The organism is Bordetella genomosp. 9, from assembly GCF_002261425.1.
Lineage (GTDB): Bacteria > Pseudomonadota > Gammaproteobacteria > Burkholderiales > Burkholderiaceae_B > Bordetella_C.
The window spans coordinates 2,225,940-2,283,610 of sequence record NZ_NEVJ01000003.1; the positions used below are offsets into that span (position 1 = coordinate 2,225,940).

The 57,671-nt window shown below is 65.2% G+C and carries 45 protein-coding genes, 2 tRNA genes, 3 rRNA genes and 2 other RNA genes (1 of these 52 only partly in view); 12 read left to right on the top strand and 40 right to left on the bottom strand.

Annotated features, from left to right (window positions below):
• Positions 1-111: 111 nt before the first annotated feature.
• The 4 genes from CAL26_RS21215 to pagP all read left to right on the top strand — a co-directional run bounded on the left by CAL26_RS21215 (position 112) and on the right by pagP (position 3,849).
• Positions 112-1,161: a YeiH family protein gene (locus CAL26_RS21215; protein WP_094848710.1), complete on the top strand. Its 1,050-nt coding sequence runs from the start codon at positions 112-114 to the stop codon at positions 1,159-1,161.
• Positions 1,162-1,236: 75 nt separating this feature from the next.
• Positions 1,237-1,647, top strand: coding sequence for an acyl-CoA thioesterase (locus CAL26_RS21220; protein ID WP_094848711.1), 411 nt, complete (start codon positions 1,237-1,239; stop codon positions 1,645-1,647).
• Between the two features lie 13 nt (positions 1,648-1,660).
• Complete coding sequence (gene mgtE, locus CAL26_RS21225; protein WP_094848712.1) at positions 1,661-3,133, top strand: magnesium transporter; 1,473 nt, start codon at positions 1,661-1,663, stop codon at positions 3,131-3,133.
• Positions 3,134-3,273: 140 nt separating this feature from the next.
• On the top strand, positions 3,274-3,849 hold the full coding sequence (gene pagP, locus CAL26_RS21230; RefSeq protein ID WP_094850006.1) for a lipid IV(A) palmitoyltransferase PagP: 576 nt from the start codon (positions 3,274-3,276) through the stop codon (positions 3,847-3,849).
• On the opposite strand, the gene CAL26_RS21235 is transcribed toward pagP, so the two are convergent.
• Entirely contained in the window at positions 3,850-4,497 is a 648-nt protein-coding gene (locus tag CAL26_RS21235) for a gamma-glutamylcyclotransferase (RefSeq protein ID WP_094848713.1), read from the bottom strand.
• Between the two features lie 165 nt (positions 4,498-4,662).
• Complete coding sequence (locus tag CAL26_RS21240) at positions 4,663-5,121, bottom strand: Lrp/AsnC family transcriptional regulator (protein WP_094848714.1); 459 nt, start codon at positions 5,119-5,121, stop codon at positions 4,663-4,665.
• A gap of 108 nt (positions 5,122-5,229) precedes the next feature.
• Here CAL26_RS21240 and CAL26_RS21245 point away from each other — a divergent pair, with 108 nt between their 5' ends.
• Together CAL26_RS21245 and CAL26_RS21250 are read left to right on the top strand one after the other, a co-directional pair.
• On the top strand, positions 5,230-7,554 hold the full coding sequence (locus tag CAL26_RS21245; RefSeq protein ID WP_094848715.1) for a molybdopterin-dependent oxidoreductase: 2,325 nt from the start codon (positions 5,230-5,232) through the stop codon (positions 7,552-7,554).
• A 156-nt stretch (positions 7,555-7,710) separates the two neighbouring features.
• Complete coding sequence (locus tag CAL26_RS21250) at positions 7,711-8,250, top strand: cysteine dioxygenase family protein (protein WP_094848716.1); 540 nt, start codon at positions 7,711-7,713, stop codon at positions 8,248-8,250.
• Here CAL26_RS21250 and CAL26_RS21255 read toward each other — a convergent pair.
• The 6 genes from CAL26_RS21255 to CAL26_RS21280 form a co-directional block, all read right to left on the bottom strand.
• Positions 8,247-9,941, bottom strand: coding sequence for a thiamine pyrophosphate-binding protein (locus tag CAL26_RS21255; protein ID WP_094848717.1), 1,695 nt, complete (start codon positions 9,939-9,941; stop codon positions 8,247-8,249). The two genes, CAL26_RS21250 and CAL26_RS21255, sit on opposite strands and share 4 nt — an antisense overlap.
• Position 9,942: 1 nt before the next feature.
• Entirely contained in the window at positions 9,943-10,863 is a 921-nt protein-coding gene (locus CAL26_RS21260; RefSeq protein ID WP_094850007.1) for a tripartite tricarboxylate transporter substrate binding protein, read from the bottom strand.
• 120 nt (positions 10,864-10,983) lie between these two features.
• Positions 10,984-11,688, bottom strand: coding sequence for a GntR family transcriptional regulator (locus CAL26_RS21265; protein WP_094848718.1), 705 nt, complete (start codon positions 11,686-11,688; stop codon positions 10,984-10,986).
• Positions 11,689-11,843: 155 nt separating this feature from the next.
• Positions 11,844-12,578 (bottom strand): VOC family protein, encoded by a 735-nt coding sequence (locus CAL26_RS21270; protein WP_094848719.1) that lies wholly within the window; start codon positions 12,576-12,578, stop codon positions 11,844-11,846.
• A 10-nt stretch (positions 12,579-12,588) separates the two neighbouring features.
• On the bottom strand, positions 12,589-15,330 hold the full coding sequence (gene secA, locus CAL26_RS21275; protein WP_094848720.1) for a preprotein translocase subunit SecA: 2,742 nt from the start codon (positions 15,328-15,330) through the stop codon (positions 12,589-12,591).
• Positions 15,331-15,532: 202 nt separating this feature from the next.
• The gene (locus CAL26_RS21280) at positions 15,533-16,522 is read right to left on the bottom strand and encodes a M23 family metallopeptidase (RefSeq protein WP_094848721.1); all 990 of its coding nucleotides are present in this window, start codon (positions 16,520-16,522) and stop codon (positions 15,533-15,535) included.
• Positions 16,523-16,634: 112 nt separating this feature from the next.
• Here CAL26_RS21280 and CAL26_RS21285 point away from each other — a divergent pair, with 112 nt between their 5' ends.
• Positions 16,635-17,063 (top strand): flagellar hook-length control protein FliK, encoded by a 429-nt coding sequence (locus tag CAL26_RS21285; RefSeq protein ID WP_256988660.1) that lies wholly within the window; start codon positions 16,635-16,637, stop codon positions 17,061-17,063.
• Positions 17,064-17,227: 164 nt separating this feature from the next.
• Here the strand turns inward: CAL26_RS21285 and lpxC are convergent, their stop codons facing one another.
• The 17 genes from lpxC to acpA form a co-directional block, all read right to left on the bottom strand.
• Positions 17,228-18,151, bottom strand: coding sequence for a UDP-3-O-acyl-N-acetylglucosamine deacetylase (lpxC, locus tag CAL26_RS21290; protein WP_094848723.1), 924 nt, complete (start codon positions 18,149-18,151; stop codon positions 17,228-17,230).
• Between the two features lie 249 nt (positions 18,152-18,400).
• On the bottom strand, positions 18,401-19,594 hold the full coding sequence (gene ftsZ / locus CAL26_RS21295; RefSeq protein ID WP_086066636.1) for a cell division protein FtsZ: 1,194 nt from the start codon (positions 19,592-19,594) through the stop codon (positions 18,401-18,403).
• Between the two features lie 177 nt (positions 19,595-19,771).
• Entirely contained in the window at positions 19,772-20,998 is a 1,227-nt protein-coding gene (gene ftsA / locus CAL26_RS21300) for a cell division protein FtsA (RefSeq protein WP_066654970.1), read from the bottom strand.
• Positions 20,999-21,002: 4 nt separating this feature from the next.
• Positions 21,003-21,824, bottom strand: a complete 822-nt coding sequence (locus tag CAL26_RS21305; protein ID WP_086066637.1) for a cell division protein FtsQ/DivIB — start codon at positions 21,822-21,824, stop codon at positions 21,003-21,005.
• 11 nt (positions 21,825-21,835) lie between these two features.
• Entirely contained in the window at positions 21,836-22,864 is a 1,029-nt protein-coding gene (locus tag CAL26_RS21310; RefSeq protein ID WP_094848724.1) for a D-alanine--D-alanine ligase, read from the bottom strand.
• Complete coding sequence (gene murC, locus CAL26_RS21315) at positions 22,861-24,306, bottom strand: UDP-N-acetylmuramate--L-alanine ligase (RefSeq protein ID WP_094848725.1); 1,446 nt, start codon at positions 24,304-24,306, stop codon at positions 22,861-22,863. The genes CAL26_RS21310 and murC overlap by 4 nt, the downstream gene beginning before the upstream one ends.
• The gene (gene murG / locus CAL26_RS21320) at positions 24,303-25,406 is read right to left on the bottom strand and encodes an undecaprenyldiphospho-muramoylpentapeptide beta-N-acetylglucosaminyltransferase (RefSeq protein ID WP_094848726.1); all 1,104 of its coding nucleotides are present in this window, start codon (positions 25,404-25,406) and stop codon (positions 24,303-24,305) included. The genes murC and murG overlap by 4 nt, the downstream gene beginning before the upstream one ends.
• Entirely contained in the window at positions 25,403-26,596 is a 1,194-nt protein-coding gene (gene ftsW / locus CAL26_RS21325; protein WP_094848727.1) for a putative lipid II flippase FtsW, read from the bottom strand. Before ftsW ends, murG begins: the two co-directional genes overlap by 4 nt.
• 40 nt (positions 26,597-26,636) lie before the next feature.
• Complete coding sequence (murD, locus tag CAL26_RS21330) at positions 26,637-28,181, bottom strand: UDP-N-acetylmuramoyl-L-alanine--D-glutamate ligase (protein ID WP_094848728.1); 1,545 nt, start codon at positions 28,179-28,181, stop codon at positions 26,637-26,639.
• On the bottom strand, positions 28,178-29,347 hold the full coding sequence (gene mraY / locus CAL26_RS21335; protein WP_094848729.1) for a phospho-N-acetylmuramoyl-pentapeptide-transferase: 1,170 nt from the start codon (positions 29,345-29,347) through the stop codon (positions 28,178-28,180). Before mraY ends, murD begins: the two co-directional genes overlap by 4 nt.
• Positions 29,337-32,186, bottom strand: a complete 2,850-nt coding sequence (gene murF / locus CAL26_RS21340; protein ID WP_094848730.1) for a bifunctional UDP-N-acetylmuramoyl-L-alanyl-D-glutamate--2,6-diaminopimelate ligase MurE/UDP-N-acetylmuramoyl-tripeptide--D-alanyl-D-alanine ligase MurF — start codon at positions 32,184-32,186, stop codon at positions 29,337-29,339. The genes mraY and murF overlap by 11 nt, the downstream gene beginning before the upstream one ends.
• A complete protein-coding gene (locus CAL26_RS21345) occupies positions 32,183-33,913 on the bottom strand; it encodes a peptidoglycan D,D-transpeptidase FtsI family protein (RefSeq protein WP_094848731.1) in 1,731 nt (576 codons plus the stop codon). Before CAL26_RS21345 ends, murF begins: the two co-directional genes overlap by 4 nt.
• A complete protein-coding gene (gene ftsL / locus CAL26_RS21350; protein ID WP_094848732.1) occupies positions 33,910-34,194 on the bottom strand; it encodes a cell division protein FtsL in 285 nt (94 codons plus the stop codon). The genes CAL26_RS21345 and ftsL overlap by 4 nt, the downstream gene beginning before the upstream one ends.
• Complete coding sequence (gene rsmH, locus CAL26_RS21355; RefSeq protein ID WP_094848733.1) at positions 34,194-35,273, bottom strand: 16S rRNA (cytosine(1402)-N(4))-methyltransferase RsmH; 1,080 nt, start codon at positions 35,271-35,273, stop codon at positions 34,194-34,196. Before rsmH ends, ftsL begins: the two co-directional genes overlap by 1 nt.
• 7 nt (positions 35,274-35,280) lie before the next feature.
• Positions 35,281-35,709 carry a division/cell wall cluster transcriptional repressor MraZ gene (gene mraZ / locus CAL26_RS21360; RefSeq protein ID WP_179283420.1) on the bottom strand — a complete coding sequence of 143 codons (429 nt, stop codon included), beginning with the start codon at positions 35,707-35,709 and terminating at the stop codon, positions 35,281-35,283.
• A 260-nt stretch (positions 35,710-35,969) separates the two neighbouring features.
• An RNA gene (gene rnpB, locus CAL26_RS21365) (RNase P RNA component class A) lies at positions 35,970-36,379 on the bottom strand.
• Between the two features lie 39 nt (positions 36,380-36,418).
• Positions 36,419-38,125 (bottom strand): acid phosphatase, encoded by a 1,707-nt coding sequence (gene acpA, locus CAL26_RS21370; RefSeq protein WP_094848734.1) that lies wholly within the window; start codon positions 38,123-38,125, stop codon positions 36,419-36,421.
• A 237-nt stretch (positions 38,126-38,362) separates the two neighbouring features.
• Between acpA and CAL26_RS21375 the strand changes: the two genes are divergently transcribed.
• Positions 38,363-39,685, top strand: coding sequence for a cytochrome-c peroxidase (locus CAL26_RS21375; RefSeq protein ID WP_094848735.1), 1,323 nt, complete (start codon positions 38,363-38,365; stop codon positions 39,683-39,685).
• Between the two features lie 66 nt (positions 39,686-39,751).
• Entirely contained in the window at positions 39,752-41,599 is a 1,848-nt protein-coding gene (locus CAL26_RS21380; RefSeq protein ID WP_094848736.1) for an ATP-binding cassette domain-containing protein, read from the top strand.
• A gap of 54 nt (positions 41,600-41,653) precedes the next feature.
• Here the strand turns inward: CAL26_RS21380 and pyrC are convergent, their stop codons facing one another.
• Both pyrC and CAL26_RS21390 read right to left on the bottom strand, forming a co-directional pair.
• Entirely contained in the window at positions 41,654-42,718 is a 1,065-nt protein-coding gene (gene pyrC, locus CAL26_RS21385) for a dihydroorotase (protein ID WP_094848737.1), read from the bottom strand.
• Positions 42,719-42,802: 84 nt separating this feature from the next.
• Positions 42,803-43,996 (bottom strand): M20 aminoacylase family protein, encoded by a 1,194-nt coding sequence (locus CAL26_RS21390; RefSeq protein ID WP_094848738.1) that lies wholly within the window; start codon positions 43,994-43,996, stop codon positions 42,803-42,805.
• A 146-nt stretch (positions 43,997-44,142) separates the two neighbouring features.
• On the opposite strand from CAL26_RS21390, the gene CAL26_RS21395 reads away from it, so the two are divergent.
• Positions 44,143-44,421 (top strand): SWIB/MDM2 domain-containing protein, encoded by a 279-nt coding sequence (locus CAL26_RS21395; protein ID WP_066639945.1) that lies wholly within the window; start codon positions 44,143-44,145, stop codon positions 44,419-44,421.
• A 290-nt stretch (positions 44,422-44,711) separates the two neighbouring features.
• On the opposite strand, the gene CAL26_RS21400 is transcribed toward CAL26_RS21395, so the two are convergent.
• The 7 genes from CAL26_RS21400 to CAL26_RS21430 all read right to left on the bottom strand — a co-directional run bounded on the left by CAL26_RS21400 (position 44,712) and on the right by CAL26_RS21430 (position 51,590).
• Positions 44,712-45,077 carry a DUF4870 family protein gene (locus tag CAL26_RS21400; protein WP_094848739.1) on the bottom strand — a complete coding sequence of 122 codons (366 nt, stop codon included), beginning with the start codon at positions 45,075-45,077 and terminating at the stop codon, positions 44,712-44,714.
• A 170-nt stretch (positions 45,078-45,247) separates the two neighbouring features.
• A 5S ribosomal RNA gene (rrf, locus tag CAL26_RS21405) occupies positions 45,248-45,360 on the bottom strand.
• A 229-nt stretch (positions 45,361-45,589) separates the two neighbouring features.
• Positions 45,590-48,476: ribosomal RNA gene (locus CAL26_RS21410) — 23S ribosomal RNA — on the bottom strand.
• Between the two features lie 367 nt (positions 48,477-48,843).
• A tRNA-Ala gene (locus CAL26_RS21415) sits at positions 48,844-48,919 on the bottom strand.
• 11 nt (positions 48,920-48,930) lie between these two features.
• Positions 48,931-49,007: transfer RNA gene (locus CAL26_RS21420), tRNA-Ile, on the bottom strand.
• Between the two features lie 84 nt (positions 49,008-49,091).
• Positions 49,092-50,622, bottom strand: a 16S ribosomal RNA gene (locus CAL26_RS21425).
• Together the 16S, 23S and 5S rRNA genes with 2 tRNA genes alongside form the textbook arrangement of a ribosomal RNA operon.
• A 491-nt stretch (positions 50,623-51,113) precedes the next feature.
• Complete coding sequence (locus tag CAL26_RS21430; protein ID WP_094848740.1) at positions 51,114-51,590, bottom strand: Lrp/AsnC family transcriptional regulator; 477 nt, start codon at positions 51,588-51,590, stop codon at positions 51,114-51,116.
• A gap of 145 nt (positions 51,591-51,735) precedes the next feature.
• Between CAL26_RS21430 and hppD the strand changes: the two genes are divergently transcribed.
• A complete protein-coding gene (hppD, locus tag CAL26_RS21435; RefSeq protein WP_094848741.1) occupies positions 51,736-52,863 on the top strand; it encodes a 4-hydroxyphenylpyruvate dioxygenase in 1,128 nt (375 codons plus the stop codon).
• Between the two features lie 4 nt (positions 52,864-52,867).
• Here the strand turns inward: hppD and CAL26_RS21440 are convergent, their stop codons facing one another.
• Together CAL26_RS21440 and ilvD are read right to left on the bottom strand one after the other, a co-directional pair.
• Entirely contained in the window at positions 52,868-53,221 is a 354-nt protein-coding gene (locus CAL26_RS21440; protein WP_094848742.1) for a c-type cytochrome, read from the bottom strand.
• The gene (gene ilvD, locus CAL26_RS21445; protein WP_094848743.1) at positions 53,205-54,890 is read right to left on the bottom strand and encodes a dihydroxy-acid dehydratase; all 1,686 of its coding nucleotides are present in this window, start codon (positions 54,888-54,890) and stop codon (positions 53,205-53,207) included. The genes CAL26_RS21440 and ilvD overlap by 17 nt, the downstream gene beginning before the upstream one ends.
• 127 nt (positions 54,891-55,017) lie before the next feature.
• Between ilvD and lgt the strand changes: the two genes are divergently transcribed.
• Positions 55,018-55,809, top strand: a complete 792-nt coding sequence (gene lgt / locus CAL26_RS21450; protein ID WP_094848744.1) for a prolipoprotein diacylglyceryl transferase — start codon at positions 55,018-55,020, stop codon at positions 55,807-55,809.
• On the opposite strand, the gene CAL26_RS21455 is transcribed toward lgt, so the two are convergent.
• From CAL26_RS21455 to CAL26_RS21470, 4 genes are all read right to left on the bottom strand, one after another.
• Positions 55,784-56,479 (bottom strand): SIMPL domain-containing protein, encoded by a 696-nt coding sequence (locus CAL26_RS21455; RefSeq protein WP_094848745.1) that lies wholly within the window; start codon positions 56,477-56,479, stop codon positions 55,784-55,786. The genes lgt and CAL26_RS21455 overlap by 26 nt on opposite strands.
• A 424-nt stretch (positions 56,480-56,903) precedes the next feature.
• Positions 56,904-57,091: non-coding RNA, 6S RNA (gene ssrS, locus CAL26_RS21460), on the bottom strand.
• A gap of 87 nt (positions 57,092-57,178) precedes the next feature.
• Positions 57,179-57,490, bottom strand: coding sequence for a cell division protein ZapA (locus CAL26_RS21465; protein WP_094848746.1), 312 nt, complete (start codon positions 57,488-57,490; stop codon positions 57,179-57,181).
• A gap of 3 nt (positions 57,491-57,493) precedes the next feature.
• Positions 57,494-57,671 carry the 3' portion of a hypothetical protein gene (locus CAL26_RS21470; protein ID WP_086066659.1) on the bottom strand. Its footprint extends 269 nt past the window's final position, so only the last 178 of its 447 coding nucleotides appear in the window; its start codon lies beyond the right edge, outside the window — the gene reads right to left on this strand; the stop codon is at positions 57,494-57,496.

The window sequence follows — 57,671 nt, forward strand, 5'->3', positions numbered from 1 at the left end:
GTTTTCAAATAAACCCGGCAAACGTAACATTACCAGCAGTTATTTAGGTCTGCCGCGCGGTCATAACAGGAAGGGCTTTCCTGTCGCGGCCGGCCCTGGGAATCGACGCGTATGAATACCACCACCGCCAGCCTGCCGCTGGCAACCCCCTGGCGCGACAAGCTCAACGGCGTGCTCTTCGTCGGCTTGCTGTCCGCCGCCGTGGTCCAGCTGGCCAGCCTGCCTTTCCTTCGCAACCTGGGCTTTTCGCCGCTGGTCGTCGGCATCGTCTGCGGGATGATCTACGGCAATTTCCTGCGCGGCACCATGCCGCACGACTGGAGCACGGGCGTGAATTTCGCGGCGCGGCGGCTGCTGCGCATTGCCGTCGCGTTCTACGGGCTGAACATCAGCATCCAGCAGATCGCCGCCGTCGGCCTGCCCGGCCTGGCGGTTTCCGTGGCGGTGGTGGTGGGCACGCTGGTCATCGGCACCGTCGTCGGCCAGCGCCTGCTGGGCCTGGACCGCGATACCGCCATGCTGACTTCGGCGGGCAGCGCCATCTGCGGCGCGGCGGCGGTGCTGGCCTTCGAGCCCACGCTGCGCGCCCAGCCCCACAAGAGCGCGGTGGCGGTGGCGACGGTGGTGCTGTTCGGCACCTTGTCGATGTTCCTGTATCCGGTCCTCTACCATGCGGGATGGCTGAACCTCGACACCCAGCACCTGGGCATTTATATCGGCGGCACGGTGCATGAAGTCGCGCAGGTCGTCGGCGCGGCCAGTAACGTCGATCCGGCGACGACCGAAGTCGCCACCATCGTGAAGATGACGCGCGTCGCGCTGCTGGTGCCGGTGCTGCTGGTGCTGGGCCTCTGGTTGCGCCGGGCGGCCGGGGCCAAGGCCCAGGGTGGCCATGGCGCCGCGCGCCTGCCCATTCCATGGTTCGCCGTCGGTTTCCTGGCGCTGGCGATCGTCAACTCCTTGAACGTCGTGCCGGCCGACGTGGTGACGCAGGTGCGCAAGCTGGACGTTTTCGCCTTGACCATGGCCATGACGGCGCTGGGCATCGAGACACGCTTCAGCCAGATCCGCAAGGCCGGACCGCGCGTGCTGGCGCTGGGCCTGATCCTGTACGCGTGGCTGGTTTTCGGTGGCTACGGGCTGGTGAAGCTGCTCGGCTGAACGGTCAGGCAGCTGTCACGCGACGAGGACGAAATTCCGTCATAATCGGCCGGTTATCCGTAAGGAGCCGGCCCCATGTCCGCCAGTAAAACCTCGCCCTTCGTCAGCCTGCCCAAGGAACGCGACCCGGTCCTGCGCGTCATGCCCATGCCCGCGGACGCCAATGTGCATGGCGATGTGTTCGGCGGCTGGATCATGGCCCAGGTGGACATTGCCGGGTCGATCCCGGCGGCACGCCGCGCAGCCGGCCGCGTGGCCACCATCGCCGTCAATAGTTTCCTGTTCAAGCAGCCCGTCTTCGTCGGCGACCTGTTGAGCCTGTACGCCGACGTGGTCAAGACAGGCACCACGTCCATCACCGTGTCCGTGGAAGTCTACGCCCAGCGCCAGCGCCTGGACGCCGAAGTCGTGAAGGTCACGGAAGCCACCCTGGTCTATGTCGCGACGGACGACGCCCGCCGCAGCCGTCCCCTGCCCGCACTATGACGGGCAAGCGCGTATGACCGAAGCCGACATCGTGCAAAAGCCGGCCGCCGCGCCGCGCCGCCTCGACCCGGAAGACGCCCAGCACGCATTGGGCGAAGTGCAGGAACTGCTGCGCCGGCAGGAGCTGGTCGCCAGCCTCGTGCACCGCCAGGAAGAAGGCGACACGCGGCAGAACCTGGTCGAGCAACTGGTGCAGCGGCAGCACGAAGCCGAACTGAAGGCGCTGGTCGACGGGCTGCACCCGTCCGACATCGCCTTCATCCTGGAATCGCTGCCGAAGGACGAGCGCCAGGCGGTCTGGAAGCTGGTCAGCGCCGAACACGATGCCGACGTGCTGCTGGAAGTCGAAGACTGGGTCCGGGAATCGCTGATCGAGGCGATGGACCGCCAGGACCTGGTGGCGGCGACCGAAAACCTGGACGCCGACGAACTGGCGGATCTGGCGCCCGACCTGCCGGCCGACGTCGTCGCCGAAGTCCAGAAGGGCCTGACCGACGAGGAACGGGCCCAGTTGCTCGAAGCCATGGGCTATCCCGAAGACAGCGTCGGGGCCATCATGGATTTCGAGATGGTCCGGGTGCGCGAAGACGTCACGCTGGAAGTCGTCTTGCGCTACCTGCGCCGGCTGCATGAACTGCCCGATCACACCGACCAGATTTTCGTCGTGGATCGCCAGGACAAGCTGCAAGGCATCCTGCCATTGTCGACATTGCTGGTCAGCGAACCGGATATCGCGGTGCGCGACGTCATGAGCACCGATTACCTGACGCTGGCCGCGCTGGATTCGGACGCGGACGCCGCCGGCGCCTTCGAACGGTACGACCTGGTATCGGCCCCGGTGGTCGACGACCAGGGCCGGCTGATCGGCCGCGTGACCATCGCCGACGTCGTCGACGTCATGCGCGAAGACTCGCAGGAACAGGCCCTGTCGCGCGCCGGCCTGCAGGAAGAAGACATCTTCGCGCCGGTGGCCATGGCCCTGCGCAACCGCGCGCCCTGGCTGCTGTTCAACCTGTGCACCGCCGCCACCGCGTCCTTCGTCGCCTCGCGCTTCGAGGGCACCGTCAGCCACATCGTCATCCTGGCCTTCCTGATGTCCATCGTGGCCGGCATCGGCGGCAACTCCGGCAACCAGACCATGACGATGATCATCCGCGCCCTGGCGGTCGGCCGTATCACCGGCCGCAACCTGTGGCAGCTGGTCAAGCGCGAACTGCTGGTCACGCTGCTGGTGGGACTGTGCGGCAGCCTGGTGGCCGCGCTGTTCGCCTGGGGCATTTCCGGCTCGGTATCGATCGCGCTGGTCATGATGGCCGCGATGATATGCAACATGCTGGTGGGCGCCTCGTTCGGGGTGCTGGTGCCCATGTTGCGCGACCGCTTCGGCAAGGATCCGGCGATCGGTTCGTCGGTGTTGCTGACCTTCGCCACCGATTCGCTGGGATTTTTCATCTTCCTGGGCCTGGCCACGGTGTTCCTGCTGTAGGCCAATTCCACGGCGCTTCAACGGAATGGCGCGGGCGCGCCCTGGCGGCGTAGCAAACGCTTGCGCATATGGAGATTCGCGGCAGGCACTTCAACGCGACGGAAGTGTCACACCGCGGTCATCATTACTTCCTTCCCGCAATGAAGTCCTCGTTCGTCCACGCCGCCCGGCGTGCCGGCGCCACCGCCGTGATCGCGGCCGCCACCGCCCTGCCCTTGACCGCGCAAGCCTGTGACAACGTACCCGACTGGGCCCAAGGCGCGTGCAATCGCCTGGGCCAGATCTGGAACCAGGGCAACGACGAGCTGTACGTCACCGGCTATGCCTGGCACAACCGTGCCGCATATTCCGCCGACAAGATCAAAAGCTTTCGCGAGGAAAGCTGGGGCGGCGGCTGGGGCAAGGGTATCTATGACGAGGACGGCGACTGGCAGGGCCTGTACGGCATGGCCTTCCTGGACTCGCATGGGCACGTCGAACCCATCGCGGGCTACGGCTACCAGAAGATCGGCCGCATCGGCGACAACTGGCGTTTCGGCATCGGCTACACGGCGTTCCTGACCGCGCGCGAAGACATCTTCCACTACATCCCTTTTCCCGGGATATTGCCGCTGGCGTCCGTGGGCTATGACAAGGCGACGTTCTACGCCACCTACATCCCCGGCGGCAAGGGTAACGGCAACGTGCTGTTCATGTTCGGCAAATGGACGTTCTGATCAGAATGCCGACACCAGGCGCCGCACCAGCGCCCCCAGGCGGCAATCGCTGATGCCGTGGTCGCGCAGCGCCCGTTCGGTTTCCAGCACGTAATCCAGGCAAGCCCCGGATCGGCCCACGGCGGTGCGGATAACGTCCAGCCGCCGCTCTTCGGCCACGTCGCCGGCATAATCGGCGCACGCCCGGTTCAGGAGAAACGCCAGCCCCGCCACCGGCCCCTGCTCGCTATGGCAGACCAGCCAACGTGGCGTATAGGCCCCGCCTATCATCTCGCGCTCCCACAAGCCGGCGAACGCGGCGGGCACATCGGCCGCGCCGATGCGGAACACGACCCCACGGCAGCAGCCGCCGCGATTCAGCCCAAACACCAGCCCTGGCGCCTGGTCCGAGCCGCGATGATGACGCGACCACAGGCAAAGCGAGCGGTGATAGCCGTGGATACTGGCCAGGCGCCGCTCCTGCCAGGGAAAGCCGGGGCGCCAGATCAGGGAGCCGTAGGCGAATACCCAAAGATCCGCCTTGCCATCCCAGCTACCGGGAAATCCGTCCGGCAGCGCGGCCTCGGCGCCCGTACAGCCGGTTTCGATGCGTTCTAAAAGGGCGCCGGAAAATGGCGCGGCGGGTTCGCCGGAGGGCACCGCGGACATGCTGCTCTATCTCTATCGGCTACGAATTGGAACAAAAATATCGTACGCCCGCGGCAGGGAAAAAACGTTGCAAGATCACTGCTTTGGAATCGAATGAAATGGAAATTGCGTTCTCGTTGTACGCCGGCAACGAAAAACCTTTCCATCAATCCGAGAAATTCAGCATTACAGGCCGTCCAAGGGCAATTCTGTCGTGCTCTTGATGACTTCCATGGAAAAGCTGGCGCTGACGTCCAGCAGGTCCACGGCATCGATCAGCCGGCGATAGAAGCGGTCGTAGGCCGCCATGTCCTCGACCATGACCTTCAGCAGGTAGTCGATGTCGCCCGCCATGCGATGGAACTCGACGACGTTCGGCAGCGCCTGGACGGCGTCGATCAGCCGCCGGGTCCACTTGGCGCTGTGCTGGCTCGTCTTGATGGTCACGAAGACGGTCAGCTTCAAGCCCAGCGCGTTGGGGTCCAGCAGCATGGCATGCCGGGCGATCACGCCGTCATCCTTCAGCTTCTGGATGCGGCGCCAGCACGGAGTCACCGACAAGTTGACCTGTTCCGCGATTTCCGCGACCGAACAGGCGGCGTCTTTCTGCAGCAGGCTCAGGATCTTGATATCGGTCTGATCCATGGATTTTCCTCGGCGCGGCCGGCGCCGCAAAGGGGGCCATCTTGCCCTTTCCGGCCGACGGCGTCCATCGGAGGCCGCCCGGGCGCTTTGTGTTAAACCACCGGGATCATGACATCCACCCTGCAACGCTATCCCTCGCTGTCGCACTGGGGCGCCTACACGGCCGTGGTGCGCGACGGCCGGCTGGTGGCCTGCGAGCCGTTCGCCGGGGATCGCGCGCCTTCGCCGATGATCCACGCCATGCCGGACATGGTGCACTCGCCGCTGCGCATCGCGCGGCCCGCGGTGCGCGAGGGCTGGCTGCGCCGGCGCGGGACGGACGCGGCGACGGCCCACGGGCGCGGCACGGACCGCTATGTGGAAGTCGGCTGGGACACCGCCCTGAAGCTCGTGCACGAGGAGCTTGCGCGCGTGCGGGACGCGCACGGCGCGCAGGCGGTTTTCGGCGGGTCCTATGGCTGGTCGTCCGCGGGACGCTTCCACAATGCCATGAGCCAGACGCGGCGCTTCCTGTACGCGGGCGGCGGCTGCACGGACCAGGTCGGCAACTACAGCTGGGGCGCCGCGCAGTTCCTGCTGCCGCACGTGATCGGCACCTGGCAGCCTCTGACGGGCAAGGTGACGGATTGGCACAGCGTGGCCGCCCACACCCAGCTGATCCTGGCCTTTGGCGGCATGCCGCTGCGCAATGCGCAGGTGATCGCCGGCGGCGCCGGCGATCACACCACCGCCCACCACCTGCGGCGCACCGTCGGCCAGGGTGCGCGCGTCGTGATCATCTCGCCCACCCGGGGCGACATGCCGGACGGCATACCGGCCGAATGGATACCGATCCGTCCCAATACCGACGCCGCGCTGATGATAGGCATGGCCTATGTGCTGCTGGAATCCGGCCGCCACGACGCCGGTTTCCTGGACAGGTGCTGCCACGGCTTCGCGCGCTATGCGGCCTACCTGCGCGGCGATACCGACGGCCAGCCCAAGACGGCGGCATGGGCGGCGGCCATCTGCGGCGTCCCGGCCGGCACGGTCAGGCGCCTGGCGTTGGACGCCGCCGGCTGCCGCTCGCTGGTGAACTGCACGTGGTCCTTGCAACGCGCCCATCGTGGCGAACAGCCTTATTGGGCCTGCATTGCGCTGGCCGCGATGCTCGGGCAGATCGGCCTGCCGGGCGGCGGTTTCAGCTTCGGACTGGGATCCATCAATAGCGCCGGCAACCCGCGCACCGACGCCGCCGTGCCGCAGCTGCCAGAAGGTTCGAATCCGGCGGCCAGTTCCATACCGGTGGCGCGCATCGCCGACATGCTGCTGGATCCGGGCGGCGCCTATCGCTTCAACGGCCAGGACTACCGCTATCCCGACGTCCGGCTGGTGTACTGGGCGGGTGGCAACCCCTTCCACCATCACCAGGACCTGAACCGCCTGCAGCGCGCCTGGCAGCGTCCGGAGACCATCGTCGTCCACGAATCGTGGTGGACGCCCACCGCGCGGCGCGCCGATATCGTCCTGCCGGCCACCACCACGCTGGAGCGCAACGACATCGGCGCGTCTTCCCGCGATGGCCATGTCTTCGCCATGCATCGCGCCTTGCCGCCGCAGGGACAAAGCCGCGACGACTTCGACATCTATCGCGAACTGGCGGCGATGGGCGGGTACGAGGACCCCTACGCCCAGGGCCGGGACGCCTGGGGCTGGTTGCGGCACATGTATGCCGGCATGCGCGCGCAGTGGGCCGCGGCGGACGGCTTGCCCGACACGCCGGACTTCGAGGACTTCTGGCGGCGCGGCCATCTGGCCCTGCCCCCGCCGCGGCGGGACTTCGTGCTGTTCGAGGACTTTCGCAAGGACCCGTCCGGACATGGCCTGCGTACGCCTTCCGGCCGGATCGAACTGTATTCCGAACGCATCGCCGGTTTCGGCTACGACGATTGCCCGGGCCATCCGGCCTGGCTGCCGCCGGTCGAATGGCTGGGATCCCCCACGGCCAGCCGCTATCCGCTGCATCTGGTCAGCAGCCAGCCCGCGCGCCGCCTGCACTCGCAGCTGGATCCCGCGCCCTTGTCGAATGCGGGCAAGATCCAGGGACGCGAGCCTGTCCGCATCCATCCGTCGGATGCCGCCGCGCGCGGCATCGCCGACGGCGCGCTGGTGCGTATCCACAACGACAGGGGCGCCTGCCTGGCGGGCGCCATGCTGGACGACGCCGTGATGCCGGGGGTGCTGGTGATGTCGACCGGTGCCTGGTTCGATGCGGATGCCGGCAGTGCGAGGCTCGAGCGGCATGGCAACCCCAACGTCCTGACGCTGGATGTCGGCACGTCGCAACTGACCCAGGGCAGCAGCGCCCTGTCGGCGCTGGTCGACATCGAGCCCTGGGACGGCCCCGCGCCGCCCATGCGCGCGTATGAAGTGCCGGTCGGAGACCCGGCCTGACCGCGGCGCGGCCGCACCCTCCACGTTTGCCCGACGACGGCCGCGCGGCCGGAAGCAATGACATTCCAATATCGTCCCGGCCGACGGGCAAATGAGCAAATTATTTGCTCAACTGTGCCCTTACCATGGAATTTATCTGCACCTCCCGGATAAGCCATGCAATCCCATACCCCGCCTGCCGGCCTCGCCCCGCTCTGCGACGCCATCCTTGCCGCCCGCGACCTGTCCGGCCAGGGTCTGCTCGGAGCCCTCGCCCAGGGCGTGGCCAGCGCGGATCCCGCCTGCGCGCTGGACCGCGTCTGCCCGCAAGCGCTGGCGACGCCACAGGGCGGCTATTCGCGGCACGTCGCCTACGCCGACCCGCAGGGCCGCTACACGGTGGTGTATCTGGTGTGGCCGCCCGGGCAGTTCAGCCCGGTGCACGGCCACCACACCTGGTGCGCCTATCGCGTCGTCAGCGGCGAACTCACGGAAACCCTGTACCGCTGGGACGAAGGTGCGCGCTGCGCGCACGTCGTGGAGCAGGCCAGCCGCCGGCCCGGTGATATCGTGACCGCCGCGCCCGGGCTGGGCCAGGTCCATCGCCTGGGCAACGCGGGCGACACCGTTGCCGTATCGCTGCACGTGTACGGCGTCGATGCCCAGGCGCTGACGACGGGCGTGAACCACGTCGTCAACGCAGCGGCCATGCACTAACCCATCCACTGGCTCACGGGCGCCGCGGCATCCTGCAGCGGCTGGGCCACGATATCGACCAGGGCCGGTCCGTCATGCTCCATGGCGGCGCGCAACGCGCTTTCCAGTTGCGCCGGATCTTCCACGCGCCAGGCCTTGACGCCATAGGCTTCCGCGATGCGCGCATGATCCGTGCGGTCGAAGTCCACACTGTAGTAGCGCTGGTCGTAGCCCGCCTTCTGGCTGGCCTTGATCCAGCCATAGACCGAATTGGAGAACACGATCATGAGCAGCGGCGCCTTGTGCCGCACCACGGTCTCCAGCTCGCCGACGGTGAAACCGAAGCTTCCATCGCCCATGACCGACACGCACTTGGACTGTGGCCGGCCGAACCAGGCGCCGAAGGCGGCCGACAGGGAATAGCCCAGCGCGCCGTGGGCGCGATTGGTGATGAACTGCCGGCCCGGCCGCGCCGCGTCGTAGTACGCGGAGAAATACGGGCAAGGCGTGCCCGGGTCCGCGCAAACGATGGCGTCGTCGGGCAACAGGCGGTTGAGCGTCTTGACCACGCGCTCCGGCCGGATGGGCCGTTCGTTGGACGATGCCAGCGCATCCAGCTGTGCCGCCCGGGCCGCCCGCGCCCTGCCCGCCAATACCGCGCCGTCGGCGGCATCGGCGCGTCGCCGCGCCAGGCGCGGCGCCAGTTCGATGTTCAGTGCCTCCAGCGCCAACCGTGCGTCGCCGATCATGCCGACCTCGGTGCGGTAGTTCGTGCCCACCACCATGGGATCGACGTCGATATGCAGGATGGTCGTGTCGCGGCTAGGGAAGCGCCAGTGCTCGGTCGAGGTGGAGCCGGCGCGGCAGCCGACGAACAGCACCACGTCAGCCGCCGCCACCACGTCGCGGGTGGCCAGCACGCCGCCGTTGGACCCGACCACGCCCGCGTTCAGGGGATGCGTGTCCGCCAGGCTGCCCTGGCCGCTCACGGTGACGCACACGGCCGCCTTCAGCGATTCGGCCAGCGTGCGCAAGGCCTCGCTGGCGCCTGCGATGACCACCCCGCCGCCGCAGATGACCACCGGCGCGCGCGATTCCGCCAGGATGGCCGCGGCGCGCGCGACGTCCGCGGGGTCAGGGGCGTAGCGCATGGCGGGAAAGCGGCCGTGTTCGGGCTGCGCCCAGATATCCGCGGCGTCCACCTGCTGCTTCATCACGTCGTAGGGGAAGCACAGATGCGCGGCGCCCGGCTTACCGCCGGTCATGGCGCGGAATGCCGCGCGCACCATCCCGGGAATCTGGTCGGCGCGATCGATCGTCCGGTTCCACTTGGTCAAGGGGCGGTATAGCGCCTCCTGGTCCAGCTCGGTGAGCGGATAGCGGCCACGCGAGCCGACCGCGACGTCCGACGTTATTCCCAATACGGGAATCGACGATTCATTGGCCTCCACCAGACCCGGCAGCAGATACGTGGCGCCGCCGCCGCTGGGGCCTTCGCACACGCCGACCTTGCCGCTGACCCGCGCATAGGCATCGGCCATATAGCCCGCGCTGCGCTCGTCGCGCGTCAGGACATGGCGCATGCCGTGATCCAGCCGGTGCAAGGCGTCGTAGAACGGCAGGCTGGTGTCGCCGCACAGCCCGAAAATGTGTTCCACGCCATACGCCTGCAGCATGCGCACCATGGCTTCGGCGCCGTTCAGTTGGTCCATGTCAGTTTTCCAGATTGATGTGGTTGGTCTTGATGAACTGATCCCAGCGCTGGTATTCGCGCTTCACGTAGGCGTCCAGCGTCGGGCCGTCGGAACCGATGACCTCGAACCCGGCCTCGGTCAGCTTGCGCCGCACCTCGGGGTCCGCCAGCACCGCCTGGAAATCGGCGGTCAGCGCCCGCACCGTGGCGGGCGGCGTCTTGGCGGGGGCGAACATGCCGCTCCAGGAATAGGCTTCGAAGCCTGGAAAACCGGATTCGGCCACCGTCGGCACGTTCGGCAGGTCGGGCAGGCGCTTTTCGCCCGCGACGGCCAGCGGCTTGATCTTGCCGGCCTGGATCTGGCCGCGCAGCGCGGCATAGCTCAACCAGGTCATGTCCGCCTGGCCTCCCACCACGGCCTGTACCGCCGGCCCGCCACCGCCATAGGGCACATGCAGCAGATCCACGCCGGACAGGCGCTTGAGCTGCTCGGGCGCAAGGTGGTTCAGCGAACCGACGCCGGTCGAGGCGAAGTTGTATTGCTTGCGTGGGTTCTTGCGCGCGGCGTCGAAGAAGGCCGCCAGCGTATCGCCAGGCACGTGGGGGTTGGCGCCGATCACCAGCGGGAAACGCACCGTCTGGCTGATGCCGACGAAATCCTTGAAGGTGTCGTAGGGCAGGTTGCTCTTCGCGGCCGGGTTGATCGCATGGTTGTCGAAGCTGACCAGCAGCGTGTTGCCGTCGGGCGCCGCGCGCGCGACGAAGCCCGTGGCGATCTGGCTGGCCGCGCCGGCGCGGTTTTCGACGATCACGGGACGGCCATGCAGGCGCTCGGAAAGCTTGGGCTGCATGATGCGCGCCAGGATGTCGGTACTGCCGCCCGGGGGGTACGGCACCACCAGGATCAGCGGCTTTTCCTCGGCCGCGCGCGCGGCGGGCATGGCAGCCAGCACGCCGCACAGCGTGGCGCATAGCGCCGCCCCCAGGATCGAACGGCGGCGCGCGGCCGCCGCCAAGCAGGCGGATTTCTTGAGCTCTTTCATATTTTCCCCTTGTGTTGATCAGGCCTGGTCTTCGAGCTGATCCCGCATATAGATCGTCGAAAATCCAGTACGAATGACATCGGTGATCTGGTCCAGGCGCCGCCCGATATGGCGCGACACCAGTTCCTGCAGCAAGGCATCGTCGCGTGCGCGCAGCGCGTGCACGATGCGCAGGTGTTCGGCCTGGGTATGGCTGCGGCGGCCCTGCTGCATGTCTATCCAGCGGACGAAATGGATGCGCGCATTCACGCTTTCCAGGCTGCGCACGAACTCCTCATTCCCGGTCAGGCGCGCCAGCGACATGTGGAAGTACTCGTCCAGCGCCAGCAGGCGCACCGCGTCGGCGTCCTCCGGCACGTCGCGGGAGACCTCGACCGCGGCCTGCAATTCATCCAGCTGTTCCTCGGTGGCCCGCTCGCAGGCGGCGCGCACGATGCCGCACTCCAGCACGGAACGGAATTCATACAGGCTGTGGATCTGCTTGGCGTCCAGCGGGCGGCCGATGAATCCGCGATTCACCGCCCGGATCACGAAGCCTTCCACCATCAATTGGTTCAGGACTTCGCGCAGGGGCGTGCGGCTGACGTTCAATTGGCGCGCCAGCTCGACCTCGTTGATACGCTGGCCGGGCTTGAAATCGAAGCGGACCGCCATGGCCTTGACGGTGTCGTACAGGTCGGAAAGACCGGCGGCGGTACGGTCCGCGTAGCGAGGTAATGCCATATGCCACTCCCTGAGGCACCCATTCCGGAAAGTGCATACTAAGGTGTATACACTTTGTGCCGCCATGGGAGTTACCCGGAGACGCAGCGGGCGCGCGGTTGTCAGGGCTCAGTCGGGGTGTTCAGTCGGGGGGCTCCGTCGGCCCAATCCCAGCCTCAGGCTTGTTTGTCGAAATCGGTATCGAGGACGCTTTGCCGGCCATTGCGATCGACCAGCGTCAGACTGTCCAGGGCGGTACCCTGGTCCGCCTGCGCCGGCTCGATGCGCAGCCGCGCATGGCCCAGCGGCACCAGCCAGGCGCCGCCGTCCGCGGCCTGCGCGGTGCTGTCGGCGACATCGGCGAACCGCGCGGCGAGCGCGGCCGGATCCTGCGCCCGCGCGCGCACTTCCACGACCGCGCGGGCCCCGTTGGCGTGTTGCATCAACGCGGGCTGCCAGACGCATTCGGGCGTCAGGTGGCGGCAGAAATACAACCGGATGCCCGGGATGGGCTGTTCGGCGAACCGCACGGTGTGGAAGCGGGCTTCCATGGTCTTGCCGCCCACCTGCGCCGGCCGCGTCAGGACCTGCACGGGATTGACCGCGTAACCGGCCGCGCGCAGCCTTTCATAGGTCGCCTCGGCATCCTCGGTGCGCAGCACCAGGGCTTCCAGGCCCAAGGGGGAGTCGGCGATTTCCTTGCGCGCCGGCGGCTTGCCCGGCGGCCATCCCAGCAATTCCACATAGGAATGCTCCAGGACCATGAGGCGATTCCAGGAGCCCAGGTTGTGGATCTCGGTCTCGCTGAGCGTGTAGCCCTGGCGCTCGAAATGGGGCGCCGCCTGTTCCAGACGGTCCCGCACCATGATCACCGCGTGATCGAGTTCCGTCGTGCCGGCGCCCGTTGCCATCGCCTCGTCCCTACGCCAGCTTGCCGTGGCACTGCTTGTACTTCTTTCCGCTGCCGCAGGGGCAGGGATCGTTGCGGCCGACCTTGGGCAGCGCATTGCGCACCGGCTGCTGGCCTTGCGGACGCTCGTCCTCGCCGGCCGCCAGCGCCTCGTCGTAGTCGGCATGCTGGTACTGGACGTTCTGCACGTGCGGCTGCGCGGCCTCGGCTTCCGCTTCGGCCACCTGCTCCTGCGACTGGATGCGCACGGTCATCAGCACCTTGACCACGTCATCGCGGATACGGTCCAGCATGCCCGAGAACAGTTCGAAGGCCTCGCGCTTGTATTCCTGCTTGGGATTCTTTTGCGCGTAGCCGCGCAGGTGGATGCCCTGCCGCAGATAGTCCAGCGACGACAGGTGCTCGCGCCAATGCTGGTCGATGGCCTGCAGCATGATGGAGCGTTCGAACTGGCCCCAGGCTTCGGCGCCCACCTGTTCCACCTTGGCGCGATAGGCGGCGGAGGCCGCTTCCTTGACGCGCTCCAGCAGATCGTCGTCCGTCAGGCTGGTTTCCTTTTCCAGCATGTCGGTCAAGGGCAGCGACAGCTGGTAGTCGGACTCCAGCGCGCGCTGCAGGCCGGGCACGTCCCACTGTTCTTCCACCGATTCCGCCGGCACGTAGGTGCGGACGAGTTCCTCGACGGCGCCGTCGATCAGGTTTTCCACCGTGGGCCCGACCGTGGCGGCTTCCAGTACTTCGTTGCGCTGCGTGTACAGCACCTTGCGCTGGTCGTTGGCGACGTCGTCGTATTCGAGCAGTTGCTTGCGGATGTCGAAGTTGCGGCCTTCGACCTTGCGCTGCGCGGTTTCGATCGAGCGCGACACCATGCCGGCTTCGATGGGTTCGCCTTCCGGCAGCTTCAGGCGCTCCATGATGGCGCGCACGCGGTCGCCCGCGAAGATGCGCATCAGCGGATCTTCCAGCGACAGGTAAAAACGCGACGAGCCCGGGTCGCCCTGGCGCCCGGCGCGGCCACGCAGCTGGTTGTCGATACGGCGCGATTCATGGCGCTCGGTGCCGATGATGCGCAGCCCGCCCGCCTGCTTCACCTTTTCGTTGGCCGGCTTCCACTCGGTGCGGATCTTGTCGATGCGCGCCTGCTTTTCCGCTTCCGTCACCGACTCGTCGGCATGGATCAGGTCGATCTGCTTGTCGACGCTGCCGCCCAGCACGATGTCGGTGCCGCGGCCCGCCATGTTGGTGGCGATGGTGATGTGGCCGGGCTTGCCCGCTTCGGCGACGATTTCCGCCTCGCGCGCGTGCTGCTTGGCGTTGAGTACCTCGTGCGGCAGCTTCGCCCGTTGCAGCAGTCCCGACAGCAGCTCGGAGTTCTCGATGCTGGTCGTACCCACCAGCACCGGCTGGCCGCGTTCATGGCAGTCGCGGATATCGGCCAGGATGGCGTCGTACTTTTCGCGCGCGGTCTTGAATACCTGGTCGTTCTGGTCCTTGCGGACCATGGGCTTGTTGGTCGGGATGATGACCGTTTCCAGCCCGTAGATTTCCTGGAATTCGTAGGCTTCCGTGTCGGCGGTGCCGGTCATGCCCGACAGCTTGTCGTACATGCGGAAGTAGTTCTGGAAGGTGATCGAGGCCAGCGTCTGGTTCTCGTGCTGGATCTTGACGCCTTCCTTCGCTTCCACGGCCTGGTGCAGGCCGTCGGACCAGCGGCGGCCCACCATGAGACGGCCGGTGAACTCGTCGACGATGACGACTTCCCCGTCCTGCACCACGTACTGCTGGTCGCGGAAGAACAGCGTGTGCGCGCGCAGGGCCACCATCAGGTGGTGCATCAGCGCGATGTGGCGCGGGTCGTACAGCGATTCGCCTTCCGGCAGGATGCCCACGCGGCTGAGGATGGCCTCGGCATGCTCGTGCCCGGCTTCGGACAAATGGACCTGCTGGCTCTTTTCGTCGACCCAGTAGTCGCCTTCGGGTTCCGGTTCCTGCGGCTTGGGCTCCGATTCCATGCGCTTGAGCAGCGGCGGCACCGCGTTCATGCGGATGTACAGCTCGGTATGGTCTTCGGCCTGCCCGGAGATGATCAGCGGCGTGCGCGCCTCATCGATCAGGATCGAGTCGACTTCGTCGACGATGGCATACGACAGGCTGCGCTGGCGGCGATCCTCGACGCGATACTCCATGTTGTCGCGCAGGTAGTCGAAGCCGAATTCGTTGTTCGTGCCGTAGGTGATGTCGGCGATGTAGGCGGCTTTTTTCTCTTCGTTCGGCTGCTGCGGCACCACGACGCCCGTCGTCATGCCCAGGAAGCGGTACAGGCGGCCCATCCATTCGGCGTCGCGGCGCGCCAGGTAATCGTTGACCGTCACCACGTGCACGCCCTTGCCGGACAGGGCATTCAGGTACACCGGCAGGGTCGCCATGAGCGTCTTGCCTTCGCCGGTGCGCATTTCGGCGATCTTGCCGTTGTGCAGGGCGATACCGCCGAGCATCTGCACGTCGAAATGGCGCATGCCGAACACCCGCTTGCCCGCTTCGCGCACGACGGCGAAGGCTTCGGGCAGCAGATCGTCCAGCGTCGTGCCCTGCTGGAAGCGGGCGCGGAATTCCTGGGTCTTGGCCGCGAGTTGCTCGTCCGACAGCGCGGCGATGGTGGATTCGAGGCCATTGATCTGGCTCACCACCTTGCGATACTGCTTAAGCAGCCGGTCGTTGCGGCTACCTATGAGTTTTTTTAGCAGAGAAACCATGCGTGTGTCCGCGCGCGCCTGCCACCCCGATTCGGGGGCGTCGGTACGCGACTAATATTGTTGTCGATGAGGCGGAAGAACCCGCCGGGAAACGATCGAGTGTAACGCACCGCGAGGGCAACATTCCCGCCTGGCATAGCGGTGCCGCGCCGGGCTCGATACCCGGGCCGGCAGGCCGGGCTGGGCGCCCTGGCCGGCCGTGTCAGCGGATGACCGTGGCCGTCGCCGCGGCGAGCGCGGGCGGTGCGGTGGGCGGACGCCCGAGGAACAGACGAGGATCCATGGCCTGGCCACCCAGGCGGATCTCGAAATGCAGGTGCGGGCCCGTGGACACGCCGGAAGACCCGACGCGCGCGATGAGTTCTCCGCGCTGGATCAGGTCCCCTGCCTTGACCAGCACTTCCGATGCATGCGCGTAGCGCGACACCAGGCCATCGCCGTGGTCGATATCGACCCGCTGGCCATAGCCGGCATCGCGGCCCGCCGCCACCACCACGCCGCCGGCGGCGGCCAGGATGGGCGTGCCCATCGGCGCGGCGAAATCCAGGCCCTCGTGCCGCAGATAGCGTCCGGTGACGGGATGGCGCCGCCAGCCGTACGAAGAGCTCAGATAGGGATAGTCGGTGACCGGCAGCGATGACGGCAAGCGCGCCAGATCGGCGCGGCGACGGGTCAGCGCCATGTCGAACAGCTGCAGGGCGGCCATCCGGCCGGCCAGTTCGTCGGCCAGGACGTCGATGTCGCGGCCCAGGGTCTGCGCCGTCCCCGGCGGGCCGTCCAGCGGGGCGGCGGCCACGCGAGCGGCGTTGGCGGCGGTGTCGTCGCCCGCCGCGCCGTTGTCCATTGCCTGGTCCGCGTCGGCCACCGTCGCGAACGTGTCCGGCAAAGGCACCCCCGCCGCGATCGCCAGCCTGCGGCTCAAGGCGTCGACACCGGCCAGGCGCGCCTGGATGGTGCCGACCTTGGCGGCCAGCATCGCCAGGGCCTGGTGCAGGGCATCGTCGGAATAGCCGGCCTGGGGATCCTGCGGGACCGTCCCGGCCCGCGCCGCGGGCAGCACGCCGGCCGGCGTGAAACCACGTGCGACCAGGGCGCCCGCCAGGGCCGCCAGCAGCAGCGCGCCGCTCATCAGCAAGGCCAGCCGGCCGCCTTCCAGGGTGAAATGCCCCGCCGAACCGCGCCGGGCATGCATAATGACAAACTTCAATCGAGTAATCCTGTTGCCTGGCGAAATAACAAACGGAATGAACAAACGCGCGCCCTTCCGTCCCCCCCGCAAGCCTGGCCGCGGTGAAAAAACCGCCATGGGCTGGCTGGGACACGACACACGCGGCGCCGGCGTGCTGGCCACGGCGAATCTGCACCTGCAGATTCAGCGCACGGTGGCCAGCGTGGTGCCGCCCGTCCTGGGGAACGTCTGCCGGGTAGCGCGCCTGGAAGCCGACCGCCTGCAATTGGCCGTACCGAGCGCCGCCCATGCCGCGAAACTGCGCCAGATGGCGCCGCGGATCGCACAGGCATTGCACGCGGCAGGGTGGAACCTTAACGAAATCGCGGTGAAGGTTCAAGCCGGCTTGCCCGGCGCCGGGATAAAACCGCCACGCGCGCCCAAGGACGTCATGCCACTGGGCGACACGGCGCTAGGCGCTTTCGAGGCTTTGCGGGAAACGTTGAATCCGGGTCCGCTGGCCGACGCAATCGAGCGCCTGCTCCAGCATCATAGACACCGTTGATCCCCGGCATCAGGAAGTGGGCCTTTGAACCCCTGAAGTGATGTAGCCCCACCGAGGACGCCACGGATCCGGCTACGCCGGTCCGTCGGCGTCGCCCCCTTGAGGGGGAAGCGCGCAGCGCTTCGGGGGTGGGCTCCTACGCGCAGCGCTTCGGGGGTGGACCCCTAAGCCAACTTCCATTCGTAGCGGAATGCCTGGGGCGCTTCGGCCTGCGACTGGTAGCTGACCAATTCCCAGGATTCCTGCTGGGCCAGCAGCGCGCGGGCCAGCTGGTTGTTCAGCGCATGGCCGGACTTGCAGGCGACATAGCGCGCAACCAGCGGCTTGCCCAGCAGATACAGGTCGCCGATGGCGTCCAGGATCTTGTGCTTGACGAACTCGTCGTCATACCGCAAACCGTCGCTGTTCAACACCCGGTACTCGTCCATGACGATGGCGTTGTCCAGGCTGCCGCCGCGCGCCAGGCCCATGGACCGCAGGGCTTCGACTTCATTGACGAAGCCGAACGTGCGGGCGCGGGCGATCTCGCGGGTGTAGGAATGGGTAGCGAAGTCGACTTCGGCGAAATTGGCCGTCGAATCAATGGCCGGATGCCGGAAATCGATGGAAAAGGCCAGGGCGAAGCCGTCATGCGGCTCCAGCCGGGCCCATTTTTCGTTGCGGCCTTCGCCTTCGCGTACCTCGATAGGCTCGAGCACGCGGATGAACTGCTTGGGGGCGTTCTGCTCCACGATGCCGGCCGAGCGCAGCAGGTAGACGAACGTGGCCGCGCTGCCGTCCATGATGGGCACTTCTTCCGCCGTCAGGTCGACGTGCAGATTGTCGATACCCAGGCCGGCCAGGGCCGACATCAAGTGCTCGACGGTGGAGACCCGCACATTGCCCTGCTGCAGCACGGAAGCCATGCGCGTATCGCCGACGCCGGTGGCCTGCGCGGGCAGGTCGACGACTTCGGGCAGGTCGATGCGATGAAAGACGATCCCGGTGTTCGGCGCAGCGGGACGGAGCGTCAGCTCCACCCGGCGGCCGGAATGCACCCCGACGCCTGTGGTCTTGACGAGATTCTGTATGCTGCGTTGACGAAACATGGGCTTTATTCGGATTCTTGGTTAGCGGAAAGAAATCCGCCACGCCGTTGTAAGAACAGTATTGTAACCCCGGGTGTACGGCTATCCAAGGCAAACAACCCTACGTTCTCGATAGCCTGAAACTATCTGAAACGACCCATTTGTTCCCTTCCCGGCCCGCTTTCGCGGGCCGGGGATGAGGGAGTACTACGAGGCGCGCCGGAGCGGCCGGCAGCCGCCAGCCGGCGCCCGGCGAGGCGCCTGTCTACTTCAATCCGCCTGCTTGCGCAGGAAAGCCGGGATGTCGAAGTGATCCATGCCCGAGCTTTCCAGCGCGCGCACCTGGGCCGACGCCTGCGTGCGCGGGTTGCGCATCACGGACGGCATGTCCAGGTTGCGGTAGTCGCCCTGGCCCGCGCCGTTGTTGGCCACCATGCCGACCATGGGGAAGTCGTCGGTGCCGGTACGCAGCGCTTCGCCGCGGCTCTGCACCAGTTGCGGACGGCTGGAAGTGCGGCCCAGGCCGGTGGCGACCACGGTCACGCGCAGGCTGTCGCCCATGGACTCGTCATACGCCGTACCGAAGATCACGGTGGCATCCTCGGAAGCGTACCCGCGGATGGTTTCCATGATTTCGCGCGTTTCGCGCATCTTCAGGGTGCGGCTGGCGGTGATATTCACCAGCACGCCACGCGCGCCGTGCAGGTCGATGCCTTCCAGCAGCGGGCAGGCGATGGCGTGCTCGGCGGCCACGCGCGCGCGGTCCACGCCCGACGCGGTTGCCGTGCCCATCATGGCCTGTCCCTGCTCGCCCATGATCGTCTTGACGTCTTCGAAGTCGACGTTGACATTGCCTTCCACGTTGATGATTTCGGCGATGCCGGCGCAGGCGTTATGCAGGATATCGTCCGCCGACTTGAAGCAGTCTTCCTGCGTGGCGTCCTCATCCATCAGTTCGTACAGGTTTTCGTTCAGCACGACGATCAGCGAATGCACGTGCTTGGCGAGCTCGTTGATGCCCTCTTCGGCCATCTTCAGGCGCTTGTTGCCTTCGAACTGGAAAGGCTTGGTCACCACGCCCACCGTCAGGATGCCGAGCTCCTTGGCGACTTCCGCCACCACGGGACCGGCGCCGGTGCCCGTGCCGCCGCCCATGCCGGCGGTGATGAAGACCATGTGCGCGCCATTCAGCGCGGCACGGATCTCCTCGCGCGCGGTTTCGGCGGACGCGCGGCCCTGCTCGGGCTTGGCGCCCGCGCCCAGGCCAGTGCGGCCCAGGCGGATCTGCACGGGCGCATTGGTAGCGGCCAGCGCCTGCGCATCGGTGTTCGCGCAGATGAAATCGACCCCGCTGACACCGTTGCGGATCATGTGCGCGACGGCATTGCCACCCGCGCCCCCGACACCAACGACCTTGATCACGGTCCCTTTGGTGCTGTTCTCGAGCATTTCAAAGTTCATGATGCGACTCCCTCAAGTCTGATTGCAAATCACAAAAAACAAAACCCCAACTACCTTTTTTGTGAATCGCTTCAAAGCCGACGCCGACATTTGCTGTCCGCCACGGGTTTGAAGCGTCTCCGCCAGCGCGCCGTCGTATTGCTCGGCACGCCCCGGAATCGCCGGCAGCGCGATTCCTATTCAATTCATGAACCACTCTTTCATCCGCGCCAGCAGGCTTTTGAAGTTGCCTGTTTGCGCGGCCACCTTGCGTCCGCGCATGCGTTGCATGCGCGCTTCCTGCAATAGTCCCATGACCGTGGCGAAGCGCGGGTTGCGCATCACGTCGGCCAGGCTGCCTTCGTACTCCGGTACCGCGACGCGCACCGGTTTGAGGAAGACATCCTCGGCAAGTTCCACCATGCCGGGCAATTGTGCGGATCCGCCGGTCAGGACGACGCCGGACGCCAGCAGGTCCTCGTAACCGGAATCCCGCACCACTTGCTGCACCAGCGTGAACAATTCCTCGATACGCGGTTCGATCACGGCGCCCAGCGCCTGGCGCTTGACCAGCCGCGGACCGCGATCGCCCAGGCCGGGCACTTCCACGGTTTCGTCGGGGCTGGCCAGGACCTGCTTGGCGACGCCGTAGCGCAGCTTGATTTCCTCGGCGTCGGGCGTCGGGGTGCGCAGCATCGCGGCGATGTCGTTGGTGATCTGGTCGCCGGCGATCGGGATCACCGCGGTGTGCCGGATGGCCCCGCCCGTGAAGATCGCCACGTCGGTCGTGCCGCCGCCGATATCGACCAGCACCACGCCCAGTTCCTTTTCGTCCGTGGTCAGGCAGGCCAGGCTGGACGCCAGGGGCTGCAGGATCAGGTCCTGCACTTCCAGCCCGCAACGCCGCACGCACTTGACGATGTTCTGCGCCGCGCTGACGGCGCCCGTCACGATATGCACGCGCACTTCCAGCCGCAGGCCGCTCATGCCGATAGGCTCACGGATGTCTTCCTGACCGTCAACGATGAACTCCTGCGTCAGCACGTGCAGTACCTGCTGATCCGTGGGGATATTCACCGCCTTGGCGGTCTCGATGACGCGCGCCACGTCGGTCGCGGTGACTTCCTTGTCCTTGACCGCCACCATGCCGCTGGAATTGAAGCTGCGGATGTGGCTGCCGGCGATGCCCGTATAGACGTCGCGGATCTTGCAGTCGGCCATCAGCTCGGCTTCCTCCAGCGCGCGCTGGATGGAATTGACCGTGGTTTCGATGTTCACGACCACGCCCTTGCGCATGCCGCGGGATTCATGCTGGCCCAGGCCCAGCACCTCGAATCGGCCTTCCGGCAGGATTTCGGCGACGACGGCCACCACCTTGCTGGTTCCGATATCGAGGGCGACGATTAAGTCCTTGATGTCACGGGTCATGGCGTTAGCGCTTTTTTGGATTGGATTTCGGTTTGGTTTTCGATTCGGCTTCGGGCGGCTGCGCCAGGGCCAGGGCAAAGCCGTTGGGATAGCGCAAATCGGCCTGCAGTATGGCGCGGCCTTCCAGCTTCTGCGTCAGCGCGGGCCAGGCCTGCACGAAACGCTGGATGCGCGCGGCGAACGGCAAGGCGCCGGGCGGGCCGTTCGGATCCGGCGCATCGGCGCCCGGATCCCGTCCCAGATCCAGCTTCAGGCCATTGGACAGCGTCACGCGCCACGCATAGCGCGGGCTCAGCTCCAGGTCGTTGACGCGCATGTCCAGCGGCGCGAACCACCGGGCCAGTTCCGCATACCGTTGCACGACCAGGCTTTCGCTGCCTTCCGGACCATAGAAGTGCGGCAGCGCGGACTCGTCGTCCAGCTCCCCTGTGTTGGCGGTGAATGATTCCCCCCAGGTGTTGATCATCTGGTTCTCGTTCCAGAGCGCCAGCGGCTGTTGCTCCTCTATCCTGACCCGCAACACGTTGGGCCAGATGCGCCGTATCGTGGCGTGGCGCACCCACGGCGCCGACTCGAACAGTTCGCGGGCCTGATCCAGGTCCATGGTAAAGAAATTGCCTTTCAGTCCGCCCGCGATCGTCGCGCGCATGCTGACCGGCGATACGTAATGCAGTTGCGAGCCCGGCGCTGCTTCCAGTTCGATCGCGGTCAGATCGAAATACGGCCGCTTGGCCAGCCACACCAGCCCCGCCCCCAGCATGGCGAGCACCGCCAGCACGGCCAGCGTGTTGGCGATCAGGTTGGTGGTGCGAGCGTCGTTCCACACGGATGATCCAGTCAGGTATTGCGGGCGGGGCTGCGCACTTTGCACGTAGCCTCGGACAGTATTGCCACACAGAGTTCGGGATAGGACATGCCGGCCGCCTGTGCCGCCTTCGGCACCAGCGAATGGCCGGTCATGCCCGGCGATGTATTCATTTCAAGCAACCAGACGCGCTGGCTGGCATCCAGCATCAGGTCGGCGCGTCCCCAGCCTTCGCATCCCAGGGCACGGTAGGCCTCCACGCTGACCCGCTGCACTTCCCGCGCCACCGCGTCCGGCAGATCGGCGGGGCAGTAGTACTGCGTGTCGTCGGAGAAGTACTTGTGTTCGTAGTCGTAGTTGCCGTCGGGGGCGACGATTTCGATGACCGGCAGGGCGCGCGCCTTGCGGCCGCCGCCCAGCAGCGCGACGGTCAGTTCGCGGCCGGTGATGAACTGCTCGGCCAGGACTTCGGCGTCGAAGCGCGCCGCCTCGGCGTAGGCGTCCTTCATGTCGGAATAGCCGCGCACCTTGGTGATGCCCACGGTGGAGCCTTCATGCGGCGGCTTGATGATCAGCGGCAATCCCAGGTCGTCCGGCACCCGGCGCAGATCGGTATCCGCGTCCAGGATGGCGAACTCCGGCGTGGGCAGCCCGTGCTGCAGCCAGATCCGCTTGGTCATGATCTTGTCCATCGCGATGGCCGACGCCGCGGGACCGCTGCCCGTATAGGGAATGCCCAGCAGTTCCAGTGCGCCCTGCAGGGTGCCGTCTTCACCATAGCGGCCATGCAGCGCGATGAAGACGCGGTCGAAGCCAGCGGCTTCCAGGTCGGCGAAGCTCTTCGTACCCGTATCGAACAGATGCGCGTCCACGCCCACGCTGCACAGCGCTTCGTGGACGCCCTGGCCCGACATCAGGGAGACCTCGCGCTCCGCCGAGCGGCCGCCGTACAGCACGCCGACCCGGCCCAGGCCATGGCCGTGCGGCCCGGCTTGCGCGGCGGCGCGTGCGCGGCGCAGGCTGGCTTCGCGCGCGGTGGCGTCGAATTCGTGTTGGCTCATTGCATCGTCCTCCTGTCGCCACGCTGCCCCTGGGCAACGTTGGCCAGTTCGCCGATCTGCGCCGGCGCCCTGCTGATCGATCCTGCACCCATGACGATCACCACGTCGCCGTCGCGCACGAAGTCCAGCGCGGTCTGCGGCAGTTCCGCGACGTCCTCGACGAAAACCGGCTCGACCTTGCCCGCCACGCGCAGCGCGCGCGCCAGGGCGCGGCCATCGGCGGCAACCAGGGGTGCTTCACCGGCGGCATAGACTTCGGTCAGCAGCACGGCGTCGGCCGTGCCCAGCACGCGGACGAAATCCTCGAAGCAGTCGCGGGTGCGGGTGTAGCGGTGCGGCTGGAAGGCCAGGACGATGCGGCGGTCCGGCCAGGCGCCACGGGCCGCGGCCAGCGTCGCCGCCATTTCGACCGGATGGTGGCCGTAGTCGTCGATGACGGTGAACGTGCCGCCGTCCCGCGCGCTGACGGGGAAATCGCCGACGTGCGTGAATCGGCGGTTGACGCCGTTGAAGGATTCCAGCGCGCTGCAGATGGCCTCGTCCGGAACGCCCAGTTCGGACGCCACGGCGATCGCCGCCAGCGCGTTGCGCACGTTATGCAGGCCGGGCAGGTTCAGGCATACCGACAGGGGCGGCAGCTCGATCTCGCGGTCGCGCCGCAGGACGTCGAAGCACATGCGCGTGCCGTCCGCACGGACGTTGCGCCCCGCCACCTGGGCTTCGCCGTCCAGCCCGTAGGTCGTCACCGGCCGCGAGATGAAGGGCATGATCTCGCGCACATTGGCGTCGTCGCTGCACAGCACGGCGCTGCCGTAGAAGGGCAGCTTCTGCGTGAATTCGATGAAGGCGCTCTTCAGGCGCGCCACGTCATGGCCATAGGTGTCCATATGGTCGGCGTCGATATTGGTCACGATGGCCATGACCGGCAGCAGGTTCAGGAAAGACGCGTCGGATTCGTCGGCTTCGACCACGATGTACTCGCCCTGCCCGAGCCGCGCGTTGGCGCCGGCCGAGTTCAGCCGGCCGCCGATCACGAAGGTGGGATCGAGACCGCCGGCGGCCAGCACGCTGGCCACCAGGCTGGTGGTGGTGGTCTTGCCATGCGTGCCGGCGATGGCGATGCCCCGCTTCAGGCGCATCAGCTCGGCCAGCATGATGGCGCGCGGCACCACCGGGATGCGGCCGGCGCGCGCGGCGATGACTTCGGGGTTGTCGCCGGCCACCGCCGTCGAGGTCACGATGGCGTCGGCGCCGGCGATGTTCGCGGCGGAATGGCCGATGACGATGGACATGCCCAGGCCGGACAGGCGCCGGGTGACCGCCGATTCGTGCAGGTCGGAACCGCTGACGCGATAGCCCAGGTTCAGCAGCACTTCGGCGATCCCGCTCATGCCGGATCCGCCGATGCCGACGAAATGGATATGTTGGATACGATGTTTCATGATGCCTGTCTCACTCCGCCATCGACGCGCGCCAGCGCGGCTGCTTCGCAGGCGTCGGCAATGTGGCGGGCCGCATCCGGCATGGCGCGGGTACGCGCGCGCGCGGCGACGGCTTGAAGCTCGTCGCGGCCACGCTGCGCCAGCCAGTCCGCCAGCCATTGCGGGGTCAATTCGTTCTGCTGGCGCAGCCATGCGGCGCCAGCGTCGCTCAGGTACCGCGCGTTCGCGGTCTGGTGGTCGTCGATGGCGTGCGGGAACGGCACGAACAGCGCGGCGGCGCCCGCCGCGGCGATCTCCGCCACCGTCATCGCGCCCGCGCGGCAGATCACCACGTCGGCCGCCGCCAGGGCGCCGGCCATGTCGTCGATGAACGCGCGGCAGTCGGCCTGCACGCCCGCCGCGGCGTAGGCCGCGCGCAGCGCATCGATATGTTGTTCGCCCGCCTGGTGCGTGACGCGCGGACGCGCGCCTTCGGCCAATAGGGCCAGCGCCTGCGGCACCACGGTATTCAAGGCCTGGGCGCCCAGGCTGCCGCCGACCACCAGCACGTTCAGCGCGCCGGTGCGGCCGGCATAGCGCTGCTCGGGCGCGGCAATGGCGCAGACTTCGCGGCGCACCGGGTTGCCCACCATCTCGCCACGCGGCAGCACGCCGGGAAAGCCGGTCAGGACGCGCCGCGCCAGCCGCGCCAGCGTGCGGTTCGCCGTGCCGGCCACCGCGTTCTGTTCGTGCACCACCAGCGGCACGCGACGCAGCGCCGCCGCCAGCCCGCCCGGGAAGGCCACATAGCCGCCCATGCCGACCACGACGTCCGGCCGCGCCGCGGCCAGATGCTTCCACGCCTGCCGCGTGGCGGCGTACAGGCGCGCCGGCAGCTGCAGCAAGGCGCTGACGCCGCGGCCGCGCAGGCCCTGGAAACGCAGTTCGGCCATTTCGATGCCATGCGCCGGCACCAGGCGGCCTTCCATCTTGTCGGGATTGCCCAGCCACAGCACGCGCCAGCCGCGCTCGCGCAACACGGCCGCCAGCGCCAGGCCGGGCATGATGTGCCCGCCGGTGCCGCCGGCCATGATCACCGCGGTGCGGCCGGGCGTATTCATACGCGGCCTCCACGCATCATCGTGCGGTTTTCCAGGTCGACGCGGACCAGCATCGCCAGGGCCACCAGGTTCATCACGACGCCGGAACCGCCGTAGCTCATCAGCGGCAGGGTCAGGCCCTTGGTGGGCAGCAGGCCCAGGCACACGCCCATATTGATGAACGCCTGCACGCCGAACCAGATCGCCACGCCCTGCGCCAGCATGCCGGCGAAGGTGCGTTCCATCGCGATGGCCTGGCGGCCGATCTCGAAGCCGCGCAGGACGATGATGGCGAACAGCGTGATCACCAGCATCACGCCGGCGAATCCCAGCTCTTCGCCCACCACCGCCATCAGGAAGTCGGTATGGGCCTCGGGCAGGTAGTGCAGTTTTTCCACGCTGGCGCCCAGCCCGACGCCGAACCATTCGCCACGGCCCAGCGCGATCAGCGAATGCGAAAGCTGATAGGCGCTGCCATAGGCGTTGTCCTGGTTCCACGGATCCAGGTAGGCGAACAGGCGCGCGCGGCGCCAGGGCGACGCCCAGATCAGCAGCAGGAAGGTGCCCACCAGCACGCCCAGCAGGCTGCTGAAATACTTGCCGTTGATGCCGCCCAGGAACAGGATGCCGATGGCGATGGCGACGATCACCATGAAGGCGCCCAGGTCCGGCTCCAGCAGCAGGAACAGGCCCACGCCGCCCAGCGCGAAGGCCATGGGCAGGAAGCCGCGCGCGAAGTTCTGCATGTGTTCCTGCTTGCGGACCGTATAGTCGGCCGCGTACAGCAGCGCCGCAACCTTCATCAGCTCGGACGGCTGGAAGTTGATCGGACCCAGCGGAATCCAGCGATGCGACCCGTTCACTTCGCGCCCGATGCCGGGCACCAGCACGATGGCCAGCAGGAACAACGACAGGATGAACAGCGGCACGGCCAGGCGCTGCCAGGCGCGGATCGGCACGGTGATCGCGCAGGCGGCCGCCACGATGCCCACGCTGACGAAGGCCGCATGCCGAGCGACAAAATAGTATTGGCCGTAGGCGGCGTAGCGGGGCCCGTCCGCCAGCGCGATCGAGGCCGAATAGACCATCAACAGGCCCAGCGACAGCAGCGTGCCGGCGGCGATGACCAGCGGCATGTCGAAGCTGCGCATGCGGGTGCGCCCGGGGCGCACCGCGTTGACGCTGCCGGTCAGGTCGGCGAACAGGCTCATAGGGAAGCGCTCCCCTGCGCGCGAGCGTGCATCAAGGCCGTCATGCCACTTCTCCCCGATCCAGCGCCAGTTCCTGCGCTTCCTGCGCGAAGACCTGGCCACGGTGTACATAGTTTCGAAACATGTCCATGCTGGCGCACGCGGGCGACAGCAACACGGCGTCGCCGGGCTGCGCCAGCGTCATCGCCTGGCGCACCGCGTCACGCATGTCGGCGGCCCGCACGCAGGCGACGCCGGTGCTCTCCAGCGCCTTGCCGATCTCCGGACCGTCCTGGCCGATCAGCACCACCCCATGGGCGTGACGCTTGACCGGCGCCAGCAGCGGCGAAAAATCCTGGCCCTTGCCCAGGCCGCCCGCGATCAGCACGACGGGCTGGCCCAGGCCTTCCAGCGCTGCGACGGTCGCGCCGACGTTGGTGCCCTTGCTGTCATTGATGAAGTCCACGTCGCCGATGCGGCGCACGAACTCCACGCGATTGGGTTCGCCGCCGTACTCCCGGGCGGCGCGCAGCATCGGACCCCAGCCGATATCCAGCGCGCGGCCCAGGGCCAGCGCGGCCAGCGTGTTGGTCGCGTTGTGCATGCCGCGGATGCGCAGCGCATCCACCGGCATCAGCCGGGATAGGCGGCCGGCCGGACGGGGCGGCGGCGGCGCATCTTTCTTGCGCCGCGTCGGCGCGGGGGCGGGAATATCGAAATCGCTGGCTTCGCAGGCGGTCAGCCAGGCCACGCCCTGGCCCTGCTCCAGGCCCATGTCGCCGACCAGCGCCGGCGCGTCGCGGCCGAAGCTGCGCACGCGCTGGTTGTCCAGGCTTTCCACCATGCCGGCGGTCAAGGGGTCGTCGCGATTGACGATCGCGATGCGGGCCATGGCAAGCAGGCGCGCCTTGGCCTGCGCGTAAGCCTGCATGTCGCCGTGCCAGTCCAGGTGATCCTGGGTGACGTTCAATACGACGGCCGCGTCGGCCGACAGCGTATGCGTGGTGTGCAACTGGAAGCTGGACAGCTCCAGCACCCATGCCTGCGGCAGGCTGTTGTTGTCCAGCGCGTCCATCAGCGCGGTCAGCGCGGCGGGCCCGATGTTGCCGGCGGCGCGAGCAGTCATGCCGGCGGCCTCGATCATGCTGAGCGCCAAGGCGGTGACCGTGGTTTTGCCATTGGTGCCGGTCACGGCCACCAGGCGCGGCCGGTATTCGCGGCTTTCCGCCAGCGTGGCCAGCGCGCGGGCGAACAATTCGATTTCGCCCACGACCTCGACGCCGCGCTTTTCCGCTTCGGCCAGCAGCGCCTGCGCCGGCTCCTGGTTGGGCGCCAGCCCGGGGCTGATCACGACTTGCGTCACGCCGTCCAGCAGCGCCGCGTCGAAGCTGGCGGATCCCAGGCGGTAGTCCGGTTGTTCATCCGCGGCCATGCCGTCGAAAATCGCGCGCAGCGCATCCAGGCCGCCCGGCTGCTCGCGGGTATCGGCGATGCGCAGCCGGGCACCGTTGCGCGCGCACCAGCGTGCGGCGGCAATACCGGTTTCTCCCAGTCCGAGGACCAGGATGCAAGGCGTATCGGAGTCGGAAAAATCCGTCGCGCTCATCGCAATTTCAACGTCGAAAGGCCAATCAAAACCAGCATCATGCTGATGATCCAGAAGCGGACAACGACCTGGGTTTCCTTCCAGCCGCCCACTTCGAAGTGATGGTGCAAAGGGGCCATGCGAAAGATGCGCCGCCCTTCCCCGTATTTGCGCTTGGTGTATTTGAACCAGGTGACCTGCACCATGACCGACAGCGTTTCCACGACGAAAACGCCGCCCATGATGAACAGCACGATTTCCTGGCGGGCGATCACCGCCACCGTACCCAGCGCGCCGCCCAGCGCCAGCGCGCCGACGTCGCCCATGAAGACCTGCGCGGGATAGGCGTTGAACCAGAGAAACGCCAGCCCCGCCCCCGCCAGCGCGGCGCATAGCACCAGCAGTTCGGCCGCGCCGGGTATGTAGGGGAACAACAGGTATTTGGAATAGTCCGCGCGGCCGATCACATAGGCGAAGATGCCCAGTGCGCCCCCGACCATGACCGTGGGCATGATGGCCAGGCCGTCCAGGCCGTCGGTCAGGTTCACCGCATTGCTGGTGCCCACGATCACGAACCAGGTCAATGCGACGAAGCCCAGCACGCCCAGCGGATAGCTGACGGTCTTGAAGAAAGGCACGATCAGGTCGGCGCGCGTCGGCAGCGGCATGATGAAGCCGCTCATCACCCACGTGCGAAACAGCGGCCACAGCTCGGTATTGGCGGGCGCGGACACGGCGAAGGCCAGATAGACCGCGGCGACCAGCCCGATCAGCGCCTGCCAGAAGAATTTCTGGCGCGCCGGCATGCCTTCCGGATTGCGATGCACCACCTTGCGGTAGTCGTCCACCCAGCCGATCAGGCCGAAGCCGAACGTGACCAGCAGCACCACCCAGACGAAACGATTGCTCCAGTCCGCCCACAGCAGGGTGCTGATGCCGATCGCGATCAGGATCAGCGCGCCGCCCATGGTCGGCGTGCCGGTCTTGACCAGGTGCGTTTGAGGGCCATAGGCACGCACGGCCTGGCCGATCTTGAGTTCGGTCAGCTTGCGGATCACGCGCGGGCCGAAGAACAGGCCGATGAGCAAGGCCGTCGCGCACGCGAACACCGCGCGCAGCGTGATGTACTCAAAGACCCCGAAGGTGCGGATGTCGTCGGAAAGCCAGCGGGCGATCTCAAGCAGCATGCTGTTCTCCCTGCCCCAGGGGCGCATGTCCATCGGTACTCAAAAACGCCTTCACTACCCGCTCCATGCGCATAAAGCGCGAACCCTTTACCAATACGGCGCGCGCGGCCGAGCCGCGCAGCGCCGTCACAATTTCTTCCACACTCTCGCAGGCCCTTGCCGTGGGTCCGAAAGCCATCGCCGCGTCACCGGCGGCTTTCCCCAGCGTTAGGAGCAGATCGATGCCGCGATCGCGCGCGTACTCGCCCACTTCGCGATGCATCGCCGGTCCGTTGGCGCCGACTTCACCCATGTCGCCCAATACCAGGACACGGGGCGCCGGCAATTGCGCCAGCACGTCGATGGCTGCTCTTACGGAGTCCGGATTCGCATTGTAGGTGTCATCGACCAGCAGCGTTCCGTCACTCAATTGCTGCCGTTGCATGCGCCCGGATACGGCGCTGAAACCTGCCAGGCCCGCGCATACCGATGCCAGCGGCGCTCCCACCGCCAGCGCGCATGCGGTGGCCGCCAACGCGTTGCGCAGATTGTGCATGCCGGGGACCGGCAGCTCCAGCATCGCTATGCCAGCAGGTGTGACCAATTGGCACCGGGTGCCCAAGGCGTCGGCCTGGATCTGTTCGGCATAGACGTCCAGCCCCGCCTGCAGGCCGAAGCGCAGGACGCGCGGCGTGGCGCTCATCGCGTCCCAGGTCGCCGTATGCGCATCGTCGCCCGGATACACCGCATAGCCATCGCGCGGCAATGCGGCCAGCACGGCGCCGTTTTCCTCGGCGACGGCCTGCACCGTGTGCATGAATTCCTGATGTTCGCGCTGCGCGTTGTTCACCAGGCCCACGGTGGGCGCGGCCATCCCCGCCAGCAGCGCGATTTCGCCAGGATGGTTCATGCCCAGTTCGAACACCGCCGCGCGATGCTCGGCGCGCAGCCTGAGCAGCATGAGCGGCAGGCCGATGTCGTTGTTGTAGTTGCCCGCGCTGGCGAGACGCTGGCCGGCGCCCAGCCAGTCCGCCAGGATGGCCGAGATCATTTCCTTCGTGGTGGTCTTGCCGTTGCTGCCCGCCACCGCGATCACCGGCAGCGCGAAACGCGCGCGCCACGCGGCGCCGATGCGTCCCAGCGCCACGCGGGTGTCGCCCAGCACCAGTTGCGGCATCCGCACACCGTCGACCCGGCGCGCGACGACCGCGGCCACCGCACCCTGGTCCTGCGCCTGCGCCAGATAATCGTGGCCGTCGAAACGCTCGCCCGCCAAGGCCAGGAACAGCTGGCCGGGCCCGATGGTGCGCGTATCGGTGGACACCGCCGACACGCCCGGCAGCAGCAGCGCCAGCCGCGCCCATTCGCGGTCGTCGAACGGCAGTTTGACGCCGTCGATTTCCTGGTACGTCTCGTGGCCCTTGCCCGCCAGCAGCACGATGTCTTCCACGCGGGCGGCCCAGACCGTCTGCATGATCGCCCGGGCACGGTCCGCTTCGATGGTGACGGCGGCATCGTCGGCGATGCCGGCGCGTATCTGCGCCAGGATGGCGGCCGGATCCTCGCTGCGCGGATTGTCACTGCTGAGCACGACGTAGTCGGCGCCCTGTGCGGCGATGGCGCCCATGACCGGGCGCTTGCCCGCGTCGCGGTCACCCCCGCAGCCGAACAGGCACAGCAGCCTGCCGCCGCGCGCCTGCGCGACCGGCCGCAAGGCCGCCAGGGCGCGCTCCAGCGCGTCCGGCGTATGCGAATAATCGACCACCACCATGGGGCCGCCGGCCGGGGTCGCGGCCGCCGGCAAGGCGATCGGCGTGACGATCTCCATCCGCCCGTCCACCGGGGCGGCGGCCGCCAGCTCGCAGCCGATGTCGGCCAGGCTCCAACCCAAGGCCTGCAGCACGCCGGCGACCAGCAGCAGGTTCGAGACGTTGTGCCGGCCCAGCAGGCCGGTCATGATCTGGACTTCGCCCTGCGTGGTGGCGAGCGTGAAAATCTGCCCCTGCCCCGTCACCGCCAGGTCGCGCGCCTGTAGATCGGCGGACGATTGCAGCCCGTAGGTCAGTACGCGCGCGGGATCCAGCGATGCGATCAGGCGGCGGCCGGCTTCGTCGTCGGCATTGACGACGGCGCCGGTCAGCCCCGGCCATGCGAACAGGCGCGCCTTCGCGGCCTCGTACGCGGCCATGGTGCCGTGGTAATCCAGATGATCGCGGCTCAGGTTGGTGAACGCCGCGATGTCGATGCGCAGGCCGTCCATGCGGCCCTGCTCGATACCGATGGACGAAGCCTCCATCGCCACCAGCTGGGCGCCAGCCTGCCGCATCTGCGCCAGCAGGCGATGCAGCGCCAGCACATCGGGCGTCGTCAGGCTGCCGGGCAGCACCTGGCCGTCCGGCAGCGTCGCGCCCAGCGTGCCTATCGCGCCGCACGGCTTGCCTGCATGCGTCAAGGCATGCGCCAGCCATTGCACGCAGGAAGTCTTGCCGTTGGTGCCGGTGACCGCGATCACGGCCAGGGCCGCGGACGGCCGGCCATACCAGATGTCGGCCAGCTCGCCCAGCATGCCGCGCAGGCCATCGACCACCCGCAGCGCCACGCCGGACGCGACGGCGTCGGGTAGCGGCGCCCGCGGTCCTTCGACCAGGATGGCGGCCGCGCCTCGCGCGATGGCCTGCTGTATATAGAGGCTGCCATCGCTGGCGCGGCCACGGCAGGCGACGAATACATCGCCAGCGTTGACCTCGCGCGAATCCAGCCGCAGATCCGCCCCGGCCGCGACGTGGGCTCGCAACCATGCTACGACGCCGTCCGCATCGGACGGCGTCGTGACGGGCGTATCCAGTATCGTCGCGTTCATCTCATCCGCTCCTGCAAGCCCGCCACGACGGTGGACTCGAATGGAGCGTCCGGTTGAACATTCATCAGCCGCAGGGCGCCGCCGACGATGGTCGAGAACACCGGCGCGGCGACCGCGCCACCATAGTAGCCGCCGGTCTGCGGCTCGTCGATGGTGACGGCCACGACGATGCGCGGGTCCGAAACCGGCGCGAAACCGACGAAGGAGCTGCGATAGCGGCTGGTACTGTATTTGCCGTCGACGATCTTGCGCGCCGTACCGCTCTTGCCGGCCACGCGGTAGCCCTGTACTTGGGCAAGCTTGGCGCCGTCCGGTCCGGCGGCGGCTTCCAGGAAGCCGCGGATCATCGCGGCCACCTTGGGCGGATAGACCTTGACGCTGGTCGGCTCGCTATCGCGCTTGACCAGGGTCAGCGACACCATGTCGCCGTTGCGGGCGAACACGGTGTAGGCGCGCGCCATCTGCAGCAGGGAAACCGACAGGCCGTAACCGTAGGCCATGGTGGCTTTTTCGATCAGGCGCCAGCGGTCCCAGGGCCGCAAGCGGCCCGGCGCGGCGCCGGGAAAGCCCAGCTGGGGCGCCTGCCCCAGGCCCAGCTCGGTGAAGCGATCCCACATTTCGCGGGCTTCCAGCTTCTCCGAAATCAGGGTCATGCCAATGTTGCTGGAGCGGCGCAGCACGTCGGCCACATTGATGGTGCCGTTGCGGCTGACGTCGCTGATGGTCGAACCCTGGTAGCGGAAATGGCCGTTGCCGGTTTCGAACATGGTCGACGTCGTGATGCGGCCCAGGTCCAGGGCCAGGGCGGCGGTAAACGGCTTCATGATCGAGCCGGGTTCGAACGTGTCGGTGATCGCCTGGTTGCGCAACGCGTCCGTATCCAGCTTGCTGCGGTCGCCCGGATCATAGGTCGGCAGGCTGGCCATGCTCAGGATTTCGCCGGTTTGCGCATCCAGCACGACGGCCGCCGCGCCACGCGCGTGATGCAGCGCGATCGCGTCGCTGAGCGCCTTGAACACCAGGTACTGCACGCGCGTATCGATGGACAGGCGCAAGTCCTTGCCGTTGACGGGTTCCGTCACGGCCTGCACGTCTTCAATGACGCGGCCCAGGCGGTCCTTGATGACGCGGCGCGTGCCGGGACGGCCGGACAGCTGCTTGTTGAAGGCCAGTTCGACGCCTTCCTGCCCCTGGTCTTCGACGTTGGTGAAGCCCACCACGTGGGCCATGACCTCGCCTTCGGGGTAATAGCGCCGGGTTTCCGGCTGCTGATGGATGCCCGGCACGCCCAGTTGCTTGATCTTGTCGGCGACATCCATCGGTACCTGGCGCTTCAGGTACACGAAGTTCTTGTCCTCATCGGCCAGGCGCTTGTTCAGGTCGGCCACCGGCATGTCCAGCAGCTTGCCCAGCGCGGCCAGCTGCTGCGGCGGCGCACCGCGCGCGTCGTCCGGGATGGCCCAGATGGCGCGCGCCGGAACGCTGGAAGCGAGCACGACATTGTTGCGGTCCAGGATCTTGCCGCGGGTGGCGGCCAGGGTCAGCGTACGCTCGTAGCGCCGCTCCCCCTGCTGCTGCAGGAATTCGGTGGTGATGCCCTGCAGGAACAGGGCGCGCGCGGCCAGCGTGCCGAAACCCACGAACAGCAGGATCAGCACCAGGCGCGAACGCCAGGCCGGCAATTGCCCGCGCAGCACGGGGCTATTGAAGAAGGGCAAGCGCTTCATTGCGCGCCTCCCGGGACCGGAGCCTGGTTGAGGTAGATCGTCCGGTCAGGCACGATGGGGATCATTTTCAGGTCGTCGCGGGCGGCGCGGTCGACGCGTGCGTTGCGCGCCAGCTCGGCGCGGTCCAGCTGCAGGCGCCGCCAGTCGTTGTCCAGGTCGCGGGCCTGGGCCTGCGAACGGTCGAAGTCGATGAACAGCTGGCGAGCCTGGTAGCGGCTGGTCACCAGCGAGATGGCGCAGGACATGAGCACGGCGGCCAGGAGCAGGCTGATACGGCCCATCAGCGTTTCCCCTTGCCGGCACGGCGCGCGCGCGCCGCGGACAGCGGTTCGGCGCCGACGAAAGTGGCGCCGCCGCCCTGGGGCAGCGGCACGTCGGTACGTTCGGCCACGCGCAGGATGGCCGAGCGGGAACGCGCATTGGCGGCCACTTCATCGGGCTCGGCCAGCACGCGGCCCAGGCTGCGCAACAGGGGCTGCGGCATTTCGCTCTCGCGCAACGGCAGGCGGGAATGCGCCGCTCCCGGCCTGGCGGCGGCCGCGATGAACTGCTTGACCATACGGTCTTCGAGCGAGTGGAAACTGATCACCGCCAACCTCCCCATCGGCGCGAGCAGATCTAAAGCTGACGCGAGGGCGCGTGAGAGCTCTTCGAGTTCCCTATTGAGGTAAATCCGTAAAGCCTGAAAGGTGCGCGTGGCCGGATGCTGCCCCTTTTCGCGCGTGCGGACGGCGCCTGCGACGAGCTCGGCAAGCTCGAGCGTGGTGCGCAGCGGCCCTGTTGCGCGGCGAGCTGCAATCGTTTTTGCAATCTGAAAAGCAAACCGTTCTTCGCCATATTCCGCAATGACCTCCCGCATCTCATCCACACCGGCCTCGGCCAGCCATTCGGCGGCCGTGGGGCCGCGCGTCGTATCCATGCGCATATCCAGCGGGCCTTCGCGCATGAAGGAAAACCCACGCCCGGCATCATCGATCTGGGGCGACGACACCCCCAGATCCAGCATGACGCCGTCCACCAATTCCACGCCCAGGTCGTTCAGCGCTTCGCGCATGGTGGCGAAGCCGCCATGCACGACCGCCACGCGGGCATCGGCGGCGGCCAACTGCCGCGCCACCGCGATCGCGCTGGGATCCTTGTCGAACACCACCAGCCTTGCATCGGGCGAAAGGCGCGCCAGCAGTGCGCCGGAATGCCCGCCACGTCCGAACGTGCCATCGACATAGACGCCGCCCGATCGGCGCCGCGCCTCGCCGGCATCGTCCTGGCCGCGGCCGGCGGCTTTGCGGGTGCCGAAATCCGGCAACAACAACGCGTCCACCGTCGGCGCCAGCAGCACGGGCCGATGCTCGAGTTCCATATCGGCGTCAGAACGAAAACTGATTCAGCACTTCCGGCATCCCCTGAGCCAGATCTTCCGCCTCGCGGCGGGCCAGGGAAGCGGCATCCCACAGCTCGAAGTGCGCGCCCATGCCGAGCAACATCGCTTCGCGCGTCATACCTGCGGCATTGCGCAGTTCGGGGGCGATCAGGATGCGGCCGGACCCATCCAGCTCGACATCCTGGGCATTGCCCAGCAGCAGCCGCTGCAATGCCCGGGCGGACATGGGAAGCGCGGCGATGACCTCACGCTTTTTTTCCCATTCCTGGCGCGGGTAGAGCAATAGGCAACCGTCCGGGTGGCGGGTCAACGTAAGCCGGCCCTCCGCCTGAGCGACCAGGGCGTCACGATGCCGGGTCGGAATCGAGATCCTCCCCTTCGCATCCAGCGTGAGTGCGCTGCTTCCCTGGAACACCCATTCCTCCCACTTAATTGCACAAAAACCTACTTTTTCCCACTCTACGGGAAGGGAAACCCGCGGTCAAGCAACCGGACACAAATTTTTCAATCACAACAAGGACTTAGCTGTCACCGTTGAAAACACAAAATAAAAACCCCCTGATAAATCAGGGGGTTGCAAAATGATCTAAAAGTCCTACCTGAGGCTACGGCGAAAGAAGAAGTTTCGCCTGGCGTTCATCCCGCCTCTCGGAGCAAGGGAGTCCTACATAAGGAGGGCAGGACGGGTCTGTAGGCCGGATTCTGTACGCCGGGGAGACCCCGGCGGGCAATCATTCCTCTGGCCCGGCCATTGCTGGCCGGATCTAGCCATCTACCCGCATGCTCGGGCGAGCCGCCCTTCCCGGTCCGAAGACCGTGCGCATGCCTATTTGATGTTGCTCCCGGTAGAGGTTGCCGCGTTTCACCCTGCGACGCCGCGCCCGTTGCCGGACGCGCGGCACGGAGTCGCCGTGCCTGTGCGCGGTGTGACCCGCGCCCGCTTCGCAGACTCGTCTCTGTGGCCCTGTTCCTCGAGCGCGCGCCGGTTGCCCGCCGCGCGCCCGGACGGCCGTTAGCCGCTACCGCGCCCTGTGGAGTCCGGACCTTCCTCGATGCATGCGCACCGCGATTGCCCGACCCGTCCTGCTGGCGCCATTTTAGCCTGAGCCGGCGATTGCCCGCGTTCAGGTCAGGCTGGGGTCGAGGACTTCGCTCATGTCGCCCTGGTCCACGCCCGAATTCTGCTTGAGGGCGTTGCGGCGCGTGGTGATGCCAGGCAGTTCCGGCAACGACCAGCGCCGCGTGATGAAGCGCAGGATGGACGTCGTATCCAGCATCGTGTGGTCGACGTAGCCCTGGCGCACGGTCGGACCGGCGATGATGGTGGGCACCCGCGAACCTGGGCCGAAGCGGTCGCCCTTGGGCGGCGCGATGTGGTCCCACAGCCCGCCGTTTTCGTCGTACGTCACGATGACCAGCATATGGCCCCACTGCGGGCTCTTTTCCAGCTCCGCGATGATATTGGCGATGGCCTGGTCGCCGCGCAGCACGTCGGCGTAGCCGTTGTGCTCGTTCAGGTTGCCGACCGGCTTGTAGAACGACACAGGCGGCAGCTTGCCGGCGCGGATATCGGCGATGAAGTTCTCGCCGTTCACGCCCGCATCCTTCAGATGCTCCGTGCGCTGGGCGACGCCGTCCGGCGTGGTCGGGTCAAAGCGCTTGAAGTAGTTGAAGGGCTGGTGATGGAACTGGAAGTTCACGAAAGGCTGGCCATTGGACTGCAGCGCGGTGCCCGTGTAGTCCGACCCCACCCAGCCCGCGGGATTGGTGGAACGCGCGGTCTGGAAGGCCCAGCCGCCGCTGTACCAGGCCCACTCCACGCCCTTCTGGCTGAGCAGGTCGCCGATGTTCTGCTGCGTCTGCGGCGGCACCGTCGTCGCGTTGGAGGGATCGGCCAGCAGTCCGGCGGTGACGCCTTGCGCGTTGGCGGCCGGCTTGTTGCCGCTCGGCTGGTACGGCGGCTGCATCGTGTTGATGCCGAAGCCGTCCGGCGTCAGGGTGGCGCTGCTGGTCACGAAAATCGACGTGGCCGGGCCGCTCAATGCCGAATCCGCGCCCTGGGCAGCGGGGTTCACCGCCAGGTGCGAACCCTGCGGGCCATCCGACAGCGTGGCGACCTTGCTCTTGTTGTTGTCGTTGATCGGCACGACCGGCGGCGTCGCGGCGATCAGGTACTGGTGGTTCAGGAACGAACCGCCGAAGGCGCCCATGAAGAAATGGTCGGCCATCGCGTACTTTTGCGCCACCTTCCACAAGGGCAGCGTGGTGGCGTTGCCGGTGAAGTGGCCCATCACCAGCCCGCCGGCGCTATCGGCCCAGGCGACGAACTGGTCGTTCTTGCCGCCGTCGATCTGCATCTGGTTCTGATAGAAGTTGTGCCACAGGTCCGCATTGACCGCGCGCAGGTCGACGCCAGGATAGGTGTCGTTGATCGAGAAGGGCTTGTTCGGCATCCCCTGCGTCTGCGACGTGGTGACGACCGGCACGGTGGGATCGAACTGCGCCTTGGCGTTGGTCAGCCCGGCCCATACCGGCGGCAGCGCGGCCAGTACGGTCTTGCCGTCGCGATCGATCTGGGGCGCGTAGGTGGCGGTGGCCAGCGGGCTGTCCACGCCGGGGAAGTCGCTGTACAGGTTGTCGAAGCTGCGGTTCTCGGCGTAGATCACCACCACGTTCTGGATGTTGTCGACGGCGCGATCCTGCGCGCGCGCGACCAGATCCGAGGCGGAGTCTCCACCGTCGCCGCCACAGGCGGCCAGCGTACCCAGGACTGCTAACGCGGCCAGCGGCCGTAGCGATGAAACGCACTTGGTGCGGAAAGTCGGCTTCATACCAGCAAGTTCCTCTTGATGAATGGCATGCGCAAAACGCCGCCATGGTCGGGCACCAAGATGTGAACTTCATGAAGCTTTACTGAACGCGAACTGAAGCACCGCCACGCCGTTCAGGGCATGGTCAGCGTGGCTTCCATGAACGGAAATATTGCGCTGCTAGCCTCCTGTGGGGCTGAACCCGCAACCCAAACCGCAGTCCGTCCGCTCTCCATCCGCTTTACCCCTTTTCCATCCATGTCTCTCGCCCGTTTCGCCGCCTCGCACCGCGCACGCTTCCTGTTCTTTTTCGTGCCGGCGCTGCTGGCGACAGGCGCCCTATGGGGATATGCCTCGGCGCAGTCCGGGACTGCGCAGGCCGTCTATCCACCGCCCCCGGTCACCTTCGATCGCGCCTATGCGAAGCAGCGGGCCGCCGACCTGTCCGCGCTCGGACAGACACTGTTCATGGACCCGCGCCTGTCCGCGTCGGGGCGCCAGTCCTGCGCCAGCTGCCATAGCCCGCAGAATCACTTCGGCCCGCCCGACGGCATGTCGGTGCAGCCGGGCGGATCGGCCATGACCCGGAGCGGCGTGCGCGCCGTACCGTCCTTGATGTACCTGCAGCAGGCCCCCCCTTTCAACGAACACTTCGTCGACAGCGAGGAAGAAGGCGACAACAGCACGGATGCCGGCCCCACCGGCGGCCTGACCTGGGATGGCCGCGTGAACCGTGCCGATGCGCAGGCGCGTATTCCCTTGCTGGACCCGCGCGAGATGGGCAACAAGGACCCGGCCGCCGTCGTCGCCCGCGTGCAATCGGCGCCCTATGCGGACACGGTGCGCCGCCTGTATGGCAGCCAGATCTTCGACGATACCGACAAGGCCTTCGCGGCGATCGCCCAGGCGCTCGCCTACTACCAGGACACCCCGTCGCTGTTCTTTCCCTATAGCAGCAAGTACGACGCGGTGGCCATGGGGCGCGCGAGCTTTACCGAACAGGAAGCGAGCGGCCTGCGGCTGTTCGCCGCCGAGGACAAGGGCAACTGCGCCAGCTGCCACCGCTTCAGCGTGCCGGGCACCCTGCCGATATTCAACGACTACGGCCACATCGCCTTGGGCGTACCGCGCAATCCCGCCATCGCCGACAACGCCGACCCCGCCTATTTCGATCTCGGCCTGTGCGGCCCCTACCGCAAGGATCTGGCCGACCATCCCGACTATTGCGGCCTGTTCCGCTCGCCCACGCTGCGCAACGTCGCCACGCGCAAGGTGTTCTTCCACAATGGCGTGTTCCATACCCTGCGGGAAGTCGTCGAGTTCTACGCCACCCGGGACGTGCAACCCGAACGCTGGTACCCGCGCCGCGCCGACGGCACCGTGGACAAGTTCGACGATCTGCCGGCGCGGTATCACGAGAACGTCAATATGGATCCGCCATTCGGCGGCAAGCCGGGCGACCCGCCCGCATTGACGCCGCGTGAGATCGATGACGTGGTCGCCTTCCTGGGCACGCTTACCGACGGCTACTTCGATCCGCGCGCGGCGCCCGCGGCCGGCGCGGACATGCCCGCGGACTGAGCGCGCCGGCAGCGCCCGGGCCTTCCTGCGACAATAGCGGTCTCAAGCCGATTTCCGTACCGCTCCATGGCCCCTGCCACCCTGATTACCTTCACCGGCGTCCAGCTCGCCTTTGGCCACCACCCGCTGCTGGACGGCGCCGACTTCTCCATCCTGGCCGGGGAACGCATCGGCCTGATCGGCCGCAATGGCGCCGGCAAGTCATCCATGCTCAGGCTGCTGGACGGGCGCACCGATCCCGACGACGGCGACATCACGCGCGCGGCCGGACTGAAGGTCGCCACGGTCGAGCAGGAGCCCGTCCTGGAAGAGGACGCCACCATATTCGAAACGGTGTGCGGCCCGCTCGACGATAACGAAGACTGGCAACGGCCCGCACGCGTGCGTGCCTTGCTGGAGCGGCTGCGCCTGCCCGGCGACAGCCGCGTCGCCGGCCTGTCCGGCGGCACGCGCAAACGCGTCGCGCTGGCGCGCGCGCTGGCGGACGAGCCCGATCTGATCTTGCTCGACGAACCGACCAACCACCTGGACTTCGACGGCATCGCCTGGCTGGAACAGGTACTGGCCGACTGGAAAGGCAGCGCGGTCATCATCACGCACGATCGCCGTTTCCTGGACAACATCGCCACCCGCATCGTCGAACTCGACCGCGGCCGTCTGCTCAGCTTCCCCGGCAATTTCTCGCAATGGCAGGAACGCAAGGCGCAATGGCTGGAATCGGAACGCCTGGAACAAGCGCGCTTCGACAAGTTGCTGGCGCAGGAAGAAGTGTGGATACGCAAGGGCGTGGAAGCGCGTCGTACTCGCAACGAAGGACGCGTGCGGCGGCTGGAACACTTGCGCGTGGAGCGTGCCGAGCGCCGCGAAAGACAGGGCAACGTCAATCTGGCGATCGCCGAGGGGCAACGCTCGGGCAAGCTGGTCGCGGAACTGCAGCACGTCCGCAAAGCCTATGGCGATCGCGTCGTGGTCGCCGATTACTCCACCACCATACTGCGCGGCGACCGCATCGGCATCATCGGCGCCAATGGCGCGGGCAAGACCACCTTGCTGCGCATCATCCTGGGCCAGCTGGCGCCGGATTCGGGCACGGTGCGCATGGGCTCCAACGTGGCGGTCGCCTATTTCGACCAGATGCGCGCCCAGCTCAATGAAACCGACACCCTGGCCGACGTCATCAGCCCGGGCAGCGAATGGGTAGAGATAGGCGGCACGCGCAAGCACGTGATGAGCTACCTGGGAGACTTCCTGTTCTCGCCCGCGCGCGCCAATTCGCCCGTCAGCAGCCTGTCGGGCGGCGAACGCGCGCGCCTGCTGCTGGCCCGGCTGTTCGCCCGGCCCGCCAATGTGCTGGTGCTGGACGAACCCACCAATGACCTGGATATCGAAACGCTGGAGCTGCTGGAATCGCTGCTGCAGGAATATACGGGCACCGTGCTGCTGGTCAGCCACGACCGCGAGTTTCTCAACAACGTCGTGACGCAGACCATCGCCAACGACGGCGCGGGCCTGTGGAAAGACTACGTAGGCGGTTATGACGACTGGCTCGCCCAGCGCCCGGCGCCCGCGCCCGCCGTCGCCGATGCGACGGGCGGCGCGGCGTCCGCGGCGGGCCAGGCCGACAAGCCGGAGGCCGATGACAAGGCCGGCGGCCAGGGCAAGTCCAAGGCCGCGCGGGTGAGCCGCCTGAGCACCTGGGAGATCAAGGAACTGGACGCCCTGCCCGACGCCATCGCGACGATCGAAGCCGAACAGGCGGCGCTGTCGGCGCGGCTGGCGGACGGCTCGCTGTATCGCGACGCGCCCGACGAAGTCGAACGCATCAATCAGAAGCTGGCGGAGCTGGACCGCGCCCTGGAAGAGAAATTCAACCGCTGGGAGCAGTTGGAAGCGCGCCGCGCGCCCACGTCCTGAGCGACCTGGCGCGCCCACGGCGCGCGGCTACGCGCCGTCAGTCAGCGCGACTTCTCACACCTGCACGCGCCAGGCGAGCGATTCTCCGGCGGCCAGCGGCACCAGCGTGTCGGCGCCGTAAGGCACTGCGTCCGGGATGACGTATTCCTGCCGCTTGAGCGTCAACGTCGTCGTATTGCGCGGCAGACCATAGAAATCCGGGCCGTAATGGCTGGCGAATGCCTCCAGCTTGTCCAGGGCATCCGCCTGTTCGAAGGCCTTGGCGTACAGCGCCATGGCATGCAACGCGGTGTAGCACCCGGCGCAGCCGCAGGCGTGTTCCTTCAAGCCGCGGGCGTGCGGCGCGCTGTCCGTACCCAGGAAGAAACGCTTGCTGCCGCTGGTGGCGGCGGCGACCAGCGCCTGGCGATGCACTTCGCGCTTCAGGATCGGCAGGCAATACATATGCGGACGCATGCCGCCCTGGAACAGCGAGTTGCGGTTGTACAGCAGATGCTGCGGCGTGATCGTGGCCGCGACCGGGCCTTCGGCGTCCCGCACGTATTCCGCGCCGTCCTTGGTGGTGATGTGCTCGAAGACCACCTTCAAGGCGGGGTAGGCGGCGCGCAGCGGCAGCATGACGCGCTCGATGAACAAGGCTTCGCGATCGAACACATCGACCTGCGGATCCGTGACTTCGCCATGCACCAGCAAGGGCATGCCACATTTTTCCAGGGCGTCCAGCGCGGGGCGGCACTTGCCCAGCAAGTCCGTCACGCCCGCATCGGAGTTCGTCGTGGCGCCCGCCGGATAAAGCTTGACCGCGTACACGCTGCCGGACTCGCTCGCGCGGCGAATCTCGTCGGCGGAGGTGTTGTCGGTCAGGTAGAGCGTCATCAGCGGCGTGAACGAACCGGCGGATACGCCGGCGGCGGCCAGCGCGGCCTCGATACGCTCGCGATACGCCAGCGCCTGTTCCGTCGTCGTGACCGGCGGCTTCAGGTTCGGCATGATGATGGCGCGCGCGAACTGGCGCGCCGTATCGCCGACCACCGCGGCCAGGGCATCGCCATCGCGCAGATGCAGATGCCAGTCATCCGGACGCGTGATGACCATGGTATCGAAGGACTGTGTGGACATGAAATTCCCAGTGTGGATGTTGGCGCCCACAACCCGCGCCAGGAGGCGATATGGGGCAATGTGCGGCGATGGTGCCGGCCGTCTCTATTCCGATAAGGGCATGCCGCGTTCGGCCAGCGCGCAGAACATGGCCGCGCCTAGCGGGATGACGGCATCGTTGAAATCGAAATGGCTGTTGTGCAGGGTGCAGCCGGCGTCCGCGCCGCCCTGCCCCAGGCGGAAATACGCGCCTGGCCGGGCTTGAAGCATAAAGGAAAAATCCTCCGACCCCATGGACGGCACCAGATCGCGGACCACGTTCTCCTTGCCTATCATCTCGGTGGCGATGTCCGCCACCAGATTGGCGTGCCGCGGTGTGTTCAGCGTGGCGGGGTAGATCCGCTCGTAGGTGACTTCGGCCGTCGCGCCGAACGCGCCGGCAATCGACGTCGCCAGTTCGGTCATGCGCTTCTCGACCAGTTCCTGCACGGTCTTGCGGAAGGTACGCACGGTGCCGACCATGCGCGCCTCGCGCGGAATCACGCTCATGGCGCCGGGGTGGCCGGCCTGCACTGAACCGACCGACAACACCGCCGAATCGAGCGGATTGATATTGCGCGCGACGACGCTTTGCAAGGCCGTGATCAGATGGCCCGCGACCACGACCGGATCGATGGTCTGGTACGGATGCGCACCATGGCCGCCGCGTCCGTTGATGACGATCTCGAAGCGATCCGCCGCCGCCATCATGGGCCCGGGATTGATGCCTATCGTGCCTGGCGGCAGTCCCGGCCAGTTGTGCAACGCGTAGATGGCGTCGCAGGGAAAGGTGTCGAACAGGCCGTCTTCCATCATGGCCTTGGCGCCACCCCGGCCTTCTTCCGCCGGTTGGAAAATCAGCACCGCGCTGCCGTCGAAGTTGCGCGTCTGCGCGAGGTAGCGCGCGGCGCCCAGCAGCACCGCGGTATGGCCATCGTGTCCGCAGCCATGCATCAAACCGGGCTTGGTCGACTTGTGGCCGAAGGCGTTGTCTTCCGTCATGGGCAACGCGTCCATATCGGCGCGCAATCCGATCATGCGCCCGCTATCCTTACCGCGTCCGCGGATCACGCCGACCACACCTGTTTTGCCGATTCCCCGATGCACCTCGATGCCCAAGGCCTCGAGCGCGCCCGCCACGATGCCCGATGTTCGCACTTCTTCGAACCCCAACTCGGGATGGGCATGCAGGTCGCGTCGCAGCGCCGTTAGTTCATCATGGAATAAGCGTATCGATTCAAGCGGAGAACGCGGATACATAGTCCGTCACGGATTACAAAGTTGCGGAGTTTAGTGCGTCATTTTAGTTGCTACAGACGATAAATGCCTTTGTCTTTAGGGCGCAGACACGTTATGCTCCGGCCGCAGGATCAATTTTCCAACACTCAGAGAAGGAGAGCCGCGTTATGGCCACACCCTCCAAAACCGCGTCCGCCCGCAAGCCGAATGCTGCTTTCATGAAGCCGCTCACCCCGAGCGCGGATCTGGCTGCGGTCATCGGTCCCGAGGCGGTGCCCCGCACCGAGGTCACGAAAAAGATCTGGGAATACATCAAGAAGCACAACCTGCAAGATGCCAGCAATAAGCGCAACATCAACGCAGATGACAAGCTGCGCCCGCTGTTTGGCAAAGACCAGGTTTCGATGTTCGAACTGACCAAGCTGGTCAACGCGCATCTCAAGTAAAGGTCGTCTTCGGTCCTTTACAGCCCGCTTAACCGCTAGGGCAAATTGGACCGTGCTGTTCGTCAGCAGGTTCTACCTCGCGGACCCCGGCATACGATAAGCGCCGCGACGCAATTCGTACCAGCAGGCGCCGTGCCAGGGAACATGCGCAACGACATCATCGCGTCGCGCTGATCACCGCCCGGGAACGGAATAAAAAACGGCTGGCAATATGCCAGCCGTTTTCATTGGATTGCAGTGCTGCGTGACATGCATGCATGCGCCGCAAGGGCGCGTGCGGTCACGCACATTCACGCATATGCCGTGGGCGCACGACCTTCCATCAGCGCGAGCCAGCCCTTGATCAAGCGGTAAAGCACCCAGATCACGGTCGCCGCGACACCGATCCAACCGATGAAGATCAAGGTCGCGATCGCGCTGATCGCCAACCACAGCAGCGCCCACCAGAAGGTGCGCAGCAGCCAGTCGAAGTGCGACGCATAGTAGGTGCCGGCCGCGTCGGCGCGCTTGATATAAACGAGCACGACAGCCGCGAGCGTGGCGATGGCGAGAAAGCCGCCGGTCACGAAGCCCAATGCGTACAAGCCGTACGCGACATGCGTAATGGTGCGCAGGTCAGGACTGTTGGTGGTCACAGGGATCTGGGGCTCACTCACGATAACCGCTCCTTCTGGTTGATCGGATTATGTTACCGCACAACATCCGACGGTTCGGTCGCCCTGCCTTGCCGGGCTGTTGAACGTTGTTATTTGCGGACGTCCTTTGAATGCGGCGCTTGAAAAAGCAAAACCCCGCTGCAGCGTGCAGCGGGGTTTTGGGGATAAGAGCCTGACGATGACCTACTTTCACAGACGTCCGTCCACTATCATCGGCGCGAAGGCGTTTCACTGTCCTGTTCGGGATGGGAAGGAGTGGGACCACCTTGCTATGGTCGTCAGGCGTAAAGGGTTGCGCGGCGCGTGCGCTCGTGTGGGAGCGTTCGCGTCACGCCAATCTGGGAGAAGCACGCCTGGCGCGCTGTTGGCGCGGGCCAGGTCGAGGGTATTGGGGGGTGCTGCGTGGTACTGCTTGGTGTTGAATTCGGGTTGGGATTGCGGGCACATTCGCAAGCATCATGGCTTTATGCAAGCCGCTTGCTTTGGATGGTGCTGTCAACCATCAGGGTTATAGGATCAAGCCGCACGGGCAATTAGTATCGGTTAGCTTAACGCATTACTGCGCTTCCACACCCGACCTATCAACGTCCTGGTCTTGAACGACCCTTCAGGGGGCTCGAGGCCCCGGGATACCTAATCTTCAGACGAGTTTCCCGCTTAGATGCCTTCAGCGGTTATCTCTTCCGTACATAGCTACCCGGCAATGCCATTGGCATGACAACCGGTACACCAGAGGTACGTCCACTCCGGTCCTCTCGTACTAGGAGCAGGCTCCGTCAAGTATCCAACGCCCACGGCAGATAGGGACCAAACTGTCTCACGACGTTTTAAACCCAGCTCACGTACCTCTTTAAATGGCGAACAGCCATACCCTTGGGACCGGCTACAGCCCCAGGATGAGATGAGCCGACATCGAGGTGCCAAACACCGCCGTCGATATGAACTCTTGGGCGGTATCAGCCTGTTATCCCCAGAGTACCTTTTATCCGTTGAGCGATGGCCCTTCCATTCAGAACCACCGGATCACTATGTCCTGCTTTCGCACCTGTTCGACTTGTCAGTCTCACAGTCAAGCACGCTTATGCCATTGCACTATCAGCACGATTTCCGACCGTACCTAGCGTACCTTCGAACTCCTCCGTTACGCTTTGGGAGGAGACCGCCCCAGTCAAACTGCCCACCATGCACTGTCCCCAACCCGGATAACGGGCCAAGGTTAGAACCGCAAACAGACCAGGGTGGTATTTCAAGGTCGGCTCCACCGAATCTGGCGACTCGGTTTCCGCGCCTCCCACCTATCCTACACAGGCCGGTTCACAGTCCAATGCAAAGCTACAGTAAAGGTTCATGGGGTCTTTCCGTCTAGCCGCGGGTAGATTGCATCATCACAAACACTTCAACTTCGCTGAGTCTCGGGAGGAGACAGTGTGGCCATCGTTACGCCATTCGTGCAGGTCGGAACTTACCCGACAAGGAATTTCGCTACCTTAGGACCGTTATAGTTACGGCCGCCGTTTACCGGGGCTTCGATCAAGAGCTTGCACCCCATCACTTAACCTTCCGGCACCGGGCAGGCGTCACACCCTATACGTCGACTTTCGTCTTTGCAGAGTGCTGTGTTTTTAATAAACAGTCGCAGCCACCGATTCTCTGCGACCCCATCATGCTCAGCGCGCAGGCGCCTCACACTACCGGGGCATACCTTCTCCCGAAGTTACGGTATCAATTTGCCGAGTTCCTTCTCCCGAGTTCTCTCAAGCGCCTTGGAATATTCATCCCGTCCACCTGTGTCGGTTTGCGGTACGGTCTCGTACAGCTGAAGCTTAGAGGCTTTTCTTGGAACCACTTCCAATCACTTCGCGAGACATGCTCGCTCGTGCCACACCCTTGAGTCACGCGCCCGGATTTGCCTAAGCGCCCTCTCTAATGCAGCAACAGGGACATCCAACACCCTGATGATCTTCCGCAATCCGTCCCCCCATCGCACTGTACGATGGTGCTGGAATATTAACCAGCTTCCCATCAGCTACGCATCTCTGCCTCGCCTTAGGGGCCGACTCACCCTGCGCCGATGAACGTTGCGCAGGAAACCTTGGACTTACGGCGAGGGGGCTTTTCACCCCCTTTATCGCTACTCATGTCAGCATTCGCACTTCTGATACCTCCAGCAACCCTTACGAGTCACCTTCACAGGCTTACAGAACGCTCTCCTACCGCGTACACCCTAAAGTGCACACCCGCAGCTTCGGTTTATCGCTTAGCCCCGTTACATCTTCCGCGCAGGACGACTCGATCAGTGAGCTATTACGCTTTCTTTAAAGGATGGCTGCTTCTAAGCCAACCTCCTGACTGTCTAAGCCTTCCCACTTCGTTTCCCACTTAGCGATAATTCGGGACCTTAGCTGGCGGTCTGGGTTGTTTCCCTCTTGAGTCCGGACGTTAGCACCCGGTGCTCTGTCTCCCAAGCTGGACTTGCGGGTATTCGGAGTTTGCCATGGTTTGGTAAGTCGCCATGACCCCCTAGCCATAACAGTGCTCTACCCCCCGCAGTCATACTTGAGGCACTACCTAAATAGTTTTCGGAGAGAACCAGCTATTTCCAGATTTGTTTAGCCTTTCACCCCTATCCACAGCTCATCCCCTAGTTTTTCAACACTAGTGGGTTCGGTCCTCCAGCACGTGTTACCGTGCCTTCAACCTGGCCATGGATAGATCATCTGGTTTCGGGTCTACACCCAGCGACTAAAATCGCCCTATTCGGACTCGCTTTCGCTACGCCTTCCCTATCCGGTTAAGCTCGCCACTGAATGTAAGTCGCTGACCCATTATACAAAAGGTACGCCGTCACCCCACAAGGAGGCTCCGACTGTTTGTATGCATACGGTTTCAGGATCTATTTCACTCCCCTTCCGGGGTTCTTTTCGCCTTTCCCTCACGGTACTGGTTCACTATCGGTCGATCACGAGTATTTAGCCTTGGAGGATGGTCCCCCCATCTTCAAACAGGATTTCACGTGTCCCGCCCTACTTCTCTTACGCCTAGTTCCACGCATTGCATTTCGCCTACAGGGCTATCACCTGCTACGGCCGGGCTTTCCATCCCGTTCGACTATACAACGCGCTAAATCGTAAAGGCTCTTCCGATTTCGCTCGCCACTACTTTCGGAATCTCGGTTGATTTCTGTTCCTCGAGTTACTGAGATGTTTCAGTTCACCCGGTTCGCTTCCTGGAGCCTATGTATTCAGCCCAGGATACCGTCTCGCGACGGTGGGTTTCCCCATTCGGATATCTGCGGATCAATGCTTGTTTGCCAGCTCCCCGCAGCTTTTCGCAGGCTACAACGTCCTTCATCGCCTGTGATCGCCAAGGCATCCACCATATGCACTTAGTCGCTTGATCCTATAACGCTGATGGCTATAGAACTCTTCCAAGCAACCGTCTTGCTCTGACATGATACTTTGCGTTTGTGCCGTTCAAATTCACTTGAGTTTGAACTACTAATGCAATCACAACCCGTATTCAACGACGCATTTATCGCCATATCGATATCGCTATCAATACAGACAATAAACACACCGCCAATACTTCTCGTTGTGCTTCTTCCAGATTGTTAAAGAACGAATAAAACTGTCGAGTCAAAAACTCAACGATCAAGGCTCGTAAGCCATATCGAGGTATTTTTCGATATCGCTTCAAACACTGATCGTTGAACTCTTTCCGCGGACCCTTCGACGCTGCACCCGCCTCGTTTATCAAACAAGGCAATTGGTGGAGGTGAACGGGATCGAACCGATGACATCCTGCTTGCAAAGCAGGCGCTCTCCCAGCTGAGCTACACCCCCAGATAAAACCTTGGTGGGTCTGGTTGGATTCGAACCAACGACCCCCGCCTTATCAAGACGGTGCTCTAACCGACTGAGCTACAGACCCAATTCGCATCGGATCCGCTTTCGATCCAGTCTTAAACAACAACCGATAAGTGTGGCCGCTTGACAAACGCACGCGCTTGCTCTGAAAGGAGGTGATCCAGCCGCACCTTCCGATACGGCTACCTTGTTACGACTTCACCCCAGTCATGAATCCTACCGTGGTAATCGCCCTCCTTGCGGTTAGGCTAACTACTTCTGGTAAAACCCACTCCCATGGTGTGACGGGCGGTGTGTACAAGACCCGGGAACGTATTCACCGCGACATGCTGATCCGCGATTACTAGCGATTCCGACTTCACGCAGTCGAGTTGCAGACTGCGATCCGGACTACGATCGGGTTTCTGGGATTGGCTCCCCCTCGCGGGTTGGCGACCCTCTGTCCCGACCATTGTATGACGTGTGAAGCCCTACCCATAAGGGCCATGAGGACTTGACGTCATCCCCACCTTCCTCCGGTTTGTCACCGGCAGTCTCATTAGAGTGCCCTTTCGTAGCAACTAATGACAAGGGTTGCGCTCGTTGCGGGACTTAACCCAACATCTCACGACACGAGCTGACGACAGCCATGCAGCACCTGTGTTCCGGTTCTCTTGCGAGCACTCCCAAATCTCTTCGGGATTCCAGACATGTCAAGGGTAGGTAAGGTTTTTCGCGTTGCATCGAATTAATCCACATCATCCACCGCTTGTGCGGGTCCCCGTCAATTCCTTTGAGTTTTAATCTTGCGACCGTACTCCCCAGGCGGTCAACTTCACGCGTTAGCTGCGCTACCAAGGCCCGAAGGCCCCAACAGCTAGTTGACATCGTTTAGGGCGTGGACTACCAGGGTATCTAATCCTGTTTGCTCCCCACGCTTTCGTGCATGAGCGTCAGTGTTATCCCAGGGGGCTGCCTTCGCCATCGGTGTTCCTCCACATATCTACGCATTTCACTGCTACACGTGGAATTCCACCCCCCTCTGACACACTCTAGCCCGGTAGTTAAAAATGCAGTTCCAAGGTTAAGCCCTGGGATTTCACATCTTTCTTTCCGAACCGCCTGCGCACGCTTTACGCCCAGTAATTCCGATTAACGCTTGCACCCTACGTATTACCGCGGCTGCTGGCACGTAGTTAGCCGGTGCTTATTCTGCAGGTACCGTCAGTTACGCCAGGTATTAGCCGGCGCCGTTTCTTTCCTGCCAAAAGTGCTTTACAACCCGAAGGCCTTCATCGCACACGCGGGATGGCTGGATCAGGGTTGCCCCCATTGTCCAAAATTCCCCACTGCTGCCTCCCGTAGGAGTCTGGGCCGTGTCTCAGTCCCAGTGTGGCTGGTCGTCCTCTCAAACCAGCTACGGATCGTCGCCTTGGTGAGCCGTTACCCCACCAACTAGCTAATCCGATATCGGCCGCTCCAATAGTGCGAGGTCCGAAGATCCCCCGCTTTCCCCCGTAGGGCGTATGCGGTATTAGCTACGCTTTCGCGTAGTTATCCCCCGCTACTGGGCACGTTCCGATACATTACTCACCCGTTCGCCACTCGCCACCAGACCGAAGTCCGTGCTGCCGTTCGACTTGCATGTGTAAGGCATCCCGCCAGCGTTCAATCTGAGCCAGGATCAAACTCTTCAGTTCAATCTCTGTTTCGTACAACCCAAGGTCCATCGACCCGGGCTGTCTTTCGCTTAGCGCTCTCAAAGGAAGTGATAGAACCCAGACGATCTTGCGACCATCTGATTCCTGACACTTACTTCTGTGAGCACTTGATTTCTTCGGCCCCGGCCGCCGTGCGCTCGAACGTTATCGTCCAAACACCACACCGGCTCGGGTGCGCCTACATCCATCAAGCGCCCACACTTATCGGTTGTTAGTTTTTAAAGAGCAGTTCTGCTTGCTGTCACCGCGGCGCTCGGCTGGTTTGCCTTGCGTCGCTGCTGTGTCAGCAGCAGAGAAACGAGATTATGAAGGCTTTTTTTAGGGCTGTCAAATCGGGGAGCGGGCTTGTCGAAAATATTTCCTGACCCAGATTTCCCTGACCCACCGCCGGCTTGCGCCCCGGCCTTCACCATCAATCCGGTTCAATCACGCAACCGAAGCCCGAGATGATAGCACGAGCGGGGCCGGCCTTACAGCGCCAGCTCGGTCGTCTCCTTGAGCGTCTGCAGCGCGAAGCTGGAGCGCATGTCGATGACGGCGGGATGCTGCATCAGCGTATCCATGGCGAAGCGGGAGAAGTGGGCCAGGTCGCGTACCTGGATGCGCAACAGATAGTCCATGTCACCCGTCATCGCGTAGCAGGCCACGACCTCGGGCCAGGCCTGGACGTCACGCGCGAAGTCGGCCATGGGCGCATGGCTGGAGCCGCTGTGCTTATTGAGGCGGATCGTAATGTAGGCAAGCAGGCCGAACCCGACTTTCCCGGCGTCCACCAGCGCGACGTAGCGGCCGATATAGCCCTCTTCTTCCAGGCGCCGGACCCGGCGCAGGCAGGGACTGGGCGACAACGACACCCGGTCCGCCAGCTCCTGGTTCGTCAACCGCCCGTCCCGCTGCAGCTCGGCCAGGATCTTGCGATCGGTCCGATCCAACGCGTCTGTTGACATTTTATGCTCCTCCGTTTGAATAATGAGCATTTTACTGCCATTTTCTATGGATTATGGGCCATTTTCGCAATCAGATGCCTGGGCAAGTTGCCTACAATTTTTCGGACTTCGCTCCCCCGGACAACCGCATAACAGGATGCCTAATATGACTGAACCTTTCCGCCCCTGGGACAACCCGATGGGTACCGCCGGTTTCGAATTCGTCGAGTACGCGGCGCCCGACCCCGCGGCCCTGCGCCGGGTGTTCGAGCAACTGGGTTTCAAGGCCATCGCGCGGCATCGCCATAAGGATGTGATCCTGTATCGCCAGGGCGGCGTCAACTTCCTGGTGAATGCCGAACCGGATTCGTTCGCCCAGCGCTTCGCGCGCCTGCATGGCCCGTCCATCTGTGCCATCGCGTTCCGCGTCCAGGACGCGGCGGCGGCGTACCGTCGCGCGCTGGAGCTGGGTGCCTGGGGCTTCGACTCCCACAGCGGACCCATGGAGTTGAACATACCCGCCATCAAGGGCATCGGCGACTCGCTGATCTATCTGGTGGACCGTTGGCGCGGCAAGGAGGGGCACGGCGGGATCGGCGACATCAGCATCTACGACGTCGACTTCGAGCCCATCGACGCGCAGACGGCGGAAAGCGATCTGACCTATGCCGGCGCGGGGCTGACGATGGTCGATCACCTGACCCACAATGTGCACAAGGGGCGCATGGCGGAATGGGCGGAATTCTACGAACGCCTGTTCAACTTCCGCGAGGTACGGTATTTCGATATCGAAGGCCAGGTCACCGGCGTGAAGTCGAAGGCGATGACCTCGCCCTGCGGCAATATCCGGATACCCATCAACGAAGAAGGCACGGAGCAGAAAGGCCAGATCCAGGAATATCTGGATCTGTATCGCGGCGAAGGCATACAGCATATCGCCATGGGTACCGACGACATCTATGCGACGGTGGAAGCGCTGCGCGCTCGCGGCGTCACCTTCCTGGACACGCCGGATACGTATTACGAGCTGCTCGACCGGCGCATTCCGGATCATGGGGAGCAGACCGCGCGCCTGGCGCATAACCGCATCCTGCTGGATGGCGCCCCGGGTGGCGGGCTGTTGCTGCAGATCTTCACCGAAAACCAGGTGGGCCCGATCTTCTTCGAGATCATTCAACGCAAGGGCAACGAAGGCTTCGGCGAAGGCAACTTCAAGGCGCTGTTCGAGTCCATCGAGCTGGACCAGATGCGGCGCGGGGTGCTGAAGCCGGTGGAGACCGCCGGCAAGGACTGAGCCGTCAGGGCTTTTTCTGGTCCGGGGCGAGCGTGAGGATCCATTTGGCGATCTCGTGCGCTTCCTCCGGACTGACCTGCGGTTGGGCCGCCATCGACAGCTTGCCCCAGCGATAGCGGCCGCCATTACGTATGGAATTGGATAGGTAGGCCTCGGCGTCGGGCTGGCCGGCGTAGCGCTCCGCAACGGCCCGGAACGGCGGTCCGACGCGGGGGGTATCCACCTGATGGCACCCCAGGCATACCTTGCTTTTTACCAGGGACTCTCCCACGGTCTGGGCCATGGCGCCCTGCGCCAGGAGCAAGCCCAGCGCGGCCACGGCCACGCGACCGCGTATTCCTTCAATCTTCAAATGCATCGGTGACGGCTCCGCGACTGGCAGTGCCGGCCAGCTTGCCGAACTTGGCCAGCACGCCGCGCGTGTAGCGCGGTTTGGGCGGCGTCCAGGCTTTGCGGCGATCGGCCATTTCCTCGTCGCTGATATTCAGTTGCAGCAGTAGTCGGTGGGCATCGATGGTAACCGAATCGCCTTCGCGGATGAGCGCGATGGGACCGCCCACGAAGGCTTCCGGCGCCACGTGGCCGACCACCATGCCCCAGGTGCCGCCGGAAAACCTTCCGTCGGTAATCAAGCCCACGGTCTCGCCCAGCCCCTGGCCGACCAGCGCGGAGGTCGGCGACAGCATCTCGCGCATGCCGGGTCCGCCCTTGGGACCTTCATAGCGTATGACCACCACATCCCCGTCCACGATCGCGCGCGCCATGATGGCGTCCATGGCGGCGTCCTCGGAATCGAAGACGCGCGCGCGGCCCGTCATCACGGGGTTCTTCAGGCCGGTGATCTTCGCCACGCAGCCTTCCGGCGCCAGATTGCCCTTCAGGATCGCCAGATGCCCTTGCGCATAGAGCGCCTGGTCGATGGGCCGGATCACATCCTGCCCGGCCGGCGGCGCATCGGGCACGTCCCGCAGCGTTTCGGCGATGGTCTTGCCGGTGATCGTGGGGCAATCGCCATGGAGCAGGCCCGCGTTGAGCAGCAGCTTCATCACCTGGGGAATGCCGCCGGCACGATGCAGATCGGTGGCCACGTAGCGGCCGGAAGGCTTCAGGTCGCAGATGACCGGGATGCGGCGGCGCATGCGTTCGAAATCGTCGATGGTCCAGTCGACTTCCGCCGCGTGGGCGATGGCGAGGAAATGCAGCACCGCGTTGGTGGAGCCGCCGGTCGCCATGATGACGGCCACCGCGTTTTCGATGGAGTGGCGCGTAATGAGGTTGCGCGGCCGTATCTGGCGCTTGACCGCTTCCACCAGCACGCGCGCGGACTCGGCCGCCGAAGCCGTCTTTTCCACGTCTTCGTTGGCCATGGTGCTGGAATACGGCAAGCTCAGGCCCATCGCCTCGAAGGACGCGCTCATGGTGTTGGCCGTGTACATCCCGCCACAGGAACCGGACCCCGGCACCGAGCATTTCTCGATCTGCTTGAAGTCCGTTTCGTCCATGCGGCCCATGGTGTATTCGCCGACCGCCTCGAAGACCGAGACGATGGTCAGGTCCTTCCCCTTGTAATGGCCAGGCTTGATGGTGCCGCCATAGACATAGATGGCCGGCACGTTCATGCGCGCCATGGCGATCATGCCGCCCGGCATGTTCTTGTCGCAGCCGCCGATGACGACCACGCCGTCCATCCACTGGCCCTGGACAGCCGTCTCGATGCAGTCGGCGATGACCTCGCGCGATACGAGCGAGTACTTCATGCCTTCGGTGCCCATGGACATGCCATCGGAGATCGTCGGCGTGCCGAAGGTCTGCGGGTTCGCGCCCGCCGCCCGCACGGCGTCCACCGCGGCATCGGCCAGCCGCTGCAGGCCGCTATTGCATGGCGTAATCGTCGAATGGCCGTTGGCCACGCCGATCATGGGTTTGTCGAAATCGGTTTCGCGATAGCCCAGCGCGTAGTACATGGCGCGATTCGGCGCGCGCGCCACGCCATGCGTGATATGCCGGGAACGTTCGTTAGCTGCCATGATCTGACTCCTGGTCGGCGTGCTGGCCGGTATCGCGACGATCCAGGCGGAAGCCGATGCGGCATCCGCCGGGCGGAAACACCAAGGCCGGTTATGATCGGGCCACCCTGTTTTATACATCCAACCCATGCTGCGCTATCCTCAATTCGATCCCATCGCAATCCGCATCGGGCCATTGGCCGTACATTGGTATGGACTGATGTACCTGCTGGGCTTCGGATTGGTCTACCTGCTTGGACGCTGGCGCATCGCGCATGGCAAGGTCGCCGGGGGATTCACCGCGCGCGACCTGGAAGACCTGATCTTCTATAGCGTGATCGGCGTGGTGGCGGGCGGACGGCTGGGCTACGTGCTGTTCTACAAGCCGTCGTACTACTTCTCGCATCCGCTGGAAATCTTTTATCTATGGCAGGGCGGCATGTCCTTCCACGGCGGACTGCTGGGCGTGATCCTGGTCATGCTGTATTTCGCGCGCAAGCGCGGCGTGTCCTTTTTCACGGTCAGCGACTTCATCGCCCCATTGATCCCCCTGGCCCTGGCCATGGGGAGACTGGGCAATTTCATCAACGGCGAATTGTGGGGCCGGCCCACCGATGTGCCGTGGGCCATGGTGTTCCCGCAAAGCGGCGACGGCATCCCGCGCCATCCATCGCAGTTGTATGAACTGGGGCTGGAAGGCATTACGCTGTTCATCGTGATGTGGTGGTTCGCCCGCAAGCCGCGCCCCACCGGGCAGGTAAGCGCCCTGTTCCTGATCGGCTACGGCACCTTCCGCTTCCTGGTGGAGTTCACCAGGGAACCTGACGACTTCCTGGGCCTGCTGGCCGGCGGGCTCAGCATGGGCCAGTGGCTGTCGATCCCCATGGTGATCATCGGCGTGTTCCTGTTCGTCTTTACTGCAAAACGATCGTCCCGTTGATGTCCACGCTGACGGTGACCATGTCGGCCTGCAGGGGAACATCGGCAGCCGGCGCGGGTGGCATGGCGCCCTTCGCCATGGCCATATAGGCGCGCGGCGCGACCGCGCCGACGCCGCCCAGATCGATTTTCTTCAGGCGATAGCCGCTGAATCCGAATGCCGACGCCGCCGCCAGCGCACGCTCGCGGAAGGCCTGGGCCGCCTGGTTCAACAGCTTGCGTTCCACGGCTTCGCGCGCCTTGCGCGACAAGGTGAAGCCGATATTGGAAATCGCGCTCTTGTCGCCCATCCTGGTCGCCAGCGCCGAGGCGGCGTCGAAGTTGGTCGATTCGAGGACGATGGAGCCTTCGCCCTGCCAGCCGACGATCTTGCCCTTCGTATTGTTGTTGGGCCAGACGCGGTAGCTTCCCGTGCGCGCGCTGACGTCGGGGTTGCTCTTGGCGGTCTTCATCAAGTCGTCGAGCAATGCATTCAGCTTCTTTCCCACCCCGGCCTGGTCGGGCGCTTCGACCTGCGCGCTGACGGTGATCTGCACCGTGTCCTGGCGGACTTCTTCCGTGGCCGCCGCCTGCAGCGTCAGCAGCGGGCCAGCGTCCTGCCTGTCGCCCGCCTGCGTGGCATGGTGGGCATCGGCGGACGGCGCGCCTTGCGCCATCGTCGCGGCCGGCATCGCAATGCCGGCACCGCAGGCAAGGACCAGGGCCAGCGCGGCGCGCGTGGGGATAGGGCCGAGACGAAATGGCAGCGAGCGATCAAGCATGTGGGTAGGCCTCCTGTGACGATCGCACCGGGGATTCGGCGCGGGATCGCGGCGGCGCGCCGACAGGCGGCGCGCGCATCGCCGGAAATTCTAGGCCATGCGCCACCTACGATGGTTGAGCGAATGAAAGACCTGGCAACGAAGCTGCGTTGCGGTGGCCGCACGGCGCCAGGACTTCGGGAGAGATGTTCCGAGGGATGTGGGCTTCGGCGCTTGTGGATGTGGGCTTCGGCGCTCGTGGATGTGGGCTTCGGCGCTCGTGGATGTGGGCTTCGGCGCTAGCGCTTGGGCCCAGGGGCCGCGCGGCACCTGCATGAAAGCAGGCCCGCGGGATAAATGCCCCGCCTGTGTCGTCAGGACCGGCATCTCGAACCGAGAGGTTCAAGGTGGTCGCGATCGGAGGGGCGTCGGGTTCGTCTGACAGAGAGACGATCACACCAGCCCCCACATTCACGCAACCTGTATGCCAAAAAGCATAGGTTCAGAGAATGTATGGTCCAGTCACGAACACGGCAGGGACAAACTGAAAATCCGAAAAACCGTGGAAGAACAAAAGCACTACGACGGACAACGATGGGAGGAGCGCGGTCGCCTGGGAATGCCCGTGGGCTACAGCAATTTTTCCTGCCCGGAGAGGGCGTCGTCCAACATCGAATTCATGTCCTCAATTCTACGCTTGAAGTCGCCGACCGCCAAGCCGCCCAAGGGACCGTCGGGCGCTTTCATGGAAAGCAATTCACCGGCGACCTGCAGCGCGGCCATCACCGCGATGCGTTCATTGCTGGACACCTTGCCGGTGCCCTGGATGCGCTGCATGAGCTGATCCACATGCCGCACCGCGGCCAGCAAGGTGGGTTTTTCTTCCGCAGAGCAGGCCATCGAGTATTCGCGGCCCAGGATATTTACGTCTACGCGTTCCATACTTTATTGATGCTCCTCGACCGGGGCGCCCGGCAGACGCGCCAGGACGGCATCGATACGCTCGCGCGCGGCCACCGCGGCCACACGCAAACGCTGCAGGTCGGTTTCGCGCGCGCTCAGGCGGTTCTGCCACGCGGTTTCCTGCGCGGTCAGCTGGTTTTCCAGCGCCTGCCGCTGTTCC

What these genes read in the sequence shown, in the direction of transcription:
- CAL26_RS21215 (WP_094848710.1), top strand. Translation starts at nt 112, where the DNA reads ATGAATACCACCACCGCCAGCCTGCCGCTGGCAACCCCCTGGCGCGAC.
- CAL26_RS21220 (WP_094848711.1), top strand. Translation starts at nt 1,237, where the DNA reads ATGTCCGCCAGTAAAACCTCGCCCTTCGTCAGCCTGCCCAAGGAACGC.
- mgtE (WP_094848712.1), top strand. Translation starts at nt 1,661, where the DNA reads ATGACCGAAGCCGACATCGTGCAAAAGCCGGCCGCCGCGCCGCGCCGC.
- pagP (WP_094850006.1), top strand. Translation starts at nt 3,274, where the DNA reads ATGAAGTCCTCGTTCGTCCACGCCGCCCGGCGTGCCGGCGCCACCGCC.
- CAL26_RS21235 (WP_094848713.1), bottom strand. Translation starts at nt 4,497, where the DNA reads ATGTCCGCGGTGCCCTCCGGCGAACCCGCCGCGCCATTTTCCGGCGCC.
- CAL26_RS21240 (WP_094848714.1), bottom strand. Translation starts at nt 5,121, where the DNA reads ATGGATCAGACCGATATCAAGATCCTGAGCCTGCTGCAGAAAGACGCC.
- CAL26_RS21245 (WP_094848715.1), top strand. Translation starts at nt 5,230, where the DNA reads ATGACATCCACCCTGCAACGCTATCCCTCGCTGTCGCACTGGGGCGCC.
- CAL26_RS21250 (WP_094848716.1), top strand. Translation starts at nt 7,711, where the DNA reads ATGCAATCCCATACCCCGCCTGCCGGCCTCGCCCCGCTCTGCGACGCC.
- CAL26_RS21255 (WP_094848717.1), bottom strand. Translation starts at nt 9,941, where the DNA reads ATGGACCAACTGAACGGCGCCGAAGCCATGGTGCGCATGCTGCAGGCG.
- CAL26_RS21260 (WP_094850007.1), bottom strand. Translation starts at nt 10,863, where the DNA reads ATGCCCGCCGCGCGCGCGGCCGAGGAAAAGCCGCTGATCCTGGTGGTG.
- CAL26_RS21265 (WP_094848718.1), bottom strand. Translation starts at nt 11,688, where the DNA reads ATGGCATTACCTCGCTACGCGGACCGTACCGCCGCCGGTCTTTCCGAC.
- CAL26_RS21270 (WP_094848719.1), bottom strand. Translation starts at nt 12,578, where the DNA reads ATGGCAACGGGCGCCGGCACGACGGAACTCGATCACGCGGTGATCATG.
- secA (WP_094848720.1), bottom strand. Translation starts at nt 15,330, where the DNA reads ATGGTTTCTCTGCTAAAAAAACTCATAGGTAGCCGCAACGACCGGCTG.
- CAL26_RS21280 (WP_094848721.1), bottom strand. Translation starts at nt 16,522, where the DNA reads ATGCATGCCCGGCGCGGTTCGGCGGGGCATTTCACCCTGGAAGGCGGC.
- CAL26_RS21285 (WP_256988660.1), top strand. Translation starts at nt 16,635, where the DNA reads ATGGGCTGGCTGGGACACGACACACGCGGCGCCGGCGTGCTGGCCACG.
- lpxC (WP_094848723.1), bottom strand. Translation starts at nt 18,151, where the DNA reads ATGTTTCGTCAACGCAGCATACAGAATCTCGTCAAGACCACAGGCGTC.
- ftsA (WP_066654970.1), bottom strand. Translation starts at nt 20,998, where the DNA reads ATGACCCGTGACATCAAGGACTTAATCGTCGCCCTCGATATCGGAACC.
- CAL26_RS21310 (WP_094848724.1), bottom strand. Translation starts at nt 22,864, where the DNA reads ATGAGCCAACACGAATTCGACGCCACCGCGCGCGAAGCCAGCCTGCGC.
- murC (WP_094848725.1), bottom strand. Translation starts at nt 24,306, where the DNA reads ATGAAACATCGTATCCAACATATCCATTTCGTCGGCATCGGCGGATCC.
- murG (WP_094848726.1), bottom strand. Translation starts at nt 25,406, where the DNA reads ATGAATACGCCCGGCCGCACCGCGGTGATCATGGCCGGCGGCACCGGC.
- ftsW (WP_094848727.1), bottom strand. Translation starts at nt 26,596, where the DNA reads ATGAGCCTGTTCGCCGACCTGACCGGCAGCGTCAACGCGGTGCGCCCC.
- murD (WP_094848728.1), bottom strand. Translation starts at nt 28,181, where the DNA reads ATGAGCGCGACGGATTTTTCCGACTCCGATACGCCTTGCATCCTGGTC.
- mraY (WP_094848729.1), bottom strand. Translation starts at nt 29,347, where the DNA reads ATGCTGCTTGAGATCGCCCGCTGGCTTTCCGACGACATCCGCACCTTC.
- murF (WP_094848730.1), bottom strand. Translation starts at nt 32,186, where the DNA reads ATGAACGCGACGATACTGGATACGCCCGTCACGACGCCGTCCGATGCG.
- CAL26_RS21345 (WP_094848731.1), bottom strand. Translation starts at nt 33,913, where the DNA reads ATGAAGCGCTTGCCCTTCTTCAATAGCCCCGTGCTGCGCGGGCAATTG.
- ftsL (WP_094848732.1), bottom strand. Translation starts at nt 34,194, where the DNA reads ATGGGCCGTATCAGCCTGCTCCTGGCCGCCGTGCTCATGTCCTGCGCC.
- rsmH (WP_094848733.1), bottom strand. Translation starts at nt 35,273, where the DNA reads ATGGAACTCGAGCATCGGCCCGTGCTGCTGGCGCCGACGGTGGACGCG.
- acpA (WP_094848734.1), bottom strand. Translation starts at nt 38,125, where the DNA reads ATGAAGCCGACTTTCCGCACCAAGTGCGTTTCATCGCTACGGCCGCTG.
- CAL26_RS21375 (WP_094848735.1), top strand. Translation starts at nt 38,363, where the DNA reads ATGTCTCTCGCCCGTTTCGCCGCCTCGCACCGCGCACGCTTCCTGTTC.
- CAL26_RS21380 (WP_094848736.1), top strand. Translation starts at nt 39,752, where the DNA reads ATGGCCCCTGCCACCCTGATTACCTTCACCGGCGTCCAGCTCGCCTTT.
- pyrC (WP_094848737.1), bottom strand. Translation starts at nt 42,718, where the DNA reads ATGTCCACACAGTCCTTCGATACCATGGTCATCACGCGTCCGGATGAC.
- CAL26_RS21390 (WP_094848738.1), bottom strand. Translation starts at nt 43,996, where the DNA reads ATGTATCCGCGTTCTCCGCTTGAATCGATACGCTTATTCCATGATGAA.
- CAL26_RS21395 (WP_066639945.1), top strand. Translation starts at nt 44,143, where the DNA reads ATGGCCACACCCTCCAAAACCGCGTCCGCCCGCAAGCCGAATGCTGCT.
- CAL26_RS21430 (WP_094848740.1), bottom strand. Translation starts at nt 51,590, where the DNA reads ATGTCAACAGACGCGTTGGATCGGACCGATCGCAAGATCCTGGCCGAG.
- hppD (WP_094848741.1), top strand. Translation starts at nt 51,736, where the DNA reads ATGACTGAACCTTTCCGCCCCTGGGACAACCCGATGGGTACCGCCGGT.
- CAL26_RS21440 (WP_094848742.1), bottom strand. Translation starts at nt 53,221, where the DNA reads ATGCATTTGAAGATTGAAGGAATACGCGGTCGCGTGGCCGTGGCCGCG.
- ilvD (WP_094848743.1), bottom strand. Translation starts at nt 54,890, where the DNA reads ATGGCAGCTAACGAACGTTCCCGGCATATCACGCATGGCGTGGCGCGC.
- lgt (WP_094848744.1), top strand. Translation starts at nt 55,018, where the DNA reads ATGCTGCGCTATCCTCAATTCGATCCCATCGCAATCCGCATCGGGCCA.
- CAL26_RS21455 (WP_094848745.1), bottom strand. Translation starts at nt 56,479, where the DNA reads ATGCCGGCCGCGACGATGGCGCAAGGCGCGCCGTCCGCCGATGCCCAC.
- CAL26_RS21465 (WP_094848746.1), bottom strand. Translation starts at nt 57,490, where the DNA reads ATGGAACGCGTAGACGTAAATATCCTGGGCCGCGAATACTCGATGGCC.